Origin of the sequence: Spirosoma sp. 48-14, from assembly GCF_001898575.1 — a bacterium.
GTDB lineage: Bacteria > Bacteroidota > Bacteroidia > Cytophagales > Spirosomataceae > Spirosoma.
This window is the reverse complement of the sequence record NZ_MKUD01000037.1, coordinates 74716-123012: the sequence shown is the minus strand read 5'-3', so window position 1 is coordinate 123012 and position 48297 is coordinate 74716. Positions and strand designations below refer to the sequence as shown.

At 47.8% G+C, this 48297-nt stretch carries 38 protein-coding genes and 1 pseudogene; 16 read left to right on the top strand and 23 right to left on the bottom strand.

Annotated features, from left to right (window positions below; all coding sequences use genetic code 11):
• Positions 1-172: 172 nt before the first annotated feature.
• The 6 genes from BGO59_RS19415 to BGO59_RS19390 all read left to right on the top strand — a co-directional run bounded on the left by BGO59_RS19415 (position 173) and on the right by BGO59_RS19390 (position 5052).
• Positions 173-1000, top strand: coding sequence for a hypothetical protein (locus BGO59_RS19415; RefSeq protein ID WP_293685804.1), 828 nt, complete (start codon positions 173-175; stop codon positions 998-1000).
• Between the two features lie 609 nt (positions 1001-1609).
• Positions 1610-1906, top strand: coding sequence for a transposase (locus BGO59_RS19410; RefSeq protein ID WP_293685803.1), 297 nt, complete (start codon positions 1610-1612; stop codon positions 1904-1906).
• A 5-nt stretch (positions 1907-1911) separates the two neighbouring features.
• Positions 1912-2343, top strand: a complete 432-nt coding sequence (locus BGO59_RS19405; protein WP_293685801.1) for an IS3 family transposase — start codon at positions 1912-1914, stop codon at positions 2341-2343.
• Between the two features lie 606 nt (positions 2344-2949).
• Positions 2950-3477 carry a reverse transcriptase N-terminal domain-containing protein gene (locus BGO59_RS19400; protein ID WP_293685819.1) on the top strand — a complete coding sequence of 176 codons (528 nt, stop codon included), beginning with the start codon at positions 2950-2952 and terminating at the stop codon, positions 3475-3477.
• Complete coding sequence (locus BGO59_RS19395) at positions 3359-4489, top strand: reverse transcriptase domain-containing protein (RefSeq protein ID WP_293685817.1); 1131 nt, start codon at positions 3359-3361, stop codon at positions 4487-4489. The genes BGO59_RS19400 and BGO59_RS19395 overlap by 119 nt, the downstream gene beginning before the upstream one ends.
• Before the next feature lie 47 nt (positions 4490-4536).
• On the top strand, positions 4537-5052 hold the full coding sequence (locus tag BGO59_RS19390) for an IS3 family transposase (RefSeq protein ID WP_293685799.1): 516 nt from the start codon (positions 4537-4539) through the stop codon (positions 5050-5052).
• Positions 5053-5090: 38 nt separating this feature from the next.
• Here the strand turns inward: BGO59_RS19390 and BGO59_RS19385 are convergent.
• The 6 genes and pseudogenes from BGO59_RS19385 to BGO59_RS19360 form a co-directional block, all read right to left on the bottom strand.
• Positions 5091-5204 (bottom strand): annotated as a pseudogene (locus BGO59_RS19385) (IS481 family transposase); the annotation flags it as partial.
• 140 nt (positions 5205-5344) lie between these two features.
• Positions 5345-6340 carry a hypothetical protein gene (locus tag BGO59_RS19380; RefSeq protein WP_293685797.1) on the bottom strand — a complete coding sequence of 332 codons (996 nt, stop codon included), beginning with the start codon at positions 6338-6340 and terminating at the stop codon, positions 5345-5347.
• 14 nt (positions 6341-6354) lie between these two features.
• Positions 6355-8913: a hypothetical protein gene (locus BGO59_RS19375; protein WP_293685795.1), complete on the bottom strand. Its 2559-nt coding sequence runs from the start codon at positions 8911-8913 to the stop codon at positions 6355-6357.
• A gap of 16 nt (positions 8914-8929) precedes the next feature.
• Positions 8930-9748: a hypothetical protein gene (locus BGO59_RS19370; RefSeq protein ID WP_293685793.1), complete on the bottom strand. Its 819-nt coding sequence runs from the start codon at positions 9746-9748 to the stop codon at positions 8930-8932.
• Positions 9749-10362: 614 nt separating this feature from the next.
• Positions 10363-12537, bottom strand: a complete 2175-nt coding sequence (scpA, locus tag BGO59_RS19365; RefSeq protein WP_293685791.1) for a methylmalonyl-CoA mutase — start codon at positions 12535-12537, stop codon at positions 10363-10365.
• A gap of 3 nt (positions 12538-12540) precedes the next feature.
• Positions 12541-13860 (bottom strand): methylmalonyl-CoA mutase family protein, encoded by a 1320-nt coding sequence (locus BGO59_RS19360; RefSeq protein WP_293685789.1) that lies wholly within the window; start codon positions 13858-13860, stop codon positions 12541-12543.
• A 304-nt stretch (positions 13861-14164) separates the two neighbouring features.
• On the opposite strand from BGO59_RS19360, the gene dnaA reads away from it, so the two are divergent.
• The 3 genes from dnaA to BGO59_RS19345 all read left to right on the top strand — a co-directional run bounded on the left by dnaA (position 14165) and on the right by BGO59_RS19345 (position 21551).
• The gene (dnaA, locus tag BGO59_RS19355) at positions 14165-15574 is read left to right on the top strand and encodes a chromosomal replication initiator protein DnaA (protein ID WP_293685815.1); all 1410 of its coding nucleotides are present in this window, start codon (positions 14165-14167) and stop codon (positions 15572-15574) included.
• 73 nt (positions 15575-15647) lie between these two features.
• Positions 15648-16685 carry a GNAT family N-acetyltransferase gene (locus tag BGO59_RS19350; RefSeq protein ID WP_293685787.1) on the top strand — a complete coding sequence of 346 codons (1038 nt, stop codon included), beginning with the start codon at positions 15648-15650 and terminating at the stop codon, positions 16683-16685.
• 669 nt (positions 16686-17354) lie between these two features.
• A complete protein-coding gene (locus BGO59_RS19345) occupies positions 17355-21551 on the top strand; it encodes an SdrD B-like domain-containing protein (RefSeq protein WP_293685785.1) in 4197 nt (1398 codons plus the stop codon).
• A gap of 128 nt (positions 21552-21679) precedes the next feature.
• On the opposite strand, the gene BGO59_RS19340 is transcribed toward BGO59_RS19345, so the two are convergent.
• The 10 genes from BGO59_RS19340 to BGO59_RS19295 form a co-directional block, all read right to left on the bottom strand.
• Positions 21680-22468 (bottom strand): DUF3108 domain-containing protein, encoded by a 789-nt coding sequence (locus BGO59_RS19340; protein WP_293685783.1) that lies wholly within the window; start codon positions 22466-22468, stop codon positions 21680-21682.
• Positions 22469-22498: 30 nt separating this feature from the next.
• The gene (locus tag BGO59_RS19335) at positions 22499-23545 is read right to left on the bottom strand and encodes an aminopeptidase (RefSeq protein ID WP_293685781.1); all 1047 of its coding nucleotides are present in this window, start codon (positions 23543-23545) and stop codon (positions 22499-22501) included.
• Positions 23546-23914: 369 nt separating this feature from the next.
• Positions 23915-25198 carry a serine hydrolase gene (locus BGO59_RS19330; protein ID WP_293685779.1) on the bottom strand — a complete coding sequence of 428 codons (1284 nt, stop codon included), beginning with the start codon at positions 25196-25198 and terminating at the stop codon, positions 23915-23917.
• A 54-nt stretch (positions 25199-25252) separates the two neighbouring features.
• Entirely contained in the window at positions 25253-25813 is a 561-nt protein-coding gene (locus tag BGO59_RS19325; protein ID WP_293685777.1) for a GNAT family N-acetyltransferase, read from the bottom strand.
• A 60-nt stretch (positions 25814-25873) separates the two neighbouring features.
• Positions 25874-26977, bottom strand: a complete 1104-nt coding sequence (locus BGO59_RS19320; RefSeq protein ID WP_293685775.1) for a mandelate racemase/muconate lactonizing enzyme family protein — start codon at positions 26975-26977, stop codon at positions 25874-25876.
• Between the two features lie 89 nt (positions 26978-27066).
• Positions 27067-28212 (bottom strand): amidohydrolase family protein, encoded by a 1146-nt coding sequence (locus BGO59_RS19315; RefSeq protein WP_293685773.1) that lies wholly within the window; start codon positions 28210-28212, stop codon positions 27067-27069.
• Between the two features lie 66 nt (positions 28213-28278).
• The gene (ispF, locus tag BGO59_RS19310; protein ID WP_293685771.1) at positions 28279-28755 is read right to left on the bottom strand and encodes a 2-C-methyl-D-erythritol 2,4-cyclodiphosphate synthase; all 477 of its coding nucleotides are present in this window, start codon (positions 28753-28755) and stop codon (positions 28279-28281) included.
• Positions 28752-29144 carry a HEPN domain-containing protein gene (locus BGO59_RS19305; protein WP_293685769.1) on the bottom strand — a complete coding sequence of 131 codons (393 nt, stop codon included), beginning with the start codon at positions 29142-29144 and terminating at the stop codon, positions 28752-28754. Before BGO59_RS19305 ends, ispF begins: the two co-directional genes overlap by 4 nt.
• Entirely contained in the window at positions 29141-29494 is a 354-nt protein-coding gene (locus tag BGO59_RS19300) for a nucleotidyltransferase domain-containing protein (RefSeq protein ID WP_293685767.1), read from the bottom strand. The genes BGO59_RS19305 and BGO59_RS19300 overlap by 4 nt, the downstream gene beginning before the upstream one ends.
• Positions 29495-29506: 12 nt before the next feature.
• Positions 29507-30745 carry a pitrilysin family protein gene (locus BGO59_RS19295; protein WP_293685765.1) on the bottom strand — a complete coding sequence of 413 codons (1239 nt, stop codon included), beginning with the start codon at positions 30743-30745 and terminating at the stop codon, positions 29507-29509.
• A 99-nt stretch (positions 30746-30844) separates the two neighbouring features.
• On the opposite strand from BGO59_RS19295, the gene BGO59_RS19290 reads away from it, so the two are divergent.
• On the top strand, positions 30845-31960 hold the full coding sequence (locus BGO59_RS19290) for a hypothetical protein (RefSeq protein WP_293685763.1): 1116 nt from the start codon (positions 30845-30847) through the stop codon (positions 31958-31960).
• A gap of 297 nt (positions 31961-32257) precedes the next feature.
• On the opposite strand, the gene BGO59_RS19285 is transcribed toward BGO59_RS19290, so the two are convergent.
• Both BGO59_RS19285 and BGO59_RS19280 read right to left on the bottom strand, forming a co-directional pair.
• The gene (locus BGO59_RS19285; RefSeq protein ID WP_293685761.1) at positions 32258-32776 is read right to left on the bottom strand and encodes a hypothetical protein; all 519 of its coding nucleotides are present in this window, start codon (positions 32774-32776) and stop codon (positions 32258-32260) included.
• 200 nt (positions 32777-32976) lie between these two features.
• Positions 32977-34899, bottom strand: coding sequence for a DNA polymerase III subunit gamma/tau (locus BGO59_RS19280; protein ID WP_293685759.1), 1923 nt, complete (start codon positions 34897-34899; stop codon positions 32977-32979).
• Positions 34900-35070: 171 nt separating this feature from the next.
• Here BGO59_RS19280 and BGO59_RS19275 point away from each other — a divergent pair, with 171 nt between their 5' ends.
• Positions 35071-35685: a trimeric intracellular cation channel family protein gene (locus BGO59_RS19275; RefSeq protein WP_293685757.1), complete on the top strand. Its 615-nt coding sequence runs from the start codon at positions 35071-35073 to the stop codon at positions 35683-35685.
• A 28-nt stretch (positions 35686-35713) separates the two neighbouring features.
• Here the strand turns inward: BGO59_RS19275 and BGO59_RS19270 are convergent, their stop codons facing one another.
• Positions 35714-36514: an ion transporter gene (locus BGO59_RS19270; RefSeq protein ID WP_293685755.1), complete on the bottom strand. Its 801-nt coding sequence runs from the start codon at positions 36512-36514 to the stop codon at positions 35714-35716.
• Between the two features lie 464 nt (positions 36515-36978).
• Between BGO59_RS19270 and BGO59_RS19265 the strand changes: the two genes are divergently transcribed.
• From BGO59_RS19265 to BGO59_RS19245, 5 genes are all read left to right on the top strand, one after another.
• Complete coding sequence (locus tag BGO59_RS19265; RefSeq protein WP_293685753.1) at positions 36979-37689, top strand: GNAT family N-acetyltransferase; 711 nt, start codon at positions 36979-36981, stop codon at positions 37687-37689.
• A gap of 408 nt (positions 37690-38097) precedes the next feature.
• Positions 38098-38442: a hypothetical protein gene (locus BGO59_RS19260; protein WP_293685752.1), complete on the top strand. Its 345-nt coding sequence runs from the start codon at positions 38098-38100 to the stop codon at positions 38440-38442.
• Positions 38443-38594: 152 nt separating this feature from the next.
• The gene (locus tag BGO59_RS19255; protein WP_293685750.1) at positions 38595-40949 is read left to right on the top strand and encodes a TonB-dependent receptor; all 2355 of its coding nucleotides are present in this window, start codon (positions 38595-38597) and stop codon (positions 40947-40949) included.
• Positions 40950-40952: 3 nt separating this feature from the next.
• Positions 40953-41984 (top strand): DUF4249 domain-containing protein, encoded by a 1032-nt coding sequence (locus BGO59_RS19250; protein ID WP_293685748.1) that lies wholly within the window; start codon positions 40953-40955, stop codon positions 41982-41984.
• Positions 41985-42046: 62 nt separating this feature from the next.
• The gene (locus BGO59_RS19245; protein ID WP_293685746.1) at positions 42047-43366 is read left to right on the top strand and encodes a deoxyribodipyrimidine photo-lyase; all 1320 of its coding nucleotides are present in this window, start codon (positions 42047-42049) and stop codon (positions 43364-43366) included.
• A gap of 21 nt (positions 43367-43387) precedes the next feature.
• Here the strand turns inward: BGO59_RS19245 and BGO59_RS19240 are convergent, their stop codons facing one another.
• The 4 genes from BGO59_RS19240 to BGO59_RS19225 form a co-directional block, all read right to left on the bottom strand.
• Positions 43388-44626, bottom strand: a complete 1239-nt coding sequence (locus BGO59_RS19240; protein WP_293685744.1) for a lytic transglycosylase domain-containing protein — start codon at positions 44624-44626, stop codon at positions 43388-43390.
• A 92-nt stretch (positions 44627-44718) separates the two neighbouring features.
• Entirely contained in the window at positions 44719-45957 is a 1239-nt protein-coding gene (locus tag BGO59_RS19235; RefSeq protein ID WP_293685742.1) for a lytic transglycosylase domain-containing protein, read from the bottom strand.
• Positions 45958-46143: 186 nt separating this feature from the next.
• Positions 46144-47235, bottom strand: a complete 1092-nt coding sequence (locus tag BGO59_RS19230) for a lytic transglycosylase domain-containing protein (protein WP_293685813.1) — start codon at positions 47233-47235, stop codon at positions 46144-46146.
• Between the two features lie 189 nt (positions 47236-47424).
• The coding region (locus BGO59_RS19225; protein ID WP_293685740.1) for an HRDC domain-containing protein at positions 47425-48297 on the bottom strand (873 nt) is incomplete at its 5' end.

The following is a 48297-nucleotide window of genomic DNA, read 5'->3' as shown; positions in this document are numbered from 1 at the left end:
CTTATATCGGCTCACTCAGTTATATGCTTAATCCAAGTTGCTCCACAAGTATTGTCCTTGATCCAAATATCTTTGCATAGATCGCACTTTATATCAGTAGTTTCTCCTAAAATTTCTAATTTATACTTTTGAATAGCTTCACTGTTTCAATATCACTATATAGCGCAACAATATGAATATATACATAGCCTATTTATTTGGTTTTATTGGATTTCTTGCTGCTTCGTTTAAGCTATATGGGTCATTATCAAATAGAAAACCCAAAATTGTCTTTTTCTTTGATGAAGTAATTGACTTATATAAAAGCACAATAAATATTAAGAATCTGGAAGGCATATATAACGGCTTGCCTATAAAGAAAAATTTGTTCCTATTGAACTATATATTCATATATTCTGGCAAAAAGGATATACTTCAAAATGATTTTAATAAAGGTATTGAATTAGCATTAAAAGGTGAAGGTGAAATATTACCTCACAATGTAACTTTAAATCCATCAAACATAAAGCTATTATTTGAAAATACTACTAATAAATTTAGCTTAAAAGCAGACTTGCTTAAAGACGAAGATTTTTTTACTGGAGAAATTTTAGTTGAATACAATGGTAGAATAGAAGATCCAACTAAAATTTTAAATATCAATTCAAGGATTATAAATGTTGATACTCCTAAATTATACGATTACAGACATGTAAAAATTCAGAATGAGATGCCAATATTTGATTGGGTGACTATATTTACAGGGCCTGTAATGGCAATTATAATGTTATTTAGCGTATATTCTCTAACTAACTCTAATCTAGCAATAAAGAAATTCAGTAAAGATGGAGTCTTTTTAAATATAGATAGTTTAAATACAGAAATAAATTCACGACTATCAGCCTATAATATTCTGAAAGAAATAAATATTAAACATCCAGCTTTAGACTCTTTACGGAACGTAGATTTAAAAATTACAAAAACCATTGAAATTTCGAATGAAATAAGTCCATTTAAATAAAACAATATCCCAACTACTCCGACTAAGGATAATTACTTTGGCTTTTTGAAATCTGATACATTCGAACTTGGTAATGGGTATAAAATATATTATGAAAGAGAAAGTATTTACGTAGGACTCATGTTTATATTTATGATAACTATAGGGTTTTCTTTTGTTAGTTATCTTGGTTATAAAGTTAATAGAAACAGGCTACTTGATGTTAGACTAAGACGGCTATATGCCAAATCCAAAAAAGCTATATCTGAAGTAAAATAGGCTAGTTACCTAAATAGTAACTAGCCATTTATTATACTCTCCTTAATCTCAAATGCGCCTTCTGACAACCTTGACAGCAAAAAGTAGCATCAACTCTTTTGCCTTCAAACTCCTTATCACAAAATAAACATTTCTTTGTATAGAAGAAATTGGTGAACTCTTGATAGCTACCGGGCCATCTTTGGCTATATATACGCTTACCTTTCTGTACCTTCTCAAACTGGTAGTTACGAAGCCCGTTTTTACCTTCTTTTATTTTATCGTTTGTCTTCATTTTAATGTACGCGTTAAATCTGTGAAATGGTATGGTCGTGCTGAATCGGACAGTGTTCTTTCGTAACTTCGATTATCATGGCAAGTTCCAACAAACCAACCCCTCCCCATCGTAAGTTCGATAAAGCCTTCAAAGCAGAAGCGCTACGCATGCTTGATGAAGGCCAATCGGTGGCTCAGGTGGCTAAAAGCCTCAATGTGAGCGACCAATTACTCCATACGTGGAAACACGCTCACAAGAAGCAGCTACAAAAGCAAGTGGGTAACAGCGAACTACTAGCCGAAAATGAACGACTGAAAGCCCAGCTTAAACGAGCCGAGATGGAGCGCGACATATTAAAAAAAAACATTGCGATCTTCACTCAACCCAGCTAAAGGCTATGCATCGCTTCATTCAAAGCCAAAGTCAGAACTACCCCGTACAAGTGCTTTGCCAGACGCTGGGGGTTAACCGTAGTGGCTATTACGACTGGTGCAAACCGACAACAATAACACCAGCGAAAGAAGCTGACAATCCGTCTGTTAAGCCCGATAAAGCCCAGCAGATCAAAGACATCTTCGGCCTGCATCGGCGTCGATATGGTAGCCGTCGACTGGTCAGCGAGATAAAAGACCGGGGTATTAACGTGAGTCGAGACTTTGTTCGTAAAGTACTGATGGAGAATCAGCTAAAACCGATTCAGCCGCGTAGCTTTGTGCCTCGGACGACTGATAGCCGCCACACGCTAGGCTATTCGCCTAACCTGCTGCTAGATCGGCCTCGTCCTACAGGTCCCAATCAAGTATGGGTCTCGGACATCAGTGCGCCATGAAGACGCAGTTTTTTTTGAAGATTGCGTTGGCTGATTTTTGACCGGCAGTTGTAATACTGCCCGCCCCAACTAGGGAAGTTGGGGTGAAGGGGGCTGCAAAGCTCGCTGGGTGCTGTCAAGCGGGTGTCATAAGCAGAGCAGCCTAAACTGTACCGGAGACAGGCCATTTCCTGTCGGCCGGGCTACCACCGAATCGATGATGAGACAACGAAGCATGCGCTGGAAGCCTCTGTACTTAGTGACCAACCCTCACTTTCAGAACTGGCTGAGAGGGAATCTGTGGGCTGATTGGCTTGGTCTTGATGTTGCCAAGCCAGGAATGAGTTTCACTTATTCGATGATGGAGCTTCCCCTTAGCCATCATTCCGTACCACCAGGGGTAGAGCATGCCATCTAAGGATTCACAGGTCAGAAATCGGAACATGGGAACTGGAGGTGATCCGCCTGTTAGGAAAACAGGCTATCGACAGCGACTCGGGAAGGGTCACCCTCAGGGCGGAGTCCGCGTAGTAGTCCGAGAACGGGAAAGCCGTTCACATGGCGAAGGCGGACAGGGAATCGATACACTTTCAAAGTCGGACCGGGCCGCCGGAGCGGAAGCGAGCCATGGACTTGGCTCACCAGGCAGATTATGACTGGGTACTCAGCGTGCAACGAAAATTGTATCAATGGAGTCAGATACATCCCACCGAAGCCTATCGTGAGTTATGGAATTGGTTGACAGACCTGCGTAACTTACGAGAAGCCTGGCGTCGCGTAGCTCAGAATAAGGGCAAACGCACACCCGGAATTGATGGGATGACGGTCGGAAGCATTCGCCAGCGCATTGGCGAAGCCCCATTCTTAGGCAATCTTCAGCAGCAGTTACGGACGGGATCATATAAACCCAGCCCTTGCCGCCGGAAGTTGATCCCTAAGCCGGGCAAACCAGGGAAATTCCGTCCACTGGGCATTCCGACGATTGCGGATCGGCCGGGCCGCCGTAGCGGTGGTACAAAGTGCCATCAAACAAGTACTGGAACCCATTCTGGAAGCACGCTTTTGGCATGTCTCGTACGGCTTTCGGCCGGGGAAAGGCTGTCACGGAGCGTTAGAGCATATTCGTATGAGTATGCGCCCTCGAAAGGTGAATAAACAGGATAACAAACGCCATGATATGCCCTATCAATGGGTAATCGAGGGCGATATTCAAGCCTGTTTTGATCACATCGATCATCACCAATTAATGGGTCGGATTCGGCAGCACTCGGCTGACCGACGGGTTAACCAGTTACTGGTTCAGTTTTTGAAAGCAGGCATTCTGTCAGAGGAACAATTTCTGCGAACCGATATAGGCACTCCCCAAGGGGGCATTGTTTCCCCTTTGCTGGCCAACGTAGCTCTGGGTTTGATCGAAGAACGCTATGAACGATGGGTTAACCATCAGACAAAGCGTCAGGAACGTCGCCAATGCGACGGTATCAAAGCCGCTATGTGGTCCCGAAGTGGTGATCGTCAGGCTGGTCGGGCGGTATACTTTCCCTTCCGGTACGCTGACGATTTTGTCATTTTGGTGAGTGGTACTCAAGAAGAGGCACTGTCAGAACGAGAGGCCCTACAAACGCTGCTCCAAGAGAAGATGGGCTTAACCCTCTCCCCTGAAAAGACCAAGATCACCCCTCTAACCGAGGGCTTCCAATTCTTAGGTCATCGGGTTAGCATGCGTTGGGACTATCGGTATGGCTGGACACCTCGGTTGGAAATACCCAAACAGAAGGCAGCAGACTTGCGCTACCGCATCAAACAACTGACCAGCCGGGCTACGCTAGGCTGGTCGTTGGACGAACTGCTACAAAAACTAAACCCTATCCTGCGCGGTTGGGGCAACTTCTACAAGTACTGCACTGGCGCCAAGAAAATCCTGTCTCATCTGGATTGGTATGGACGGGATCGTATTTGGCGCTGGTTACGTAAGAAGTATCCAAAAGCCAATGCTCAGCTGATTTTGAAACACCGTCAACCCAGCCGACTCCGTCCTCGTTGGAAGGTATGGCGGGGTCAGGCGGTGGAACACTATCAAATGGGCTGGCAAAAGGTAATGCACTATCGACGGGGTTGGATGACACCGCCTGACTTCATGATGGTTCCTGGAGAGCCGGATGCATAACGAAAGGTGCACGTCCGGTTCGGGGAGAGGGCAAGCGAAACCGGTAGTTGAGAAACTACACAGGCGCGCTTGCTCTACTCTACCGGCACGGGCCGCCCCGCTACATCCCCCTGGCTAACGGCAAATGGCTGTATCTGGCTGTGTGGGTAGACCTATGGTCAAGGCGTGTGGTGGGTTGGTGTCTGGCCAGCCACATGCGTGATGAGCTAGTGATTACGGCCTTACGACGGGCTTTACTGGGCCGTCAGCCCGCTGATGGGCTGATCTTACATTCGGACCGGGGTGGTCAATACGCTTTCAAAGACTTTCGTAAGCTACTGGCTGGCAAGTATTTGCAGAGTATGAGTCGAGCTGGTGAGTGTTATGATAATGCGGCTGCTGAATCTTTCTGGTCACGGCTTAAGGCCGAAGTGTTAGAATTTGGTGTATTTTTAAACATAGACGATGCTCGCACTGAGATTGGCGACTACATCGACAACTACTACAATGTTGTGCGCAAGCATTCCAGCTTAAACTATTACAGTCCAGTCAAATTCGAGTCTAAACACATTCCTCAAAACTGACAAGACGACTGTCCGCTAAAGTCAGACCACCCCAGATAATCGTGTTGCTCACGATTGCCATAATACTCAGTGCCTCGATCGGTCAGCACCCGTAAGCGTCGGATTTGATGCTACTCATAAAAAGGTATTACTTGATCATTGAGCAAATCAGCAGTTACCAACGCATTTTTGCGTTCATACACCTTTGATATTACCGACATAATAAGTGTCCTGAGGGAATGCTCTTATGCACGGTTCTTTGAGGGGTAGAGGGAAGCAATACCGTCATTTTAATCGACGAAATCAAAGATATTTACAGACTAAGTGTTACCGAACCGGGCGTGGTAACTGCCGTTAAATTGGTAGGCCGAGTGATAGCCGTACCACTAGTCACTAATGTTGCTTTGGCAGCTACGTAGTACTTTGTGTTACTGTTTAAACCACTAAATCGAACCGTACCCGTCTGATCGGTAATCGCATTTGTGACCGACGAAGGCACTGTCATGGTTAATGAAGCGGCCTGTGCCTCACTCGTGAATACATGTACATCGGCTTTGAACACAGGATCAATGGAGGTACTTGTAACTACAACCACAGTGAGTTGTGTAGGGGGCGTAGGGACAGCGGGCTTTGTCAACGTTATTGATGTAATACTAGTGGGAGATGCCGTTGTGGAGCTTACCGAAGTGGGCGATGCGATCAATTCGTCCTTACGAGCTGCTACATAGTATTCTCTGTTTTCGTCGAGATTATAAAAAACAGCAACTCCTTTTGAATTGGTGGTATATTGACCAACAAATGAGACAGGTTTATCCGCTATTGATTCAGCCTGCGACCTACTGCTGAACAGATACACTATAGCTTCGTTGAGCGGTTGGCCTGCCAAATCGTTAGCTTTGATCCTGATTTTGCCACCCGGATACTGGGGCTCAAGTATTAGCTTCGGGTTACTCTTGAATGTGCTGTAAAGCTGTTTACCCTCAAACAGCAAGCCATTTTTGTCAGCATAGCGGCCTACAACAGATAAGTTGTCTGGTTTCTTTAAGGTGTGCGTCAACGTGAATTTGCCGTCTTTATCGGCTTTAGTGCTATATAAGTACGGCGTAGCTGATTCAATCGTCGTCAGATAAATAACAGCCTCAGAGGCAGTCATCATCTCTGGTTGCTCTTTAAACGTATCCTGTATATATACCTCACCTTTAACCTCGGCAGCTTCGTACAGGTTATTTTCGATAGATTCAGGATACGTGTCGCAACCCAGCACAAGGCTCAACGCCAGCAAGGTGGTTAGATTCAGAATGTGTCGCATGGGTCCTGAGCAGGTTAAAAGATAGATAGCAGTTTAGTTACTATATTAGGATCGATGGCTATACCGAAGAATGCGCATGTGGCTGGCACATCATATTCTTTCATAATCTGGCCATTATTCAGATCATACGCTTTGCGAAAAAACACATTACCCCCCCCTTGCAGGCTCAGTCCCGGCACAATATCTATGCCCAAGCCAAGAAAATAGTTGCGTAAAAACTTATGGCTCACACCCAAACCGAGTGTCAGGAAGGTTTTACCCAGTATACTATTGCCCCGCTGCATACTATAGCGTGATCCAAACGTATCGCGGATAAACTTACTTCGTTTGTGGGTGCGCGTCATATTACTTGGACCTAAATACCATTTCACACCCGCTACAGCCTCAAAATTATCGACATCGGTGTTAGTTTGAAATTGCCCTGTGGCATTATCGAAGATCGATACCGCCCGCGAGCCGACTACATAATTGATGCTTATCGACGGCCAGAAACGCACCGTGTTATACGTATTGTAGCTTCCCTTGGCAACAGGTTTGTCTTTTCCAGCTTCGGAAATGGTGTAGCTGATGGCCTTAGTACCTTTGGCTTCGCGGCTTTCATTAACCAATAGATCTTCAGAACGAAGTAATGGTTCAGGATTCGCCTTGCTTTTATCGAAAGCTCCGTAGGCAAGTTTCAGGTCGTCTACGGGTGGATCGGTTTGTTCTATAAGCCAGTCAATAAGCTGTTTCGATAACCTGAATGTAGTAAGCCGATCTGCACAGGTTGATAAGGTAGTTACATCAGCGCTCAAGGAGGCCAGCTCCTGCTGGACCTCGTCTATCAACGTTTCCACCGCTTCATCAAACTCAAGGGCCGATACAGATTTTACATCCTGAGCGGAATTATCTCTCTTTAAGGCTGAATTTAGTTGTGCCTTAAGTGTATCGTACTGGTTCTGAATACGCTTCAGTATAGCAAGCTTTCTTTCAGCAAGCGCCTTACCAGTCAGTTTTTGGCGGACGGGAGCCTTCGGCAGTCTGACAAAAACGATGTCGCGCAGTTCGAGAATGATTACTGCCTGCCTGGGTTGATCCACCTGCTGTTTCTGCCGCTTTGGGCGGCCCGCAGCGGTCAGAGCGGCTGTCGTTTGGGTTTTAGCTTCCTGTGGTGTTGCAATAGTCTGTACGGTGTTCAGAACCCCCCGAATCCGATTGAGCAACGTAGCAATCGCACTGCTGCTGATAAGGGCCTGCTGGAAGGTCTCAGCGAAGGCATCGGTCTGTACGTCAATCTCTGTGCGAATTTTAGCTTCTTTAACTACCTCTTTAGCTGACACTTCCGTGTCTTTAGGCAGGTTATGCACTAGCCCGCGCATGATATCGTTTTCGTGAACAAGGTCTGGCTGCAATCCGCCGGGCTCTAAGGGCGCGTAGTTCTTTTTGGCATTATAATGCGTCATCCAGTTGATCTGCGGACAAGACGAAGCAAATAGCACCACCTCATTCAACACATCCTCGGTTTGCGCAGTCGATTTCAGCCAGTTTTCGAATTTACTCTGACGAGTGGGAGCGGCTTCCTTGGCTTTGCGTAAATCGACCAGGGCTTTCGTCAGTTGAACAATATCAGTTTTTAGGGTTTTGACCAACTCGGCAGCCTGGGTCGATTGACAACATTGATCTGAAACCATACGATAAAGACGCAGTACTTCTTCGGCAGCGGCCAGATCGCGCTCAATTTTGGCATTGAGGTTGGCAGGCGATACTACCCCGAATGGGTTGAGCAGGGGCTTGCCATCGGTATACCATAGCCAATTTTCAATCCAGGCTTTATTGGTTTCAAATACAGTATTAGCTACGAAGCAAAGCTGAACCTGTGTATTTTGTAGTGAATCCAGATACTGGCATTGGCGTTCTTTGAGTGAATCATAAACTTTAGCTTCAGATGTTTTGCAGCAACTGACTCCCTTCCGATCCATGGCATCCAGCGTTAGCGTTAATTGATTGACAATGGTCGCAAAGCGATTATAGCTTGGATACAGTGAATCGACCAGAGGTTTATATTGATTCCAACCCACGTACTCAGTAGATTCAAACCTTTTCCGAAGAAACTGCCTGTCTGCGTAGCGTTTCATCACCTGGAAAGAACCCTCGCCAGGTGTATTATAAATTACAGGACCCAAAGCGTGTTCTGCATTCGTAAGAGTCTGCGTTTCGCTACCAGTGATCTGATACGTTTTTTCTTTATAATGTGTAATCTCCGTTTCGTAGCTGGAACGATTGCTGTTAGTAGCGTCTATAGCAGATTGAATAGAAGTCTTCAAGCAGTCTGGGGCCTTGTTTGTCGTAGGCTTCTGTAACTTCTTCTGAAAGGGCGTTGGATTATTCAGCGTATTGTCGATCATAACAACCGATAGTTTAGTACCAGCCGTGATGGCGGTAGGCAACGAAGTTATAATAACACCTCCGCTGGACAGCGTTATCGACTGGGGCTGTGTGGGCTGATCTTTTTTAGGGCAAGTAAGGCACTGGGCACGGACCTGAAATAGGCAGCCGGAAAGCAGAAAAAGGAGAATGTGGTGGGTAAGTTTCATGCCAAGGTTTGATTGATTAGTCGATAAATGCAGCAATCTGATCTTTCAGCGCACTTGCCCAGGCCGTTGAAGCGTCGCGTATGGCTTGGCTAGGGCATATCGTGTCAATTGCAGGAGCAACCAACTTTGCCTGTCGACGAGGACGGGCCGTTAGCTCGTCGATGATTTCGCGCCAGCCACGGCTATCTTTTTGAAGTCGTCCCAGATTTTCGATTTTCTGTTTACCATCGAAAAAACTGGCCTGAAACCATTCGCCAGTGCTGAATGTACGCCAACTAAGGTAACCTTCCTCACGTATCTGCCGGGGTTGGGTAATGGTTCCATGAAAGCTATAACGCACACCGGGAGCGGCCACTGGATCAAAGTATTGAGGGGTGTAAAAATCCGATAGAACCAATCCATTCACCGGATAACCAAATTGGACATCCTGGCAGGGGTCGCATATTTCGACAAGGTAATTCACACGCCCCTGCTCAGGAATAAGCGAGTTTGAGGCTACAAATCGGTCACTGAAGGGATCGACCAGCATTTCGAGCAATTCGTGGCTACACGTAAGCGGTACATCATTATTGGCCAGGATCAGTGCAAACGGCTGGCCTTGTGCATCCAGATGAATACCGGGAACACCCGCATTGATTTTATTGACAATAATGATAGGCCAGTAGCCAGGAGGCACGTCGTCAAGCTTTTGAAACACGCTAACGGTAGCCTGAATCTTCCAGATTGGCGAAAAATCGCGTGTTACCTGTTTCTGGAGTGCCGCACTGACCACCGCCAGCCGGCTAAGCGATACCTTTGTAGTGAGGCTGATTAGTGCAATTTGGGCGGGAAACATAGAAGTTAATTGATGAAAAAGAAGTCAAAATTCCATCATCCCGCTAACTTATTCAACGGTAAATTTCCCGTATTTTTATGTGGGGAAGATCCGGTTGTGGCAGACTTGCCACTTTGGGTTGAGGACACCAAGTAAAGGTAATATACGACTGATACGTTGTCTGAACGTTTCTTCCTCCCTGTTCCGACAGTTTAGATTGCGACTCCAAAAGGACAATGCTGCTGTACAGGCAACCCTCCCCAACGAATGGAGCGACGGACAGAATGAGTGTCAATTTACCCGAGTCAAGCCCTATCTGAAGGTATAATCAAATGAGATACTTCATTGAACCTTACCAGCCGAGTCATAACTATGCAGATAATGAGTAGAAATGGTAGTAGCCTATACGTTCTTTTAAGAAAGGCCTAAGTTGCAACCGCTTTTCGCCAGTGATCATGTGTTGTAACTTTGGGTTCTATCACTGCTTTCAAATCGTAGATTCTCTTTAGTCCATCCACTAATCTGTTCGAGTTTTCAACAGTTAGGGGAGCCTTAATCATTAACCACTTAGTATAATTACTAAGTGGTTTTTTTATGCCTGCTGCAAAACATTTTAGACAGTTTAATTTCTTACTTCAATCGTTCATCAACTCCGTCAGAATTTTTTGGGCAGCTACGGAGATAACCGTTCCGGGGCCAAAAACCCCCTTTACACCAGCGTCGTAAAGAAACTGGTAGTCCTGGGCAGGAATGACGCCACCGGCAATGACTATAATATCGTCGCGACCAATTTTACGGAGCTCTTCAATCAGTTGCGGAATCAGTGTTTTGTGGCCTGCTGCCAGACTCGATACGCCCACAATATGCACATCGTTTTCGGCAGCCTGACGAGCGACTTCGGCAGGTGTTTGGAATAGCGGCCCCATGTCGACATCGAAACCCAGGTCGGCAAAGCTGGTAGCGATGACCTTCGCTCCCCGGTCGTGACCATCTTGCCCCATTTTGGCAACCAGAATCCGTGGACGTCGTCCGTCGAGTTCCGCAAATTGATCACTCATCTGACGGGCTAAGCGGAAGTTTTCGTCGTCAGAGACTTCGGCTGAATAAACGCCTGATACAGCTCGAATGGTAGCCTTATGTCGGCCAAACGCTTTTTCCATAGCATCCGAAATTTCGCCAAGTGTAGCCCTCGCCCGTGCTGCGTCAACTGCCAGAGCAAGGAGGTTTGTTTCGCTTTTCTGGTTTTCTGAAGAGGGGTTGGGAGCGATTAAAGCTGCTCCAATTATAGCTGCCAGAGCCTGCTCTACTTTTTGCGGATCTCGTTTGGCCTTTAATTCGTTCAGCCGTTTGATCTGCGATTCACGGACGGCTTTATTGTCGATATCAAGTAATTCGATGGCTGTTTCGGAACTGGATTTATAACGGTTGACGCCAACAATCGTGTCTTTACCTGAGTCGATACGGGCTTGTTTGCGGGCAGCTGCTTCTTCGATCCGAAGTTTGGGTAATCCGGTCTCGATGGCTTTGGTCATACCACCAAGCTGCTCCACTTCCTGAATCAATATCCACGCTTTTTCGGCCAGCTCGTTGGTCAGGAATTCAAGGTAGTACGAACCTCCCCAAGGATCGATGGCCCGTGTAACGTTGGTTTCATGCTGGATGTAGAGTTGGGTGTTGCGGGCAATCCGGGCCGAAAAATCGGTGGGTAACGCAATGGCCTCATCCAGCGAGTTGGTGTGTAGGCTCTGTGTGCCACCCAATACAGCAGCCAGGGCTTCAATCGTGGTCCGGGCGACGTTGTTAAATGGGTCCTGTTCAGTTAGGCTATACCCAGATGTCTGACAATGCGTTCGTAATGCCAGTGATTTTGGGTTTTTAGGGGCGAATTCATTGACGATATTCGCCCAGAGTAGTCGGCCAGCCCGTAGTTTAGCAATTTCCATGAAATGGTTCATGCCGATACCCCAGAAGAACGACAGCCGGGGAGCAAACTCGTCGATATTCATTCCCGCCTTCAACCCTGTTCGAATATACTCCAGTCCATCGGCCAGCGTGTAGGCCAATTCCAGGTGTGCGGGCGCACCGGCCTCATGCATGTGGTACCCACTGATGCTGATGGAATTAAACTTGGGCATATACTTTGACGTATAGGCAAAAATATCGCCCACAATGCGCATCGACGGTTCTGGTGGATAGATGTAGGTATTCCGCACCATAAACTCCTTCAGAATATCGTTTTGGATGGTGCCCGATAGTTTTTCGGGTGGAACACCCTGTTCTTCGGCGGCAACGATGTAAAAGGCCATGATTGGAATGACGGCCCCGTTCATGGTCATGGATACCGACATCTGATCGAGCGGAATCTGATCGAAGAGAATTTTCATATCCTCGACCGAATCGATGGCTACGCCCGCTTTGCCTACATCGCCTACAACGCGCGGGTGGTCGGAATCGTATCCGCGGTGCGTGGCCAGATCAAATGCGACCGATAACCCTTTTTGGCCAGCCGCCAGATTCCGTCGGTAAAACGCGTTCGACGCTTCGGCGGTTGAAAAACCGGCATATTGCCTGATCGTCCAGGGTTGGCGAACATACATACTGGCGTAGGGGCCGCGTAGATAGGGGGGGATACCAGCCTGTGCCGACGAAACGTATTGGGTGTTAGTATCTATAGCCGTAAACCGGGACTTAAGCTTGATCCCTTCAGCCGTGGTAAAAAACACGGAGCGTGGAGACTGAGGCTTCGTAGCCGACAGTAGTGTTACGTTCGACGGTTCTTCCTGAAAGTTATGGGTAAAATCGGGTCTCATGGTTTACTCAAAAGGTTCGGCCAGTCTTTTTTCTGCTACTCCCATGCCTTCACTACGAATGGGTTGAGATTGGGTTGTTGGCTCGTCAAAACGAAATTTGTTAACGCCCACCAGCACGCATCCATCTTTAATCGCTTCGACTTTAGTTTGGTACGATCGTTCCAGCTCGGCCTGTACATAGCCATCGGCCATTGTTTTGGCCAAACCACCACGCTTTTCGACAGTTACAAAAAGCGCCCAGGCCGTTTCGACTAGTTGATACGTCAGATTTTCGACATAATACGATCCAGCTGAGGGGTCAGCTACTTTACCTAAATGTGCTTCTTCGTTCAGCAGGATTGATACATGACGGGCAATGCGTTCCGAAAATTCGCTGGGCTGGTTCAGCACCGTATCGTATGCGTGAATACTTAGCACATCACACCCTCCGATGATCGCAGCCATCGCTTCGGTAGTCGCTCGTATCATATTGGTGTAGGTGGTTGCCGTAGAATCGTAAAACGTAGAGGTGCGGGCATGAATCTGAATTGGATCGGTCGTAGTCGCTTCCTGATAATACCGAAAAAAGCGTTGTACGAGTACTCGTAAAGCCCTTAATTTGGCGATCTCTACAAAATAGCTGGTTCCGACCGAAACGGAAACGATCAGTTTTTGAGCCAGTTGGTTGATGGGTAAGCCTGCATCGGTGAGTTGGTCAAACCGGTCGGCCAGCGAAGCCAGCGTGAACGCCAGCTCTTGTGTGGCTGTAGCACCTGCATTATGAAAAGCGCGACTGCTCACTCCAACCGTATAGAATTGTGGAGAATCGATTGCTAAACGCGTAATTGCGCTGGTAGCTTCGCCGGTATCTGTCAGTATGCCCCCTTTGAGTTGGTAGGGAGCAATGGTTTTCAGACTTTGGATAACGTCGACGATTTCTTTCGGAGTGTGTCCCGGCTGAAACGCAAAATAAACAGGTGTTTCTGTAAGCTTTATGCCGTTTAGCAATTGAGACAGGTCAGGTTTTGCTGGTAACCGAACAATCAATCCGTCTGCCCCTTTGGTGAGTGCGTCTCTGAGAACCGCATTTGTCGTTTTTTCATCCGAGCCAATGTATTCAGGCGCATTTATCCAGCCGGGTAGCTGCTTCTGTGCACCCTGAATCAGACTGAGTGGCAATGAGTTCAGATCATCGGCGGTGTAGTATGGTTCCAGCGTAAACCCTTCGTCGGTATGCCAGCGTATACTTTCGTAAGCGCCAGCGTCTTTAAGCTCCCGCTGAACCTGCGCCAGCCAGGCTGAGTGGTCGGCCAGGGGGAAAGATGATGAAAAAAAAGAGCCCATCGAATACGATTAAGACGATACGCTGGTAAAAGTAACGTTTTTATCTTTTCGGGAAAGGCATGCGTTTTTAACTCACTGATATAGGAGCCCGTTGCATTATTCAAAGGGATTTCGCTACCCCCTTGACGTTCGCGCTGAATCCCTTAATTTTAGCTTAACATTACAGAAAGAGGAACGAAGCTGACCTAAATCATACATTTGCCTGCATGGTCTGATCAGATTTTTTCTCCATATTTGTCTCCTTTTTTTGCGGCATCAACCGTAATACAACTAGTTTCTCGTGAATGTAACCACTCAGACAGGCATGCAGCGTGAAGTAACGACGGTGTGGAATCGCTGTCTGAACGTTATTCGGGAAATTGTTCCCGAACAAAGTTTTAATACCTGGTTTGAACCCATCGTGCCTTTACGACTCAATGGGAACGTTCTGACCATTCAGGTGCCCAGCGAGTTCTTTTACGAATGGCTGGAAGAGAATTTCGTGCATGCGCTTCGTAAGGCGCTCGATACGGCCATTGGGCCTACAGGTCAGTTAGAGTATTCAATTATTGTTGATAAGGGGAATGAGCAGAATCGACCGCTAACGGTTAATGTGCCTACTACCAAAAGCCCTCAAACGGCTAAGCCCGACAACGTCAACCCCGATATTCTTAAAAGCCCGTTCCAGCTTAAAGACCTTGATTCATTAACGCTTGATTCATACCTGAATCCGAGTTATACCTTCGAGAATTATGTGGAAGGCGACTGTAATCGGTTGGCTCGCTCGGCCGGGTATGCAGTGGCCGAGCGCCCTGGGGTTACCTCCTTCAATCCACTGATGATTTATGGCGGTGTAGGGCTGGGGAAAACCCACCTGGTTCAGGCCATCGGGAATTATATCAAGAATAACAGTCATAATAAATTTGTGCTGTACGTTACGTCGGAGAAGTTTACGAACCAGTTTCTGAATGCGGTGCGGACTGATGGTATTCGCGATTTCACGTCGTTCTACATGCAGGTTGATGTGCTGGTGATCGACGATGTGCAGTTTTTGCAGAAGAAAGAAAAGACCCAGGAAATTTTCTTCCATATCTTCAATCACCTGCATCAGTCGGGCAAGCAGATTATTATGACGTCGGACCGGGCCCCGCGTGCACTGGATGGGCTGGAGGATAGACTACTTTCCCGCTTTAAATGGGGGCTTTCGGCCGATTTGCAGACGCCTGACCTGGAAACCCGTATCGCCATTATCCAGAAAAAGCTTCAGACGGAAGGTATTTATATCGACGATAATGTGATTGAATATCTGGCTCATAGTGTCAATACGAATGTGCGTGAGCTGGAAGGGGTTATTGTGTCGCTGATGGCACAGGCTTCTCTGAATCGGCGCGATATTGATCTTGAGTTAGCCAAGCAGACGCTGCGAAATATTGTTGTCGACTCAGACCGGGAGGTGACCATCGACTCGGTACAGGAAGCGGTTGCCGATTATTTTAACGTGACTATTGCCGATCTGAAAGCGAAAAGCCGGAAGCGGGAACTGGTTCATCCACGTCAGGTGGCCATGTATCTGGCTAAAGAAAAAACGGACTTGTCGCTTAAGTCTATTGGATATCATTTTGGGGGCCGCGACCATAGTACCGTTATTCATGCCATTCAAACGATTAGTGATCTGGTGGCCAAACATGCCGAAACCCGCGATATGATCGAGAAACTGAAAGCTCAGTTTAAATAATCCTTCGGGTAGAGCACTGACGAGAGGGAGCCTCTGACGTCTAATAGGGCGTCTTGTAACATCGTTCATCAGCTTGTCTAACAATCCCCAACTGGTCTCTCGCCAACAGATCGACGTTCTGGCCTGGGATGCCTGCGTTGCGGCTTCTTCGCAGCGGATTATTTATGGCTATTCATGGTATCTGGATGCTGTATTACCATCGCCCCGGTGGTCATGGATGGGCATTGTCCTGGTAGATGATACAGGCCAGTACCAGGCGGTTATGCCGGTTCCGTTACGCCGGAAATGGGTGGCCGGAATTCCTTATACATGGGTAGTACATCAGCCGTTTTTCTGCCAGTTCCTGGCTATTTTCAGTCTAGATACCAGGCTGGATACTCGTCCGTTTTTTCAGCTGTTGACCGATTCATTTAGCTACGGGGCGATTTATACCATATGTCATCCAGCTCATGAATTAAACGGTTTCGATACGGTTCGGCAATCATCTACACACGTTTTGCGGTTGGCGTCTGATTACAAGACCGTGTATAGCCAGTATTCGCGCGATCGTAAAACGAATGTACACCGGGCAGAGGCTGCTAACTGGATACTGGTAGACTCGTCGGACCCGGAGCCACTTCTGGAGTTATTCAGGTTGCATCATGCCTGGCTGATGGATGGAGGAGTGCCTGATTGGGCCTATGACATACTCAGAAATCTTTCGCATGAGCTGATTCAGCGCAATTGTGGGCACATTCGATACGCTGTCCGTGATGGGCATATCGAAGCGGGGACCTTGTTTGCTCAGGAAGGGGGGCGTATCATTTATCTTTTCAATGCAGCATCGCAAGCGGGCCGGAAAGGCAATGCCCGTACAATTCTGATTGATCGGATGATTCAAGACAATACAGAGGGCAGACAGGATGGAACATCATGGCTATTCGATTTTGAAAGCCCGGATAAACCATCCGTTCGCAATTTCTATCAGCGCTTTGGGGCCATAGAGCAATCCTTTCAGTCGGTACGTTGGAATCGTCTACATAAGTTTGAGCAGGTAGCTATTGGTCTGCGAAATTGCGTAAAGGGTAGCATTAATCGCCTTATTCTGGCTATTGGGAAAGTTACGTTTTAGATCTGCTGAGTTTATTGAAAAAACAATTAGCAGACAGCTGTATGAATAACTAATGGCTTTTGGGTGTGTTTATGTGGTCTTATTGGTTGGTATGGTTACTAAAAAAGTATTTAATATTTTGTATTGACTAACTAAAAAGTATGAATATTTCCTTTAAGGTAACTTTATTATTAAAATATAGCGTTAAGTTAGTTTATAAAATGGTGTGATTTTTGTGGGTAAAGGTTATCTATAGAGTTATACGCCGATTAATAAACTGCCTCTGTTATTTATCATTTTCAAGAATCAATAATGTCTGTATAGGGCTGGATGGTACAAATGTTGCCAAACTGGTAATAGGTTATTTCTTGTGTACTGAAGTTGACAGTCTATTTTTTATTTTCTCTGATACATGAATAATTAATCTACTGTTGAGTCGGTCATTAGTATACTAGAAGTATCCTTAAAAAGTAAATAATTTATTGTTTACCTTCTAGCTCAGACGGAATGTTACTAAGACTACTTATTCTTATCTCACTTCAACTACTGTTTTTTTTGCATTCGGATACAACGGCAGTGTCATCATCAGCCTATGATCGAACAGCCACAATAGAACCGAAGCACTTGCAAGGGTACGTAGACAAGACAGATCGTCCGGATGGCGCTAAAACGAGTAGCGACAAGCCTTCTATGAAAGCCGCAACTGTTGGCGATAATAGTTGTGGATTGGCTTTGCGCCTTAGTGAAACAGGTTGTTATTCCGTCAGCGGAGTCAGTAAAGTAACCATTAGTGCTGAGATTGGTTGGTCGAATATTCCCGATGGCGGTGTGGTTACGGTTCAGTTGGGTGGTGACACGAAGACCTTTACTACCCGCGCTATTTCGACCGCTACCAATGCTGATGTGCATACACCGCAGGTAATTGCGTTTCAGGTTGATGCCGATGGAAGCCCCGCTACTGTAGTTGTTACCTATAATGCGGGCGGAACAAACTGTTCGGTAACTGAAACGATCACGAAGCCTACTGCCTGCCCTCCACTTGCCTGCTTAGGTCTGGGTGGGACTGTTTTCAAGGACTTTAATGCAGATGGTATTCATCAGAGTGGAGAAGCAACCGGGTTGCCTGATATTGCTGTCCGGGCCATTACAAAATCGGGAGCCATTTACACAACATCGACTGACTCGATTGGCAAGTATACGGTTGCTATTCCTCAGTCGGAGTATCCAGTTCGGGTCGAATTTAGTAATATACCAACCTATGCTGGCAATGGAACTCCAAACGGGGCAGACGGCCGCACTACGGTTCAATTTATTGATGCACCCGACTGTCAGGTTGATTTGGGGGTGCTCAATGCGCAGGAATACTGCCAGACCGATCCCCTGATTATGCTTCCCTGTTTTGTTAATGGTGATCCCTTAACGAATGGCTCTGTATCGGGTACTCTGGATGCGCTCATTACTTTTCCGTATTCTTCGCGTGGCAATAAGGACATGAATGTGATGAAACCACTCGCTACGGCAAGCCAGGTTGGGTCTTTATGGGGCACTACGTACAGTAAGTTTACCAAACGGTTATATACGAGTGCGGTGCTGCGTCGGCATGTGGGGCTGGGGCCTGGTGGTTTGGGGGGTATTTATGTTACGGACATGTCGGACCCGACAGCGTTAAGTACTGCCAGTACAAGTCCATATGTAGACCTGACCACGCTAGGCATCGATTTAGGGACAATTCCATCCAATAATGCGCGGGGTTTGCAAGGGTTGCCCGTTGCCGCCAGCCACGACCCTGATGCATTCACAGCGATCGGAAAAACAGGTATTGGCGATATGGACCTTGCCGAAGATGGGTCACTATTGTGGTTTACGAATCTGCACGATGGGAAATTATATTCGCTTCGAGTACCTGCTTCAGGGACACCCGGCCCCAGCGATTGGGCTGCGCACCCGTTGCCGGATGATAATGTGTGTACGAGTGGTATTCGCCGGATATGGGGGTTAAAAACCTATCAGGGTAAGGTATATGTAGGCGCTGTTTGCGATGCATCTGCCAGTAAAAACAAGAGTGATCTGCGAGCTATCGTGTATGCCTATACACCCGGTACAGGTAATAGTCTGGGCAGCGGGGGGACCTACCAGATTATATTCGATTTTCCGCTGACCTACCCGAAAGGCTCCCCTGATCGTACGGATTTCAGTATACGAGGCTGGTACCCCTGGGAAGACTCCTTTTCCAACTTTGTGGTCGTTAATACGGGAGAGCTTTTTATTATGCACCCGCAGCCTATTCTGGCCAGTATTGAGTTTGATATTGATGGGTCTATGGTACTGGGTTTCACGGACCGCTCGGGGCTGCAACTTGGGTTCCAGAATTTTAGCGATAATGCCAGTGATACAGAGCATTACAGTAATATCAGTGGCGGAGATCTGCTCAGGGCTTATTTTAGTAATGGCACATTTGTCCTGGAAAACGGTGGTAAGGCTGGGCCAAACGTAGGTTCGAGTACCAATAACAATCAGGGGCCAGGTGGGGGTGAGTTTTACAACGACGACTTCTATTATGCGGGACAAGGATTGGTGCACTCCGAAAATGCCAATGGTGCACTGGCCATCCGACCGGGGTCGGGTGAGGTGGTCGCTTCAACCATGGACCCGCTCAATAATCAGTCCTGGTCGGGTGGGTTGCGTTTTCTGAGTAATACAACGGGAACCCATACCACAGGCGATAACGCAACCAGTTCATTTGTGGTCTACAGAACGGTCGATGGCGATGGCGGAACACTGGGCAAAGCTACGGGCCTGGGTGGTGTTGGACTTGCCTGTGACTTGCCGACGTATTTGCAGGTTGGTAACCGGGTCTGGCTTGATAGCGATCACGATGGTGAACAGGACCCAGATGAAGTTGGTCTGCCCGGCGTTAATGTTGCCCTGTTACAGAGTGGGAATGTGATTGCAACAACTACGACCGATGCGGTTGGCGAATATTATTTTACCTACACACCCACTTCATCAACCGTACCTGGCTCAACAACCGCTCTTTTACCCAACTCATCGTATCAGATTGCGTTTGGTGCAGGAGGGCAGTTTGCGGATACGTTGCTGACAGCGGGTGGTGGAAGGTATCATCTGACTGTAGCTAATGCAACGGGTGGCAATCGAAATGATCTGAATGATTCGGATGCTCAGATAACGCCATTCGCTAGCTTTACGGCGCCAACAATCAGTATCACAACCAGCTATAGCGGTACTGTAGATCATAGTTTCGACGTTGGTTTCTATTGCCTGCCAACTTCTGTAGCGAGCGTATCCGTAACGCCTGCCACTTGCCCGGTCAGCAGTATTACTGCCAATAGTGATGCGCAGATTATTGTTAGTGGTATAAAAAATGGGGACAAAACCTTTTTGTATACCACCACTATACCACCCGCCTATACTCCGGTTGCTAACAGTCGTGCGGTTGTCAGTGGAAGTGTTAGCTATACAGGGTTGGCTAATCCCATTAGCAGCAGTGGTACTAGTTATTCGGTCATTGTATACAATGGGCCGTATTGTTATGAGATTGTTCCGGCTTTCCTGCCCTACAATAACTGCATACCAACGATCGGACTGGCCGTAACCCCCGGCACGTGTAATACACTCACCAACGAGTACACGCTTACCGGCATAATGTCGCTCAGTAATTCAATAACCGATACAGCTATTCTGACCGATGGAGGTGTAACTGCTAATGTACCCATAACGGTAGGAGATGTTTCTGTACCCTTCTCACTGAGTGGTTTCCCATCGGGGTCAGGGCCTCATTCATTGAGTGCGAGCTATGCAGGGCAGGTATTTAGCCTGACGTATACCGCACCGTCAAGTTGTACGGTAGCGGCCGATATTCAGGTGAGCTTTGCCGCCGTTTGCGCTGGGCAACCAGCTACCCTTACCGCCAGTGGGTGTGCTACAGGTCAGATCAACTGGTCGGCCGGAACCACACCTGGCAGTGGTACATCGGTAACGGTTTCAACGGCTGGTCTTATTACTATCACCAGCCCTACTGTATTGACGTACACGGCCACCTGTACCGTTGGCAACAGCGTGACATCGGCCGTTGCTAGTGTTACGGTAAACCCGCAACCAACAGCCACGTTAAGTAGTGCGACGATCTGCACCGGTCAGTCGGTCAGTCTGATTGCCACAGGCGGAACCAGTTACACACTGCTGCCCAATAATATCGTGAATACAACTGGTGAGTTCGCAGTAAGTCCCACTACTCAAGCTTCCTACACGGTACTTGTAGGCAACGCAAGTGGCTGTGTTGCTAGTGCAACAGGGACCGTGACGGTAAATTCGTTACCCATTGCTACGCTGACTAGCGCTACGCTCTGTAGTGGGCAAAGCGTCAGTTTAACTGCTACAGGTGGTAGTAGTTATACGTTGCTGCCCGGTAATACAGTGAACGTAACGGGTGTGTTTGCGATTACGCCCGCAGGCAATACGGTATATACAGCCGTTGTGGGTACTAGTAGTGGTTGTACAGCAACAACTGAGGGCACAGTTATAGTGAATCCGTTGCCAACGATCGGAAATATTTATTCCAACTGTAGTGGACCAGGGTCATACACGATTGTCTTAGATAATATTTCTAATACAACGACAGGTCCCTTAACCTATGAATTGGTTCAAGGAAGCTCATTCGATACGGGCGTAGCGGTAACGTCTGGTAAAACGCTGTTGCCTGTAAATGGTGTACTGAGTCCAATCCAGTTGCCAGGTATTTATTGGCTACGGATCTATAATGAAACGGATTGTTATGCCGAAACCTCGGTCGATATACAGCCATGTGTATGCCCAACGGGTGTGTGCTTACCTATACTGATTAAAAAAGTCAAGCAACCGAGCCGGTAACTTATTGGTAAAGCTGTTTGCCTTAGACGGCAAAAGTGAGGTACAGGTAAGATAGCCTCGCTGCTTAGAACACGAAAGCCCTGACCGTATGAATGGTCAGGGCTTTCGTGTTCTAAGCAGTACTATGATCAGAAGAACTTAAGAGGTTGTTTCAGGCCACTGTTCTGGCGTAAATCCATGACCATTGCGCCCACCCAGAAATCAACTTCTACTTTTACCGGCACTTTATTCGGATCGTCGGAAACGAAGATACGGATAGACTCTTCTTCTTTAAAGAGCTTGTTTGAAGGCAGAACCGGGTTTAGTTTGATAACATTGATCTTGCCTTGTTTGGTCTTAATAACCGCTTTGCCCCGGTAGCGAACCTTCATATTGTAAACCGTATCGTCGTAGAAAGCGGGAACTTCAATGATTTGCCCATTACCAATCTTATTGAAATCGATGGTACGCAGGAAGTAATAGCCACTAATGAGATCGTGTACGTTATCTGGCACTTTAAACACATCCTTTTCGGTGCGTTCCTCGGCTTTTACCGTATTGGTTTCGTGGTTAAACGTAATATTTTCCTCTTTCCGGTAGCTGTTCTCCTGAAGGTTCGTGTAGAATTTCTGGGGAAGAATAGCGGCTGTGTCGATATACGAGCGCCAGGTATCCCGGATGCGGGTAACCAGATCGAATGCCCCTACAGTTCGACCGTCGACATTTACGCGGTAGCAAGGGCGATCATTGACTTTGTATAAGGTTGGGCTTACGTCGACAATCGCTTCTGCCGCGTTCAAAAAGCCATAGTGGACTCGGTATTCGAGGTGTTCACCGGGGCCAAAGCTCGTATTGACGACACGGCGATAAGTGTTTAATGCCATAAAGCCAGTGCTCAGGACCGAAAGAATACCAATGCTGATCAGTAACTTCTTCATACTACCAAATGCCCGAATACGGGGCTCCAGTTATAAAGATGGATAGGTCTTTTTTAAGTAAGACAAGTACCGTTTAAAATCTCCTTTGAATCGGTTTTCAAACTCCTGCCGAAACCGATTCTGCTGTTTTCGATAGGTTAAGTACCCAATAAAATACGCATTATTGGGTAAGTATGGTTTACTAAGATTCCGTTTTTTTATTGAACGTACACTTAGTGCCTTTCGTTGGTCGGTAATCGTGTCGGACGAGGCCACAATTTGCCGGATTGTTTTCCACTTCAGCGAATCTTTGATAGTTACTGAGGTCTTGGGTTTAAACGTCCGGTATAAACTATCGAGCGTTCGGGTTCCGCGCAAGATGTGCTCATCGTATCGTTCGTAAAACGCTTTACTGGCCAGATAGTTCTGGTAAGGCTCAGAGGCTTTCCCATACTTATAAGCCAGAAATCGTAATGATCCGTATTCGCCTACGAAATCAGCCAGGTTTTCGTTGTATTCTAAACTATTTTTTATGAACAACGTTCCATGCGTCAGTTCATGAATAATTAATTCTGCCAGGCTACCTATCGGTTTGTCCAGAAAGCTGGACAGAATCGGATCGTCTAAAAATCCTAATGTCGACCAGGCTGATACTTCTCCAATCCGGGTGTCGAACCCTTCCCGCTTTAGCGATGATACCGTTGAGTCAGCACGATCTTTTTCAAAAAAACCTTTGTATGAAAAGGTGCCGATGATCGGAAAATGCCATTGTTTTGCAACGAGTTGATACGGCTCAGCAGCTGTAACTACCCATAAAATTGGCTTCCCTTTCTGATCATAAAACGATTCATAACTGCCTGACTTATCTAAACCAAGCGAGTCTATAGCAAAACGCTTGATTTCTCGGATAAGTTCTATTTCTTTTTTCAATGAATCGGGGTAGGCTGGATCACTTACTATCTCCGCTACGGGCTTCGTGTTCCAGAGAATACGTATTTGCCCTTTTGCCTGCATCCATCCATAACTGACCAGTTCCCATTGCCAGACAACTAGTACTATCAAAACCCCCACAAGAATAAGAGCAATTTTTTTAATCATGAGTTGGAAGCATGCTTTAATAAGTTAACGTGCTAGTTGTTGGCTTACGTTACCTTCTACTAAATAAGTTTATTAAGTCAATGTATATGTCGCTTTATTAATCTTATTATTGCAAACGAAGTGGTTGTCGGATATGTACTGATAACATTAGATATACCCATCTTTACTTACTTTTAACTATTTAAATCCATGAAAAACAGTACCCATTTACTACCTAAAAAGGCTTATAAAAAACCAAAATTGGTTAAGCATGGAAAGGTAAACCAAATTACGCTACATGCTGGTAGCTAATGGTTATCTGCTTATCAGAGGGAAGCTATCTTCCCTCTGATAAAACAATTTCTATTGCCCAGTTTTGCTGAGAATCAGTTAATCAAGTGCCTGATAAACGGCAATCCTAAATTTCTTCACAAAATCACTATAGTAAGCGTAGGGCTGCACATTGGTAAAAATGAGCAGGATAAGTTCTTCTTTAGGGTCAATGGTGAATTCGGAGCAATACATACCGCCCCAGGTAAACGATCCGGGTGTCGCCTGATCACCATAATGGGAGTTCTCGGTAATCAGTTGGAAGCCGAGGCCAAATTTGTCTTTCCGATCCCATACTTCAGCAGCCCCAATCTGGTTTCGAAGCATCATTTCGACCGTTTTACGCCCCAGAATTCGTTTGTTGTTGAAGGTGCCGCCATTCAGCAACATCTGGCAAAGTTTGGCGTAATCTTCTACCGAACTGATTAATCCCGCCCCTCCCGAAAAATACGTTTTGGCGCCTGAAATAGACGAATTTCGATAGGCTTCGTTTGTGTGCAAGGTGAGCGGCTTATCCATACTCGATTTTTCGTACAGTTCGACCAGTCGGCTGGCTTTGCTGTCGGGCAGGTAAAAATAGGTGTCGGTCATACCCAGCGGCTCCAGTACGCGCTCCCGCATAGCAACGTCTAGCGGTTTGCCGGACAGGACTTCGACCAGTCGGCCAAGGATGTCGGTATTTAGGCCATACGTAAATCCAGCGCCGGTAGAGTCGGTCCCCGGATCGCGCAGGAGTGGGCGTTTGGCTAGTTTATTGATCGCATCCTCGAGTTTATCGGGCGCCATTGAATTGAAGAAAGGTACTTTAAATTCTGGTCGGCCATCAAGGGGGTGTTCATACGGAATACCCGCATTGTGGCTCAGCAATTGCCGGATGGTAATTTCGCTTTTTGCCGGACGTGTTTCGTAGGTGCCACCAACCGGGTCTTTTTTATCGTACCGCACCAGCACTGTCGGGTTCTTAAAGGCAGGAATATACTTTGAGATTGGATCGTCGAGCAAAAACTTTTCCTCCTCGAATAGCGTCATCAATGTGGTGGTCGTGATGGCTTTCGACTGCGAGGCAATTCGGTAAAGGTCATCGCGTTGCAACGGCGTTTTCTTGGCTAAGTTTCTGTATCCAAACGCTTTATAATGGACTACTTTGCCTTTATGAGCTACAAATGTAACTGCATTAGGTGCTATACCCTGGTCGATGAGGCCCTGTAACCAGGTGTCTAACCGTTTTAGTCGGTCGGCCGAAAAGCCCGCGTCAGCGGCCGATTTGGCAGGGGTGAAGGTTTGGGGTAAGGGTTGGGCCACCACTGAGGTGACACTAATTACGAAGAGAATGAGCAGGCGCATGGTTTAGTTGGGCCAATCGTCAGACTGGCTATTGGTCATTGTTCAGCGGCCAATTTACTCCTTTCTGAAATCCCAGGCTACCACTACCCAGGTTTCGCCAATGGCCGGGTCATAAAACTCGTGAATCGACTCGAAGCCGACCCGGTGGTGAGCGCGTAAGGAGCGGCTGTTATTGGCCGAAATATCGGTGATCAGCAGGCGAAAGCGATTGCCATATACGTCGCGATGATGCTGGAACATCCGGTCGAAAATTTTTTGTCCCCGATACCCATCGGCTACGCAAACCTGACCCATCACATACCAGGCATAGTCATGTATAGGTTTTCCTTCGTAGGTTAGGTTGTTGATCAGGTCAAACAAGGGCAGCAGCTCCGGCACATCGGTTCCAAATTCCGGCAGCATTGTCAGCGCATATCCTACAACTGTATCGCCATCTTTGGCAATGACGCTGGGAGCCGATTCATTCATACGGGTCAATACGACCGGATCATGCTCAACTGTTACAAACCCCTGATCGACCTGTACATGGAGCGGGACATTTTTGCGCAGGTTTTTTTGCTGAAGAGCCAGAATACCCTGAACGTCGGCATCTGATTGGACGGTGGTGATTTGCATACAGGTAACGCGGGAGGGAGCCCGCGATTGGAAGTACCTAGTTGCGGGTTTCTTCCCGCGTTACAATTCGATTGTTATTTTCTGGCAGCCTTTCAAAAAGTCGGTGTCCACTTCGGCACCAATACCCGGCGTTTCGGGTAGATCGATCTGGTAGCCGTTGTACGTAATGCCTCCATAAATCGGATCGATGGCATGCTCGAAACAGGCATCTAAATCATAAAACCGCACATTCTGACGAGCGGATGCAAAATGGGCGTTGGCCGTTAGCGCCAGCCTGGACTCCGACATACAACCGATCATGCAGGGAACACCAGCCGATTCGGCAATGGCATTGATCTTAAGTGCTTCCCAGATTCCGCCACTTTTCGATAGCTTAATGTTGAAATAATCGACCGCTTCGTCACGAATCAGCCGAATCGCATCGGTAGCGTCGAACAGGCTTTCGTCGGCCATGATCGGCACGGTCGAGGTTTGGCGGATTCGACGTAGACCTGCAATATCATGTCGTTTAATGGGTTGTTCGCAGTACTGTACATTCCAGCTACCGATGGCTCGTAGTACGCCCGATGCGGTTATCACATCCCAGCCCTGATTGGCATCGGTTCGGATGGGAATGGTATCGCCAATGGCGTTTCGAATGGCTTCTACCCGCTTAATATCGTCGTGAAGATTGGTGCCCAGCTTCACTTTGATGGCATCTGCTCCCTTGGCCTGGATACGGAGGGCGTCTTCAACCATGCGTTCGGGCGCGTTGATGTAAATAGTTTCGTCCGTAACGAGCTGCCGTTTCGAGCCACCCAGAAACTGATAAAGAGGCATTCGGGCCGCTTTGGCAGCAATGTCGTACAACGCCATATCGAATGCAGAGCGGGTTGTGACATGGCCGGGTAAGTAGCGGGTTATGGTAGTCAGGCATCCTTCGATATCGAGCGGATTGAGGCCCAATAGCAGTTTGGCCATGTCCTTGGCTGCTGCTAATCCTGATTCCTGGGTTTCGCCAACGATCATCCAGAAGGGCGAGCCTTCGCCCCAGCCCGTAATGCTTTCATCCGTCTGGATTTCAACCAGCATGTTCCGGGCATGCTCAATCGTGCCTAGCGAAATGGCAATAGGCGCTTTCAGCGGAATGTCGTAGCGATACAGGTGGATGGCGGTGATTTTCATTGCCCTTCAAACACAGAGATTTCACAGCGAGCACAGAAATTTTCTCAGTGTACTCGCTGTGAAATCTCTGTCTCCTCTGCATTTAAAAATTAGTTGGGAAACTGGCTTTTGTCCAGGCCGGGAATGATCCGTAATGCATTTTTGTAATACACTTTTTTCAGCACTTCGTCGGGCAGACCCATGCCATACATCCGCCAGAAAGCGTGGTACTTTTTGTGGTAGGGGAAGTACTCGTCGTCGGTTTCCAGCACCCGGAAATAGGTGGCGTATTCACTGGGTACCCAACTGTCTTTGCCAAACAGAATCCGGTCCTGATACTTCTCGAAAAATTTACGACTGGCTCGTGGCTGACGGCCTAACTCCGCGATGACAGCCCCGATCTCGACGTTCATGTTCGGGAAAACAGTCATCAGACTATCCAGCTTTCTCAGGTCGTTCGGATACCAGCCCATGTGCGCGGCAATGAACGTTGTTTTCGGATGTTTTCGAAACACATTGTGCTGTTCGGTAATCAGTTGGTCCCAGGGTACGGGATCATTTGGCCCCCGCTTGCGACCGGCGTGGAGTTTAAGCTCAAGCCAGCGTTCGTTGTAGCGGTCCATCGGGTCCCAGAACGATTTGGGGTCGGCGGTATGAATCAGTACCGGAATCCCCAACTGCCCACATTTCGCCCAGATAGGATCAAGTCGTGGATCATCAACCCGAACCCGATTGCCTTTGTCGTCTTTAACGCTGAAGCCCAGACTTTTGTAGATTTTCAGCCCTTTGGCTCCTTTTTTTACGTCTTCTTCCAGAATTTTGACCGCCTGTTCGGTCCAGCCTTTATCGTTTACGTTCGAAAAATTGATGTTCGTAAACAGCACTAGGCGTTTGGGGTTCGTTTTCTGGATATTGGTCAGAGCATCGTCGAAGAATTTCGTGCTTGCCGTCTGGTTATCGGCAAATCCACGTCCACTCAGATTAACCATTAGACCCATGTTCAGGCTGTCCATCTGGGAGAGGAGTTTACGCAAATCCTCCTTGTCCATCTGAAACTGGTGGTTGTGTACGTCAATAAACGGATACTTAGATCGGGTAAGCTTGTGTTCGGGGACTTTCAGAGTCGAAACGGGGTCGTATTCCTCAAAGCCCAGCGGCATATCGGCCGGTTTGGGTTGCGCTATAACCGACAAACTGAACAGGGAGAAGGCAAAGCCGATAGCTTGGCCAACAATTGGTCGTAAAGAAGAAGTCATATTCATTAGGTTATCAGGTTGACGAAGCGGGGCTTCATTCGTCGGGTAACAAGATACGAATAAAAATCAGCGAAAAATTAACGCCACACAATGGGCTGCAATGCCTTCGCCCCGTCCCACGAAGCCGATGTGTTCGGAGGTAGTGGCTTTAATCGAAATATCGTCTTCAGGAATGGCCATTACTCCGGCCAGGCAAGTTTTCATAGCTGGTATGTGTGGGTTTAGTTTGGGTTCCTGCAACACCACGGTTACGTCGACGTTTGAGACTTCATAGCCAGCTTCCCGTACCATCCGCAGCACTTCAGCCAGCAGAATTTTACTATCGACACCTTTCCAGCGTGGGTCTTTGTCAGAAAAATGGTAGCCGATGTTCCGCATGTTGGCCGCACCCAGCAGAGCGTCGCACAATACATGACAGACTACATCGGCATCCGAATGACCAACCGGCCCAAACGTACTCGGAATCTGAATGCCACCGAGCCAGAACGGACGACCTTCCTCCAGCCGATGAACGTCGTACCCTTGTCCTACGCGAATTTTCATGAAACAAAATTAGTTTGCCGAAGATAGGCTTCGACCTGAAGAATAAATTCGGATGCTGTTTCGACAGCATCTTGGGCGTCTAGTTCAGTAATCTCCTCATCTGCATCGTAATCACTATTTTGTCGTAGCAAAAATAGTTTGTGAAAATCTTTAGCATCAGCTCGTTCGAAAATACCCGTTTGAACAAAGTGTTCACCGAATAACATTTTTATGGATGAGTGCGACTTGCTGGATATGTTCTTGGTGGCAAGTAGTGCCCTAACAGCGTCGAAATAAGCATAATAAGCCCGTACGGTTGCACTTCGGTAACTCTCGTTCTGTAACAAATACCGGGCATCTCTCAGGCACTCCTCAGCCAGAAGCATATACGTATACACATTTCCACTCATATTATTTTTCCTTCGCGTCGGGCGTTCTGGTAAAGAAATAAGTCGGAATGAAGGTATTTTTTTAACGAAGCCGGTTTGACGGAAATTAACGTATGATGTGCATCGGAAAGATCATAAACTCGGTCAATCATGTAACGGATCTCCTGGCCTGGTTTCACCTCCTCATCATTGAGTACCACCATATAGTCTACGTCGGACTCTGCATGGAAATCGCCACGGGCGTAGGAGCCATACAAAACGATCCGATTGAGTCGGCCTCCATAAAGCTCCATGAGGGACTGCTTTACATCCTGCGATAAGGCTTGTAGCTGGTTTGGACTGAGTATCTGTGGCAACGAAGTGGCGTTCATACAAAAGCTGGTTTATTCGGCCACCCGGTAGTAGAGTGTCGAACAGTTTTCTTTCCGTAATATCTGACGCGCCGAAGCCTGAATATCGTCTGAAGTTATGGCCTGAATTCGTTCCGCTTCCTGATTAACGAAATCCGGGTTTCCGGCATTGGCAGCATAGGCTAAATTCATGGCGCGGTTCAATAACTCGACTTCCGAGAAAGCCAGTGTCGCTTCGGCCTGATTTTTTACCTTCGAAAGCTCTTCGTCCGATACGGGCTGGTCAATAAATTCCTGAACGATGGCTTCAACGGCTGCATCGGCTTCTTCCAGCGAAACGCCTTTATTGATATTGCCCTGAATGACCAGCAAACCTGGGTCGATAGAGGCTGTAATGTAAGCGTTTACGCTGCTAAACATCGGATTGTCGCGCAGGAGCTTCTGGTACAACCGCGACGATTTACTCCGGCCAAGCATATCGCTCAGCAGATCGGCCGTATGAAAGCCAGGGTCGAAGCGACCAGGCATGTGGTATACTTTGTACAGACTGTTGAGCGGTACTTTGGCAGCGGTCTCCAGCTTACGTGCTTCGGTCTGGACAGGCTCGGCTGGGAGTTGGCGAAAATACGGTTCCCCCGCCGGGATAGAAGCAAACCATTTGGTGCACAATTGCTTGACCTGCTCTACAGTCACATTGCCAGCTACGACCAGAATGGCGTTGTTGGGCAGGTAATATTTGTAGAAAAACGATTTGACATCGTCCATTGTAGCCTCTTCGATATGGCTAATGTCTTTCCCGATCGTAGCCCATCGGTAGGGGTGTTGCTGATAGGCCAGCGGCCGGAGTTTGAGCCACGCATCACCGTAAGGTTGGTTCAGGTAGCGTTGTTTAAACTCTTCAATAACCACTTTTTGCTGTACGTCAAGTACTTGTGGGTCAAAAGACAGACTCAGCATCCGGTCCGACTCAAGCCAGAAGGCCGTTTCCAGATTAGCGGCTGGCAGAGTGATGTAATAGTTGGTAATATCGGGGCTGGTGAAGGCATTGTTTTCGCCCCCTACTTTCTGTAACGGTTCGTCGTAAACCGGAATATGCCGTGATCCCCCAAACATCAAATGCTCAAACAAATGGGCAAAACCCGTTTTGGACGGGTTTTCATCGCGTGAACCGACATTGTATAAAATATTGACAACGGCCATCGGCGTCGATTCGTCTTCATGGACGAATACCCGCAGACCATTATCCAGAACAAACTCTTCGTAATGAATCATAGCTAAACAATAGCAATTAACCTTCGTTTGGTTAAGCGCATTGAACAAAAGTACACTTCTGACTGTATAGAATCAAACGGCATAACCGCACCCACAGCTTTGTCCATCCTGAAAACTATTTTTTTGAGTCTGCTCGTTGCTGTAGTCCCGCTGATGGCGCCAGCGCAGACCATAAACGACCCTTTGGCTCAACAAACCATTCTGAAGGCCCTCGATCATATCTATAGCCTTGAGTTTTCGGAGTCGGATGCCCTGATCCGTCAGCTACAGAACCGCTATCCACAGAATCCGGCGGCCTACGTCTTACGCGCCACCCAACTGGATATTCAGCACCTGCCATTGGCCGAAAATAAAGCGGCTACAGCTCAGTTTGTTCAGGCTGTTGAGCAGGGTTTGCAGCTATCGAAGCGAATGCTCGATAAAAACGAAGATGATCCCGAAGCCATTTTCTTTATGCTGACCTGCCATAGTTATATGGCTATGCTCTACAACAATCAGGGGGAATCGCTCAAAGCCGTTGGGGAGTCGAAAAAGGCGTATAGTTACCTGCGTGATGGGTTTAAGCTGATGGAAAAGAACCCGGATTTTTATTTCACCACCGGCCTCTATAACTACTACGTCGAACGCTACCCTATCGACCACCCGATTGTTCGGCCGTTTATGGTTTTCTTCGCTGATGGTGATATTCCGCTGGGTATTCGTCAGATGGATGTGGCTACCCGGAAGGCTGTTTTTATGCGACCCGTGGCCAATTATTATCTGGCGCATTTGCTGATGAAGCATGAAACAAACCCGGCAAAGGCTGCCGGATATACAAAGTATCTGGTCGATAAGTACCCCAATAATCCGCTGTTTGCCATGAGCTACGCAGAGTCGTTACTGCTGGCGGGCCGCTATGCCGAAGCCCGGCCGTATGTGCAACGGTTAAAGCAGATGCCCAATAAACTGGTTCCATTGGCGTATCATACCTTTTCGGGTATGCTGGCCGAGCACCTGGATAAAGACGACAAAGAAGCGGCTGAGTATTATAATCAATCGCTCAAACTGCCTTACAACGACCCTTATACAAAAGAGTATTTGGCTTTTGCCTATGCGGGCCTGGCCCGAATTGCTGCTCGTAACAACGACTCGAACCGAGCCAAAATGTATTATAAAAAAGCTTTATCGATAGGGGAATACAAGTCGTTGATCAAGGAGGCTAAAACGTATAAATAGGATGTATGATATAGAATGTATGATGTATTTGCTGGTAGTGAACGTTTAATACGCTCTATATCCTATATCACCCACAGGGGCGGCCTTATGCACAAGCTAACTTACCAAACATAGCCGCCTGCCTTTACCCCTCATGTGTATGTACTTTATAATTGCAGGCTACTGATAGTCAATTATGTATAAAAATTCAATTTTATAGTTATTCCGGGTTCGTTCGCCCGCGAACACGGTGGTGGTTGGGCTGCCCCGCTTCCCTTATGGATGTGCCCTTTGTCAACGGAAAGTCTGCCTAACTCATTATTTATTCAGACTTTTCTCATACAGAGCCTCAATTTTATTCCAATACTCACCCTTATCTTGTAGCTCGTTCATCTGTTCCTCAATGGTTTCAATTTTGTCAATTATTTTGTAGCCGAATACTTCTTCAATATCTGCTTCTGGCAAATCATCTGCCAAGTTGATACCATCCTTCAACTGGTATTTCGACTCGGCTAAGGAACGAGCTTTTTTGAACAGCGAAAGGTACTTTTTATGGCTAGATTGTTCAACTGCCGTTTCAAACCGGTCAACTTGGTTCTTGTCATAGTTAATAAATATAGATAACAAGCCGTCGTTACCGATAACCGATTCTAATTCTCCGATTACATAAACCAGCCGAATTGTATAAGGGAGCAATTCAATAATTTGATCCTCTTTATCGGGAAATGTTGCGATCAAATCATTAATACGGCTTCCAACTTCATTGGGTAACTCGGTAAGCACAACATTTGCAAAGTCTAAATTTTTTATGGCATCTTGATAGGTGCTCTTTGGCATATCGTTGTTGTGGTTTATTGATACTCATAATCCCCATGTCAGCCAGAACGCAACTTTTAGCTCCAAGCTATCTAATGATGGCATTTCTACTGTCGTAGTAGACGCGGAAATAGCAATTTAAACCTACCTTATGCGTCAAGCCATAAAACGGAATTGGAGTTACTACTTTTGGCTGCTAACCTATCCGTTATTGGGCTACTTTAGTAGTCCACTTCCAGATTCAGGACTTTACGGAGCTCGTGCAGGGCGGGGTTCTTTTCGGCCATGTAGTTGTATTTATCCTGCGAACTATAGATCATTTTCTTTACTTCCTGAATAACCACCTGATGCTCAATCTGAATTTGGCTATTTTGTAATTCCCGACGCAGATAGCCTAGTAGCTCAGGCTTTAGCTCCGTTAAAAAATCGACCTGAAGCGTATTGTCGAGCGTAATCCGAATCGTTGTGCCGTCCAGGACCAGATCGCGGTTCAATACAACCTGTTCAGAAGTGATGTCGTTCTGTTGTCGACGCAATCGGGCGAAGGTGGCCCATTGATCCCGCAATTCGTCAAAATTGAAGGGTTTGTCGGGCCGGGTGGGAGCTCTTACCGTGGCTATTTCCTCCGTGTCGGTGGCTGTTGATGCTGGACCCGCCGTTAAGGAGACGGTTGAACGCAGGCGGCTGCTAGCTGGTCGGGCCGGGGGGGCATACTGAGGTTTAGAGGCAACAGGAGTCTGGGCTTCTACCGTTACCGTTCCAGTGACCGGAGCCGTATGCCCGTTTGCCGGAGCTTTTTCTACAACCGATGAGCCATTACCATTGATCGATGGGCCTGATTGGTAGCCATTCACGGGTTCGCTCGTAATGGGATGCGTAGTTAGTGGCTGACTGGCAGGACTCGTTGAGGTGTCTGAACTACTGGCTGCTGACTGGCTGGGGTTCGGTTCGCCGTTTTTTTTTTCAGCGCCCGATTGGACTAACGAAGTAGCATCGCCGTTATGCGTTCCATTGAGCGGGAGTTCTGGCATCGAATCCCAGTTCAACGCATTCCGCAGATTAGCCAGTTTCATTAGCCACAACTCGATGTGTAGCCGCTGATCTTTAGCCTGTTTATAGTTCATGTCGCACTGACCACCCAGGCTTAAGGCCGAGAGTAAAAACGACATGGGGGCTCTGGCGGCTTGGTCGAGGTATTGCCGCCGAACGTTTTCGGTTACCTGAAGCAATTGAACCGTAGCCGGATCTTTGCAAACCAGCAAATCGCGGAAATGGCGGCAGAAGCCTACCACAAACTGATGGCCGTCGAACCCTTTTCTGAGGATTTCATCGACCGTCAGCAAACTCTGGGGCAAGTTACCGGCCAGCAGTAAATCCGTCAGTTTGAAATAGTAATCGTAATCGAGAATATGCAGGTTGTCCAGCACTTCCTTATACCGAATTACCCGGTCGGCTGCGAAAGTGACGTTCAGGTCGAACATCGATAGGGCATCACGGAGCCCCCCGTCTGCTTTTTGAGCGATCAAGTCTAGGGCTTCGGATTCGGCGGTAATATTCTCTTTCGAGGCAATCTTGGCTAAGTGAGCAGAAATATGCCCCGGCTGAATTCGGTTGAAGTCGAAAATCTGACAGCGCGACAGAATCGTGGGCAGAATTTTATGCTTTTCGGTCGTGGCCAGAATAAAAATGGCGTAGGAGGGGGGCTCCTCCAGGGTTTTCAGAAACGCATTGAAAGCCGCCGACGACAGCATGTGAACCTCGTCGATGATGTAGATTTTGTACTTTCCTGATTGGGGTGGGTAACGAACCTGATCGATCAGATTGCGTATATCTTCAACCGAGTTATTGGAGGCAGCATCTAGTTCATGAATGTTAAACGAAGCATTCTGCGTAAAGCTCACGCACGAGTCACAGGTATCGCAGGCTTCGCCTTCGGGCGTCAGGTTTTGGCAATTAATGGTTTTGGCCAGAATCCGGGCACAGGTCGTTTTGCCAACGCCACGTGGCCCACAAAATAAAAACGCCGACGCTAAGTGATTGGTCTTGATAGCGTTCTTTAGGGTAGTCGTAATATGCTCTTGCCCGACTACGGTGTCGAAAGTAGCCGGACGGTACTTGCGGGCCGAGACCACGAAATTTTCCATACTGCAAGTTAGCAGGTTGGGGGCGGAAAGGCAAAAGGTATTTGGTGAAGAAGGCGGAGGCTGAGCTAAGCTTTGCCCACAGGAATTTCAATACCACCTGATCCAATGTAAGTTTGCGGATTGATCGCCACTGAAACCGTTGGCGCTGTTTCCGAACGACTTCGTACGTCTATGACTATCTGGTATATCATTGATCTGGTTGGTACAAGTGTCTTTGCCATTTCCGGAGCGCTTTCCGCTTTGAGTAAGAAAATGTACCATGATGTAGTGGCGCTGTTTTTTGTTGGTTTTCTGACGGCTGTGGGTGGAGGGACCACTCGGGATGTTATTATAGGAGCCCATCCGATTGCCTGGATACGTGATCCTGCCTATCTGATTGTTATTTTCGTCAGCGTTATTATTGCCGTAATGGGGCGTAACTGGTGGCGGGGTGCCTTCCGACGGCCTTTGTTGCTGTTCGATACCATCGGTCTGGGCCTTTTCACTATTCTGGGCATGCAAAAAGCATTACTTGCTGGCGTAAACGATTGGGCTGCTATACTGCTCGGTATCATCACGGCGCTGTTTGGTGGCGTCATTCGGGACACGTTCGTTAACGAGTTGCCCCTCATTCTGGATCGACAGTTGTATGTGACGCCCTGCTTATCGGGGGCGATTCTCTATCAGGTAAACGCGCGGTTGGGCGTCGATCCTACCCTCAACGTCATTCTGTCGGCAGGCTTGATTACCCTCTTTCGGCTCATCGCCATTCGTAAGGATTGGACGTTACCCCGGATTCAGAATTGACGCATACGGGTCGTGCGCCTGCCCATTTCTAGATCTCTTTTCCGCAATGCGGGCAGCGCTGACGGCTGTGCCCACCTTTATGAACACGGATATGTTCGTTGAAACCCGATACCAGAATACCAGTTGGCAAAGCGAAGACGCCAATCCCCACAATAGCTGCAATGCCGCCTAAAAACTTGCCCAAGGGTGTAATGGGGTGAATGTCGCCGTAGCCCACGGTTGTCATGGCCGTAACGCCCCACCACATGGTTGCCGGAATACTCGAAAACTTGTCGGGTTGCGCATTGTGTTCTACGTAATACATAATACTGGAAACAATGATGAGCATAAAAACAACCAGTATTGTGCTCAGCACTAACTCCTCCTTTTTGTCGGAAACGACGCTTTGAATGAGCCGAAAGGCATGCGAATAGCGCGAGATACGGAAGAGCCGGAAAATTCGGAACAGGCGCAGAATCCGGACGATGGCCAGATCGGTAGCGAACAGCGAAAAGTAGAAGGGGAATATGGCCAGAAAATCAATAATCGAAGAAGTCGAGAACATATAGCGTAGTCGACCCCAGAACGGATGATGGTATTTCTCATTTTCGACGCACACCCACAGCCGAAGAAGGTATTCAATCGTGAAAAAGCCGACGGAAAATACCTCAAAATCATAAAATAATCGGGCAAAACGCAGATTATACTCCGGCACTGTATGCAACACTATCGCGATAGCGTTTAGCGTGATAATGCCGATCAGGATCAGGTTAAAGATCAGACTTATGCCCCGGCGTTTTCCAGCCGAAGTTTCAAGTATACGATACAGTGATTTACGGAGGGCCAACATAACATGCTCGAAACGGTAGGAAATGCAAGCTACTCACCAAAAACGGAACTTACCATTCGAAAACCCGTAAAGCATTCAGGAATCTGCTTTTGGCAAAAATATTGTGATGGTTATTCGTGACTTGCTGATTGTGAGTCGTCTATATTATTGCATTTAACATTCAATAAATATGTTTTGACCACTAACGAACTATCCTGCAAAAAAACCGTTATTTTATTGCAGGATACGGATAATCTCTCTAACATTGTCCGCTTTTTTCCGCACAAACCAATGGCAAAGCTCGTTTATTTACCGACTTTCTTCCATACTACGCCATTTCGGTTTAGGTCCGAAAGGACTATATCAATTTGTTTGCCTATGCGGTAGACGTTTTCGCCCATTTTCTCGTTTTATTTTTCACAACAAACCAGCTCCGGATTGCGCTGTCTCCGTATACGCGGCTTTACAACCGCCATTAAACGACAATGATTAAGCCCGAAATAGTCAACGACCAATATATTGTTCAGGTTGCCAGTGAAGATCATCTTCGGCTGGCCGAAACCATCTGCCGTGAGATGGAGGAGAGTGCTAAGGCCCGGGGAACCGGCATCGCCAAGCGTTCGCCAATTTATGTCATGGAAAAAATGCTCGAAGGGAAGGCGATCATCGCTACGACACTCTCGGGCGAATGGGTTGGATTTTGTTATATCGAAACCTGGGACCACGGTAAGTTTGTGGCCAATTCGGGCCTGATCGTGCATCCCGATTACCGCAAAAGTGGAATTGCCACCCGGATCAAAGCCAAGGCGTTTGAACTCTCCCGAACGATGTTCCCGACGGCTAAGATTATCGGTATTACAACTAGTCTGGCCGTGATGAAAATCAACTCAGACTTAGGATACCAGCCTGTAACGCTAAGTGAGTTGCCAGCCGATGAAGCCTTCTGGAAAGGTTGTCAGACCTGCGCGAACTTCGATATCCTGACGCGAACCAATCGGAAACACTGCCTCTGTACGGGTATGCTCTACGATCCTGAAGAGCATAAGAAAGAGGAAAAGGATGAAAAATGGAATTTCCTGAAGGAGTCGAAGCTCTATGAACGCTGGATGCGAATCAAGAATCGTATACTGTTACGGTTGAATCCGTCTGAACGGTCGAGATCACGCAGAACCGAACGTGAGATGGAAGTAGCCTGAGCAGGTTCTCTCTTTTGTACTATATACGCCAAAGGCCCGGAGCATTTCCGGGCCTTTGGTATTTGTAGGCTGCTCAGCCTTACTATTTGAATGGTTTACTAGTCTAGATCCATCGAATTATTCATTTCTTAACAATTTGGTAATATTGGCTAGCAAAATTTTATTCTGACACACTGAGTTTTAGCATTAGTTTAATGGAATTTTCATCTAGTAGATGAAAAACAGCAGAATTTTATAAATATTTGATTATAAACAGCCACTTTTTAAAGATGGGTAGAGAATTTAGAACGTGAGAATTTGATAACATTACCGTAATATTTATGTATTATTAGCCTACCATTTGCCTCAGGTACGTTCGGGCAGTTTGTGGATACGTTGGACTATTGTTTCACCTAAACTGTTGGAGTCATGAAAAAATACCTTTACCTGCTTATGTTGGCTGGCTGTCTGGTAACACAAGCTTACTCGTCGCCTTACTCCCCGCATAAACCGGCAGCGCCCCAGGTTACACTGGAGCAACAGATTGCCCGGTATGTATCCTATCCAAGTATACTAAAGTCGACCAGGCTGGCCAGTGTTGTGGTGATTCAATTCCGACTCAATGAAGCCAGTGAAGTTTGCCAACTGAAAGTATTCAGTCAGAATGACGAGTTGAATAATTCATTACTTCGCCAGCTTACCAGTAAAAAACTGGTGGGTTACGGCCGTGTTCCCGATGAACTATATACCGTTCGGCTCCATTTCGAGCCTTAGGTAATTTTACCAGATAGCCCTTTTTTTACTCCCCGAAAGCTACCCTCACCTAAGCGGGTAACTTTCGGGGAGTTCGTATTTTTAATCCATATCGTTCAAAATGGTTTTGTAACTTAGGTCGTTATTTATAGATTATTCCTATACCGCACGACATGAGGCTCCGGCTCTACGTTCTTTTTCTTTTCATTCTTTTAGGGTCTACAACATTCGCGCAACAGAAGCTTAGGCTCAGCGTAGTGGTGCGCGATGGAACAACGAAAAAGCCAATTCCCGGAGCCAGTTTGTTTATTGCTGAAACCAAAGCAGGAGCCAGAGCCGATAGTGCCGGGGTAATTTCGATTAATCATATACCGGGTGTATTAACCCTTTATGTATCGGCAGTGGGCTACTTTCGGGGCCGCGAGACCGTCGTACTCGATTTTAATAAGCGCGTCGAATATTTTCTGCAACCCCGTTCTACGGACCTGGAAGAAGTCGATGTGCGGGCAACCCGCGAGGATAAAAATATTAAAGCCGTACAGATGGGGCAGATTCAGCTCAGCATGCCCGAACTGAAACGGATGCCAGTGGTATTGGGCGAACCTGATATTCTGAAAGCCCTGACTTTACAGGCTGGGGTCACAACGGCGGGGGAGGGCGCTGGCGGATTCAACGTGCGCGGTGGTCGATCCGACCAGAATCTAGTCCTCTTCGATGGGGCTCCTTTGTTCAATACGTCGCATTTGCTGGGTTTTTATACGAATGTTAACCCCGATCTGGTTCAGGATGTTAGCCTAAATAAAGGCGCTTTTTCGGCTCAGTACGGTGGGCGGGTATCGTCATTATTACTCATGAGTAGCCGAAATGGAAACAAGGACGGCTGGCGACTTTCGGGCGGAATCAGCCCGGTGAGTGCACGGGTAGTGGTAGATGGCCCTATCTCAAAAAAGCTCACGTTGCTGGCTGGTGGACGCGTTGCCTTCCCTAATTATCTACTGGGCTTATTTCCGTCAGAAAGTGTTAAAAACAGCCGGGCGTTTTTTTACGATGGTAGCCTGAAACTAACCTATACACCCGACGACCGAAATACCATTGCGGTGTCGGCCTACCGGAGTCAGGATAAATTTCGGTTTCCGGGCGATACCCTCTATGGCTGGACATCCGATGTACTGACCGGGCGCTGGAGTTTCCTGATACGCCCTAATCTTCAGTTCAATCTGACTGCACTCTACAGCGGTTATCACCTGAATGTCGATGGCGTAGCTCCCAGCCTGACGTTCCGGTTTACGTCGTATATCGAACAACGGGAAGCCAAAGCCGATCTATTTTACACCCTTCAGCAGAAGCATAAAATTCAACTGGGCCTGAATGGAATTCGGTACGATATCAGTACAGGCGACGCTGAACCGACTGGCGAAAACTCCAGTATCAATCCCCGTCGTATTGCACCAGAGCGTGGCCGTGAGCTAGGGGCGTATGTGAATACAGAATGGGAACTGACGCCCAAAATTACCTTGCAGGCAGGATTGCGGTATTCCGCATTTGCCTATCTGGGCGCACAAACAGTGTATAAGTATGTGGATAACCTGCCTCGCTCGGAGGAAACCGTTATGGATTCGACTCGCTATGGCAATGGTCAGGTTATTCAGGCTTACGGTGGGCTGGAACCCCGGCTGGCCCTACGAGTCCAGTTAACGAAGAGCAGTGCAATCAAAGCCAGTGCCGGCCGAACGCGTCAATACATAAACCTGATTTCGAATACTACCGCCATTACGCCACTCGACTTCTGGAAGATGAGCGACCGTTATATACCTCCTCAGATTGCCGATCAGGTATCGTTGGGATTATTCCAGAATCTGGCTGACAATACGTACGAATTGAGCCTGGAAGGGTATTACAAACGGTTACAAAACCAAATAGAATACCGCTACGGCGCCAACCTGATTCTAAACCCAACGCTCGAAACGGCCCTGCTGCCTGCCGCTGGCAAAGCGTATGGGGTGGAAGTGGGTGTAAGTAAGAATAAAGGCCAGTTAACCGGGCAGATCAATTATACCTATGCCCGGTCTTTGATTGCGGTGCAAACGCCTTTCAATGAGTTACGGATTAATGGAGGGGATTATTATCCGTCCTACATCGACCGACCACATACGCTTAATATTCAGGCTCGGCTGGCAATGTCACACAACTGGACGTTCTCGACTAATTTCGTGTATTACACGGGCGTACCGGCTACCTATCCAGATGGCCAGTTTACATTCAATGGGGAACCGGTTCAGGATTACTCCCGTCGAAACGCCGACCGTATCCCCGATTATCATCGACTCGATGTCGCGTTTTCGAAAGATACGCGGTTTAACAAAGCACAAAAACGGTATGGGGTCTGGACACTGGGTATCTACAATGTGTATGCACACAAAAATCCCTACTCCATTTATTTCACTCGCTATAACCAGCGCACTGAATCGTACCGACTGTCGGTATTTGGTACAATGATTCCGTCAATCGCCTATAATTTTTACTTCTAAACCATGCGCCAGTTCCTAAGTTATATCCTGCTTCTGACGGCGTTTATGGCCTGTATCGACCGGGTCGAGCTACCTATTCGTGCAGAATCTCCCCGGCTGGTTGTGGAAGGGCAGATTACCAACGAAGCCCCCCCCTATACGATACGATTGACCTATACCGGAAATTATACGAGTGGAGGGCAGAATCCGGCTGATCAATATGTTCGGGAAGCACAGGTAAGTCTGGCTGATGATCAGGGGCGGTCGACGCGCTTTGTGATGATGGGATCTGGACTGTATCAAACTATTGATAGCACATTTCGGGGGCAGGTGGGCCGTTCGTATAGTTTAACGGTTGTGTTGAACGATGGTAAACGCTATGTAACGAAACCCGAGCAGATGCCCGCTGTGCCCGTAATTGACAGTATTTCCAGTCAGTTGGTTAAAACAAATAATGTGGTTAAACCGTATGCTGTCTCATACGGTGTCAATACGATTGATCCGGCGAACGAAAAAAACTACTATCGCTGGACAGGCTATGGCTATACAAATCGGCTTTCACTCGGTGTGCCCTGCTCGCTGGGCAGTCCAAACAAATGCTACACCCGATGCTGGACGACCGAATCGACCAATGTTGTGAATATTTATAGTGATGAAGCAATTAATGGTAATTCCATCCGAAATCGGTTTGTACTCCGGATACCTGTTTATACGTTGGGGCCTCAACTGGTTGAAATACAACAATATGGTATGACGCAGGCAAATTACCAGTTCTGGAAGCTCTATCAGCAGCAAAACGCCCGGACCGGAAGTATTTTTGACCCATTACCGGCGCCTGTAACGGGTAATGTTGTCAACGCGAACGATCCATCCGACGTAGCTCGTGGGTATTTTGCCGTTACGTCGATTACCCGGAAACGATTGCGTATGATGAACTATAGTGCCCCCTTTTATCCCGCAGTTAACAGTTACATTGCCAGTCAGATTTTACCCGACGGCGACTGTCGCAATACCTACGGCCCAGTACCCATAACCGAACCTGATGGGTGGCAATAAGGTGGATTGGCTGCGCAACATTTTTCGTTGACGAATTGTTGCGCAACCAAACCACCTAACGAATGACCGAAACTCTATCACTGGTTTGGCTCCGGCGCGATTTACGTCTGCACGATAATGCTGCTTTATACCACGCACTTAAAAGTGGCCGCCCTGTTTTACCCGTTTTTATTTTTGACCGTACGATTCTGGATGCACTGGATGATCGAACTGACCGACGCGTTGATTTTATCGTTCAGGAAATCAATCGACTACAGGCTGAACTGACGGCCATGGGGTCAACGCTCATCGTGCGATACGGGCATCCAATTGCTGTATGGAAGGAGCTAATCCAGCAGTATCCCATCGATGACGTGTTTACGAACTACGATTATGAAGTGTATGCCAAAGAGCGGGATAAAGCGGTTGGCGAGCTGTTGAATGAACAGGGAATAGGGTTTCATACGAGTAAAGACCAGACTATTTTTGATCGGGATGAAATTCTTAGTGGCAAAAAAGCGCCCTACACGGTTTTTACGCCGTATAGTAAAAAGTGGCGCGAGGAGTTGACCGAATTCTACCTCCGGGCCTACCCAACCGAACGGTATTTCTCGCATTTCTGGAAAACCCAGCCCGAACGCATGCTTACACTGGCCGAATTGAATTTCAAGCCGGTAGGTGAACCTTTTCCAGATCGTACCGTGTCGGATGCGTTGCTGAACGGCTACAAAAAAACGCGTGATTTGCCTGCCTTACAGCATGGAACCAGTCAGTTGAGCATTCATCTGCGGTTCGGTACAATTAGTATCCGGGAACTAGCCCGACAGGCGAAAGCCGCCGACGAGAGTACCTTCCTGAATGAGCTTTGCTGGCGCGATTTCTACTTTCAGGTACTGCATCATTTTCCACACGTTGAAAAAAACTCATTCCTCCCTAAATACGACCGGATTGACTGGCGGAATAACGAAGAGGAGTTTGCGAAATGGTGTGAAGGGCAAACGGGCTACCCTATTGTAGATGCCGGGATGCGCCAATTAAACACGATAGGCTGGATGCATAATCGGGTAAGAATGATCACGGCTAGTTTTCTGTGTAAACACCTGCTGATCGACTGGCGGTGGGGCGAAGCCTATTTTGCCAAAAAATTGCGCGATTACGACCTATCGGCCAACAATGGAGGCTGGCAATGGGCAGCGGGTTCGGGTACCGACGCGGCTCCTTATTTCCGGGTATTCAATCCGATTCTACAGGCCGAAAAGTTTGACCCGAACGAAGTTTATATTCGGCGCTGGGTGCCTGAGTTCGGAAGTCCGAAATACACCAAGCCTATGGTTGATCATGCCATGGTTCGCGAGCGGGCCATCACAACCTACAAAAAGGCGTTAAACCAGCAAGAAGATTAGCGCACAGGTTGGGGAGCAGACTTATAATTTCCACTGCACTACCCAGCCTGGCTTAACTGCCTTTGGGCGAGGAACGCCAGCTAATCCCGTAACCGGGTTCATGGCGATCAGAGTGATCGGGATAGCTGTTTTTGTTTGGGCTGAAATGGCTTTCGTAGCTCGCAGAAATAAATTCCCCTGGGTGTCCACGTCATCGACAACGGCATAGAGTAGGTCGCCCGCCTGTAGCTCATCCTCGCCAATCTGAACCGCTTCGGTCAGAGCAAACGCCCAGCTTTGCCCAACTTTAGGCTGACCAGCTTTGAGTAGTCTGGCCACGGCATCGCCCGTAAAAACCGGTGATGCTTTCGGTTTTGCCTTCAGTAGCTCCACCAGTAAGCTGTCCATAAGCATGGCCTCATTTTTTTGAGCTTTGCCTGCGTCCGAGAACGATTCAATAGGAACGCCAACGGGATCTGGATCTTCGTCCTGAAGCCAGCCCATACGCCGGGCCTGTTCGCGTTCACGCTCGTATGCCTGCCCTGACGAGGCCAGCATGATACCTGCTGAGCCAACCCCGTACATTGGATTGGTGAACAGCTCTTTCATGGCCAGAATCCGGTAGAGGTAGTAAGCGGTTTCGGAATTAAGGCTCATGGCGTAATAATCCCGGTGGCCCGACTTGGTGATTTTACGTTGTACCATGCCAACTCCCCCATTATAAGCTGCCGCAACCAATGTCCAAGAGCCTAATTTCTGGTGCAGAAATCGCAGGTATTTACAGGCTGCTTCGGTCGATTTACGGAGATCGGTGCGTTCGTCGTTGCCCGCTGCAATCGAAAGCCCCATATCCTGCGCTGTATCGTCCATAAACTGCCAATAGCCAATCGCTCCGGCCGACGAAACGGCGTTCGATTGCCAGGCGCTTTCGATGAGCGGCAGGTATTTAAAATCATTGGGGATAGTATATCGGGCCAGAATTGGCTCGATAACCGCAAAAAAAGGAGCTGAACGAGCTTTCAATTCATTTACATGCTGAACATAGCCTGAGCTACCTGCCAGGGCCAGCGCTAGTTTGGCTGACACTTCGCCCTGTTCGGTAGGAACAATTTCACCGCAAAAATGCAACCGCTGTGGGCCAACCAGTGGACGTGGAGGTAATGGTTTTCTACGTTCATATTTGGCCGTTGCCAAAGCTACTTTCTTCTGCGCTGATGCGGGTAGTATGAGCAAACTAACGCTCAAAGCAGCCAGCATCGTACCTATTGTCGCTATTCTCAAAACAAAAGTCGATTGGTTGGACCTTTAGACAACGAATCAAACGAGCGGTTTAGTTCAGTAATGCGTGTGTCAGGAAAAGGGGAGAGGTTCATTTACAGCGCTTTCCAGGTTAGAATCCAACCCGCTTTAACCTGGTCGACTTCCGATAGCCTGATACCCGTGCGGCCAGTTGAGGCATCTATGGCAGTTAACGCCAGATTGTACGTATGCTTTTCGGTGGCTGAATAAAGTTTGTCGGCACGTAAATAAAGTTTATCGGTTTTGGGATCCACATCTTCAACGACGGCGTACAGTACATCACCTTCTTCAACAGGTTTGCCATCGGCCATTCCGTTGCGAGTCAGGTGGAATACCCAGGTGGCTCCTCGTCGTGCTCCCGATGATTCGATCAGTTTAGCCTTGATTCCCTCCCGGAATACATCGGCTGCGTTTGGTAGAGGTATATCTTTGGGTTTCCCTGTAGTGGTTTGCGCTACTTCTTCATCAGGGGCTTCAATGGCGTTCTCTGTCACGGTATTGATGAGCGACTCCGATAAGATGGGTTCGTCCTGGTCACGTTCATCAGGAGGAGTCAGCGGCTCACTCAAGTACGCCATCATTTGCTCGGGAATGAGTTGCCGGTACGATCGATAGTTGGAAAACAGCTCTTTAAACGCCAGAATCCGGTATAAATATTTGCCCGTTTCGGCATTCAGGCGCAGGTAGTAGTAATCACGCTGTTGCTGGCGACGGATGTTTCCTAATAAGGCACCGATACCATTATTATAGGCGGCTGCCGCTAAGGTCCAGGAGCCCAGGCGATTATACAGATACCGTAGATACCGGCAGGCGGCATTCGTCGATTTGACCAGGTTCCGGCGTTCGTCACGTCCTGGTTCAATAATAAGCCCCAGTTCTCGTGCTGTTGCAGGCATAAACTGCCAATACCCAACGGCACCTTTAGGCGATACCGCCATGCCCGTTAGTGCACTTTCGACCAATGGCAAATACTTGAAATCCAGCGGTATATTATGCTTGAGCAGAATCGGTTCGATAATTGGGAAAAAGACAGCCGCGCGTTGCCGCATCCGGTAAATAGCCTGATTTTGAGCTGTATTATGCGCTAGAGCGGATACCAATCGACGGGCGACCGATTCTTCATGTAACGGCACCGATTCTCCGCAGAAATAAACGGAAGGCAAGAGTCGGGTCAGCCCCGGATCAAAGGGCGAGTGCAGACTATTTTGATGGGTTAGCGGCCTGTTTGCTGATAGTGGAAGCAACTCATTGGAGACTGAAACACACGCCACAACCAGACCCGTTGCCAATGAAAAAGAGGCTAACAAGTTCATTAAACAGTAATCTTTCCATGTATGGGTTACTGTTTGTTTAGACGTAAATAAAAGTCTATAGTAACGATATAGTTTCTATGTTTTCTATTATGACACGTTGAATGTTGCAATCTATTGAAAAACATAAACGCAGAAAGCCGCTTCTGAAGCGGCTTTCTGCGGTGACATATAGGTGATTTTAATGGACTACAACCAATCCCAGAAGTGCAGTGGCCGTATGCCTTCGCCCTCTCCCTGCTTCAGCTGGAGAATACGAGGGCGACGGAAACGGAGTACCATCAGCCCCATCATGAGTTTTTTGATGGGCAAGTGAGCGCCCTGTTTTTCCAGAGCAGCATCTGGTGCATTTGGTGTATGTTTTACCAGAGCGGCACTGGCAATCAACTGATCGGTATCTGACGGTGCTTTGGTTAATGCATTGTTTGGTCGAGGACCCCAGATTGGCGATGTATACTCTTCATCAATCAGCTCGATAGTCGGAGCATCCTTGATCTTTCTGGGAACAGCCAACGGCTTATGCCAGCTCGGTAGGGGTTTGGTCAGCTCGGCAATCGTTGACCCACTAAGCAGCAACGCATACTGGCGGGGGTTGGTCAGCAGTTCTTTAAATGCCAGAATCTGGAACAGATAAGAACTGGTTTCGCGGTGAAGCCGAAGCCGGTAATAATTCGAATGGCCTTGCTGCTCCATCTTGTTCATAACGTGCGTGATCCCTCCGTTGTAGGCTGCGGCTACCAGCGTCCAGGAACCCAGTACTTTGTACAACTGGTGCAAGTGCCGACAAACCGCTACCGTTGATTTCTGAAGGTCACGGCGTTCATCCACCTTACCACTTACTTTCAATCCCAGCTCGCGGGCTGTTCCTGGCATGATCTGCCAATACCCGGCGGCTCCTTTATACGATACGCTGTGGTTGTTGAGCGCACTTTCGGCCAGCGGCATAAACCGAAAATCGCGGGGAATTTTGTACTTCCGTAAGATGGGGTCAATAATGGGGAAGAATTCAGACGCTTTGGTCCGAAGATCCATCAGAAAAGCTTCCTGGGCACCATAATTGCGTAGCGTTTGTGCCCATCGGCGCGATACGCGGGGTTCATTGACGGGTACTTCTTCGCCACAGAAATAAATTGGAAACAGGCGTTTGGTCGAATCAACGACTAGTAATTGAGGGTTGTTCAGCCCGCTTGATAACGGAAGTACCCGGCTCGTATCGGCTCCGAAAAGTGGGGACCAACTTGGTAGCGTAGTGACGCCAATCCCCGGCTTCATGGTAGCCATGAGCAGTGAAAAACTTACTTCTTTAATCAAAATTATAGTAGTTGTTGTGAGACATAGAGACGAAAAAACCCGCACAGTAGTAACGGGCTCGTAATCTTTACTGAAACGAATTTAGCTGATTATCTGGTATATACCAAATCTGGTCTCTAAGAATTATCCAACGGTACTACTGAAAACAGGATTATATCTTTATTGCAGACCCGCAACCAGGGTCAGTTTGCCATAGTCGTATTTGCCGCCTAAATACTCGTAAACAGCTTTTAAGCGCCCTTCTTCGATGCCAACTACGCCGATGGCTTTTTCAATTTCCCGGCGCTCATAAGGGTCAATTAATGAGGCCAAATCGATGTCGTAGCCCGACCGGGAAAGTTGTACCAGATGGCTGGCTACAGAGCCGCTTGTGAGCTGGCGCTCGACCGCAATTTCCTCAATCGACAGGCCTCTATTATAGAGGTCAAGCGTGAGTAGCTGGGTCGAACCTTTCGGTTTTTCTCCGGCTTGTGCACGTCCCCGCACATACCCTACAATCTCGTCCAGAAACTGCTTCCCGAACAACTGAAGTTTACGTTCACCCACCCCACTGACATTCCGTAAGGCATCGGGAGTCGTCGGCTTCTGGCGGGCCATATCTTCGAGGGTCGTGTCGGTGAAGATAACGTAGGCTGGCACATTCTGCTCGTCGGCGAGTTGCTTGCGCAGAACCCGGAGCCGTTCGAAAAGTTCATCTCGCTGCGACTCGGTTTTGGTTCTGGGCTTTTCGGCCACTGGTTTGGGCGCGTCGTCGGGTCGAACCAGATCTATTTTTCGACCGCTATATAGAACCTGGTCGGCCAGAATACCCCGCCGTAACGCATAATGCTGGTCGTAAGCGATTTCGATAACCCCGATGTTGATGAGCTGATGCAGGTAATTTCGCCAGTCTTCAAACCGAATGTCGCGTCCGGCTCCGTAGGTTTTTATCTGGTCGTATCCTCCCTGCAATACCTGCTGGCTGCGCGAACCCCGAAGAATGTCGATCAGCAGATTCATCGGTACGCGCTCGCCCGTCCGTACCATTGCCGA

Excerpts from the sequence above, each read along its gene's own strand:
- BGO59_RS19415 (WP_293685804.1), top strand. The coding sequence starts at position 173 with ATGAATATATACATAGCCTATTTATTTGGTTTTATTGGATTTCTTGCT.
- BGO59_RS19410 (WP_293685803.1), top strand. The coding sequence starts at position 1,610 with ATGGCAAGTTCCAACAAACCAACCCCTCCCCATCGTAAGTTCGATAAA.
- BGO59_RS19405 (WP_293685801.1), top strand. The coding sequence starts at position 1,912 with ATGCATCGCTTCATTCAAAGCCAAAGTCAGAACTACCCCGTACAAGTG.
- BGO59_RS19400 (WP_293685819.1), top strand. The coding sequence starts at position 2,950 with ATGGACTTGGCTCACCAGGCAGATTATGACTGGGTACTCAGCGTGCAA.
- BGO59_RS19380 (WP_293685797.1), bottom strand. The coding sequence starts at position 6,340 with ATGCGACACATTCTGAATCTAACCACCTTGCTGGCGTTGAGCCTTGTG.
- BGO59_RS19375 (WP_293685795.1), bottom strand. The coding sequence starts at position 8,913 with ATGAAACTTACCCACCACATTCTCCTTTTTCTGCTTTCCGGCTGCCTA.
- BGO59_RS19370 (WP_293685793.1), bottom strand. The coding sequence starts at position 9,748 with ATGTTTCCCGCCCAAATTGCACTAATCAGCCTCACTACAAAGGTATCG.
- scpA (WP_293685791.1), bottom strand. The coding sequence starts at position 12,537 with ATGAGACCCGATTTTACCCATAACTTTCAGGAAGAACCGTCGAACGTA.
- BGO59_RS19360 (WP_293685789.1), bottom strand. The coding sequence starts at position 13,860 with ATGGGCTCTTTTTTTTCATCATCTTTCCCCCTGGCCGACCACTCAGCC.
- dnaA (WP_293685815.1), top strand. The coding sequence starts at position 14,165 with ATGCAGCGTGAAGTAACGACGGTGTGGAATCGCTGTCTGAACGTTATT.
- BGO59_RS19345 (WP_293685785.1), top strand. The coding sequence starts at position 17,355 with ATGAAAGCCGCAACTGTTGGCGATAATAGTTGTGGATTGGCTTTGCGC.
- BGO59_RS19340 (WP_293685783.1), bottom strand. The coding sequence starts at position 22,468 with ATGAAGAAGTTACTGATCAGCATTGGTATTCTTTCGGTCCTGAGCACT.
- BGO59_RS19335 (WP_293685781.1), bottom strand. The coding sequence starts at position 23,545 with ATGATTAAAAAAATTGCTCTTATTCTTGTGGGGGTTTTGATAGTACTA.
- BGO59_RS19330 (WP_293685779.1), bottom strand. The coding sequence starts at position 25,198 with ATGCGCCTGCTCATTCTCTTCGTAATTAGTGTCACCTCAGTGGTGGCC.
- BGO59_RS19325 (WP_293685777.1), bottom strand. The coding sequence starts at position 25,813 with ATGCAAATCACCACCGTCCAATCAGATGCCGACGTTCAGGGTATTCTG.
- BGO59_RS19320 (WP_293685775.1), bottom strand. The coding sequence starts at position 26,977 with ATGAAAATCACCGCCATCCACCTGTATCGCTACGACATTCCGCTGAAA.
- BGO59_RS19315 (WP_293685773.1), bottom strand. The coding sequence starts at position 28,212 with ATGACTTCTTCTTTACGACCAATTGTTGGCCAAGCTATCGGCTTTGCC.
- ispF (WP_293685771.1), bottom strand. The coding sequence starts at position 28,755 with ATGAAAATTCGCGTAGGACAAGGGTACGACGTTCATCGGCTGGAGGAA.
- BGO59_RS19305 (WP_293685769.1), bottom strand. The coding sequence starts at position 29,144 with ATGAGTGGAAATGTGTATACGTATATGCTTCTGGCTGAGGAGTGCCTG.
- BGO59_RS19300 (WP_293685767.1), bottom strand. The coding sequence starts at position 29,494 with ATGAACGCCACTTCGTTGCCACAGATACTCAGTCCAAACCAGCTACAA.
- BGO59_RS19295 (WP_293685765.1), bottom strand. The coding sequence starts at position 30,745 with ATGATTCATTACGAAGAGTTTGTTCTGGATAATGGTCTGCGGGTATTC.
- BGO59_RS19285 (WP_293685761.1), bottom strand. The coding sequence starts at position 32,776 with ATGCCAAAGAGCACCTATCAAGATGCCATAAAAAATTTAGACTTTGCA.
- BGO59_RS19280 (WP_293685759.1), bottom strand. The coding sequence starts at position 34,899 with ATGGAAAATTTCGTGGTCTCGGCCCGCAAGTACCGTCCGGCTACTTTC.
- BGO59_RS19275 (WP_293685757.1), top strand. The coding sequence starts at position 35,071 with ATGACTATCTGGTATATCATTGATCTGGTTGGTACAAGTGTCTTTGCC.
- BGO59_RS19270 (WP_293685755.1), bottom strand. The coding sequence starts at position 36,514 with ATGTTGGCCCTCCGTAAATCACTGTATCGTATACTTGAAACTTCGGCT.
- BGO59_RS19265 (WP_293685753.1), top strand. The coding sequence starts at position 36,979 with ATGATTAAGCCCGAAATAGTCAACGACCAATATATTGTTCAGGTTGCC.
- BGO59_RS19260 (WP_293685752.1), top strand. The coding sequence starts at position 38,098 with ATGAAAAAATACCTTTACCTGCTTATGTTGGCTGGCTGTCTGGTAACA.
- BGO59_RS19255 (WP_293685750.1), top strand. The coding sequence starts at position 38,595 with ATGAGGCTCCGGCTCTACGTTCTTTTTCTTTTCATTCTTTTAGGGTCT.
- BGO59_RS19250 (WP_293685748.1), top strand. The coding sequence starts at position 40,953 with ATGCGCCAGTTCCTAAGTTATATCCTGCTTCTGACGGCGTTTATGGCC.
- BGO59_RS19245 (WP_293685746.1), top strand. The coding sequence starts at position 42,047 with ATGACCGAAACTCTATCACTGGTTTGGCTCCGGCGCGATTTACGTCTG.
- BGO59_RS19235 (WP_293685742.1), bottom strand. The coding sequence starts at position 45,957 with ATGAACTTGTTAGCCTCTTTTTCATTGGCAACGGGTCTGGTTGTGGCG.
- BGO59_RS19230 (WP_293685813.1), bottom strand. The coding sequence starts at position 47,235 with ATGGCTACCATGAAGCCGGGGATTGGCGTCACTACGCTACCAAGTTGG.